Origin of the sequence: Butyrivibrio sp. MC2013, assembly GCF_000424585.1 — a bacterium.
GTDB lineage: Bacteria > Bacillota > Clostridia > Lachnospirales > Lachnospiraceae > Butyrivibrio.
In genome coordinates, this window is record NZ_AUKE01000023.1 from 1 (window position 1) to 48,897 (window position 48,897).

Consider the following 48,897-nt stretch of genomic DNA (forward strand, 5'->3'; position numbering starts at 1 on the left):
ACCAATGTCATTAAGTTAACATTGGACTCGGGGACAAAAAGAATCAAAGAGGATGTTGGAATAGTTCCTTCATCCTCTTTTTCTATGTCATTTCCACGTCAAAAAGACGGATTATAATCCGCCTGAATTTAACGTGTAAAATTCAAAGCTTTATGCTACCCTATAGAGGAAACCTCTGAAGATTCTTGTAGACTGGTATCTTACCCGGTGCCTGTCTGGTCTAATAGGTACAAGATTTCTTGAAATGATGGTTTCCAGATCAGGTGGAGATGTCGTGCCACGGTAATACTTTCTGCACATGTGAGCTGCGACCGAAAAATTGGCTTTATATGTATATTTTCTTTGCTTTTTCTTAATGACTACGTGCGAGGTAATCATTTCCGCAAAGTTATACATTATAAGATGTGCATATATTTCCTGCTGTATGCATTCCACCTTTTTTGAATGAAAATCAAGCATTCCCATGGTATATTTCAAATCCCTGAAAGATGTTTCGATTCCCCATCGTGAAGCATACAGTTTCTTTATTTCTTCTGCTGGATATTTATCTGTTGGAAGATTCGTTATGATTGTTTCATTTGTCTCCTCGGATATAGGAAATCTCACAATCCTGAATGATAGTTTATAGAATCTGACCGGATCACTTTTTCGACTTTTGGGCGGAAGGTAATCAAATACCATGTCACTTGGAATCCACCTGTAATGATTTCTGTCTTTTATCAATTCCTTCACTTCTTTTGTCTGCTTCCGAGTGAGATTAAGTTCAAAACTGATATCATAAGAATCTTCATCTGGCAATGTCAGCCCTTGTTTAATGCCATAGTCGCCATCTTTAATTCGAAAAAGAAAATACCAACCCTTTTCCTGAATGTGAGCAAGGTTGTTGTAACTTTCATATCCTCTGTCAGCCATCAAAAGAGCATTGCGCAGTAAAGAACGATCAACCATCTCTACAAGAGCAAGATGTTCATTGGCTGACTTAATCTTTTGAATAATCGCATCCTGATAGATTTGATGCTTGAGGTCATATAGAGCATTCAAATGGAGGAGATTGTAGGATTTCTGACCATTTGCCCCAGGCATGAAGGAATCTACATCATCTGGATTAGTCGGGATTTGGATTTTTGAACCATCGACAGCCAGTACAGGTAACTCATCATCAAAAGAATCGCATAGCTTTTTTGAAAAAAGTCGAAATACTGCTTCAAAAGCCTCTACAGTAATCTTGGAGCGCTGTTGGCAAAAAGCAGACGAAGTTGGAGTTTCAGGACTATCATTAAAAAGATCCAGCAATTCATTTGTAAGGCTGCCACTTCCCATACCAATGATTCCGGTAATGATTTTTTCCATAGTCAGTTTTCTTTTTCTTGAGAAGTTCCTCTCGGCATCGATACAGAAAGACTTGGCATTAGCAGCAATTGTTTTGATCTGAGACATCAAAAGATCCTTTACTATTTGTGGTTTCATGTGCGCCTCCTTGAAATTGAGAAATATGCTTACAATTTCAAGGGCCGCTTTCGCTACCTCTAAAAACAATCAGTAGCGAAAGCGGCCGCACTTTTCAGTCCTGCTGTCAACTTTTTTTCAGAAAAAAAAGACCCCTATACCATTTCTGGTATAAGAGTCTTATTGTCGTCACACTTAACTTAATGACATTGAAAAACTAGGTGGGGGATTTTTTACGAAGATACAAAAGGGATACAGCACTTGAACGAGGACTTTCATGATGTTTCCTTTGATACAGAGAACGAAGCCAAAGCGAAACTCTTGTCATTGGAAGCGGAAAGAAGAAGCGAAGATACAGCGATTCCATTTTCCAAAACAGAAGCAAAGGTGTTTGCTGAAAACCATCAATGGAAATATGCGACAACCTATGCAAAGACGGCTCCGCATGAATATCTTGTAAAAAGATGGTTATCGCAGGAAGACAAGCTTCTGTTTGAAAGACTGGTACAAACAATTAACAAGGGATCAGTGATTGGATATTTTTATGGTCATAAGAATAATTACTTAATCCTTGATGATTATTATTATTGGTATATGCCAGTATATCCTGAGAATATGGCGGTTGATCTCATAAACAGGACGACCATAGATTATCTGGAATATCGTGATGGGGCATATTATTACAAGGAGAAAGGCATACGTAAGTGAAGCAGGAGGAGTATATTCCATATTCTGCAGAGAAAATGGACGGAATAAAAAATAAGGTACAACGCCTTATAAGAATAGTTAATGAGTTGGAAGAAGACTTCCCGGGAAGGCATTTCACTTTAGATGGACATCTTGTGGGGAGTATAGGAGAGGTAATTGCCAGTTATTATTACGGAATCCGCCTTTATACAGCATCTATGCCCGCTCATGATGGAGAGGTTGATGGAAAGAGGGTTCAAATCAAGATAACTCAACAGGAAGATATTGTGATCAATGAAGAGCCGGAGTATCTCCTTGTTTTGTATCTTACAAAGAAGGGTGACGTTTACGAGGTTTATAACGGACGTGGGAAAGCTCCTTGGGAATCGGCAAGTAAGAGAGATAGCCACAATAATCGGCATATGAGGGTTAATAAGCTGATGGAGTTAGATGGGAGTGTTTTATCGAAGGAGCGAATTAAAGCAAAGAATCCAATCGAGAAAATGAAGAAGGAATACAAGAACAGAAAGAAGTAGGAGAGTGATCGGATCATGAGCAGATTAAAAGAACTTCGCAAATATGTGGATGCCGAGATCAATAAGATGGAGGATCCGGACAAGCGTACCAGCGCGATAGCCCACCTCTATGGTGTATCGCTTGCAGCTACCATGATAGCGAAGAAGAGAGGACTTGATCCGGAGATTGCATCTATGGCGGCTATGCTTCATGACCTACATGCTTATAAGACCGGCTCATATGATGATCATGCTCATAAAGGGGCTGATCTTGCAAGGGAAATACTGGGAGAACTAAAACTGACTGACGGGACAGAGACTGACATGATCTGTTCCGCCATTTATCATCACGACGATAAGTTAGTAGTGGACAGTCCTATGGATGAACTGCTCAAGGACGCAGATGTGATAGATCATTGTCTGAAGGATTCGTCTAAGGCGGTAAAGGAAAAGGAGCAGGCTCGTTTTGACAAGCTCTGCGCTGAATTTGGAATGTGAGGGATATAGGTATGTCAACATCGGATGAGAGAATAGCGGTATTTCAGGATACGATGAACTGGATTGACAGCGATCCGGATCTTTCTGCATCTATATCTGCTGCAAAGAAGAATACCACGGTTTTTTATGAGGATGATTATCCGGCATTTAATGCGTCTGATACAAAGGACATGCTTATAACTGTTTCGGGTGATCGTAGTTATCAGGCAGCAATGAGACTCTATAAAGAGAGTCCCGGTTCTAAGATTGCTGTTATGAACTTTGCAAACGCATTCCATGCCGGTGGTGGTGTAACAAAAGGGAGCAGTGCTCAGGAGGAAAGCCTGTGCCGGACTTCCACTCTTTATCCGTTATTATATCGTCGGACTCTTCGCGATACATTTTACAAGCATCATCATGATCTCAATACACCGAAGGCGACAGATTCTCTTATTTATACTGAGGGAGTTATTATCTGCAAAACGGATGAGGATCTTCCGAAAAGAATGCCTAAGGAAGACTGGATTACAGTAGATGTTATCACCATTGCTGCCCCTGATCTGCGTGATAAATCGAATAAACATGCTCCGTTGGTGAATGGCGGGACATATATGAACAATGCAGAGCTTTTCGGATATCATGTAAAAAGGGCTATGCATATGTTGACCTGTGCTGCAGCAAAAGGGGCAGACATACTTGTTCTTGGAGCATTTGGATGCGGAGCTTTTCAGAATGACCCGGAAGTTGTTGCTAGGGCATACAAAACTGTGCTACAGGAGTTTCCTAAGGTTTTCAAACAGGTTGAATTCGCCATTTATCGCCCAGCGAGTGGAAGTAAGAATTATGATGTGTTCAGAAGAATACTAGATACACATAATATGGAGGAAGTCTCTAAAGAGGTAGTACCAGAGAAACGAAAGGCTCCGTCAAGTAAGATTGAACTATTACATGCATCTTGTGCGGATCAAACGGTTGATGCCGTTGTAAATGCTGCAAATGATGGTTTGTGGGCTGGCGGCGGTATATGTGGGGTGATTTTTAAGAAAGCAGGAATGCGAGAGCTTACAGAGGCCTGTGAAAAGTATGATACGCCTTTAAAAGACGGAGATGCTGTTATAACCCCGGCATTTAAAATGAAAAACGCCAAGGCAATAATCCATGCAGTGGGACCGAATTTTGGTGTTACGCCCACGGCTTTTGAAGAGTTGTTTAGGGCATATTACAACTCGCTTTTGGTGCTTAAAGATAATGGCTATCATAGCATTTCATTTCCGCTTATAAGCTCAAGCATTTTCGGAGGAAACCTTGAGAACCCAGTAGCGGAATCCACTAAGCAGTGTGTTAGGGCTTATAAGAGATTCGCAGAAGATTTTCCTGATTATGAGATTGATGTGAAACTGTGTGCTTTTGGATCGTCAGAGATGGAAAAAGCAAAGAAACAGTTTGATGAGCAGATAAAATCACCATCAGATGAAACGAAGATATCTGAAAAGGATTTATCCATTATTTTCGAAAGAAAGCCGACTCAGTGGGGGCTACGTGGGGATCCATATCTGTGGGAAGAGATGAAGGATCATTGTGTAGGGGAATCCCTGGATATTGATGATTATGGTATAGCAGCATTTGTTGGAGAGTATTTCGAGAAAGCGACCGGAAAGGCTTTATCATTTGATACAGATGTTTATGTTGAGCGATTTGCGCATGGAGGGATGTCTTCGGGGTCTGTGAGTGGTTCCTTTTGGCTGTCAAAGGGTATTCCCTTTCTGATTGAGAATTTGCGTAGAGCAAAAGCCGGATATCCCGTGATTACACTTTGCGGAAGTACACGTTTTAAGGATGCTTTCATAGAAGCACAAAAGAGACTGACGCTTGAGGGAAACATTGTTATTAGCGTGGGACTGTTTGGGCATTCCGGTGATGAAGAAGTTTGGGATGGAATGGACGAAGGAACGTTTTCAAAGACCAAGAAAATGCTAGACGATATGCATAGACGGAAGATTGATATGGCTGATGAGATCTATGTTATCAATGTTGGTGGATATATCGGTGAGAGCACGAGATACGAGATTGAGTATGCCAAAATGCATGATAAAAGGGTGAGGTATCTCGAAGAACAGTGATATGAGCCTTAAGTATGAAGGCTGTGGTAGATATTCTATTCCTTACGATAGGTGGCGCTGGGGAAATTGATGATAAATTACCACCAAAATGGGGGCAATACAACACTTTTGTAAAAAGGGAGAAAAATAATACTGTGGAATTTAAGATGTGATTTTATGTGCAATTATTTGTATCATAAAAATAAAAATAGAGCTTCGGCTCTATTTTTTTGTGTTTTTTCTGAAGGACAGTTTCTGTCTATGGTATTTGGTAGTATATGCTCTAAAGATGGTGAAATCAATTAATCATAGCTATATAAAATGGATTGCGCTATGGTCCGGTCTGAAAATATAGAAAAGAAATATAAAAAAAATTTTAGAAAGACAATATCTGTCTATGTGATTTGATAAGTTTAGACTACCAAGTTCACCAAATACGAAACACAGTAGCAGGGAAAAAGAATAATTCAATAGGAGGAAAACAACATGAGTAAGGTAGAAAAGGTAGAAACCGTTGTTCAGGATGACGAGGAGTTGTTATCCGAGGAGGAACTTCAGGACATCGAAAAGGAGGTCAATGAGCCGGAGCCTGAAGTGCGCAAGGAAGGTAAAAAGAGTATTTATGTTCTCCTGGAAGAGGAAATCATGGGACTGGATATTCCCGATGGTGAGAAGGCCAAAAGGTTATCAAGACTGATCAAGGTAAGAAACCAGAAGGTAAATATTATGCTCGCAGGTTCGACAGGGGCTGGAAAGAGTTCCACGGTGAATGCTCTTTTCAATATGGATGTTGCAAAGGTTGGAGTAGGTGTGGATCCGGAAACTTCGATTATTGAGAAGTTTGAACTTGATAATCTGACAATATGGGACACTCCGGGTCTTGGGGATGGTGTAGCAAGTGATGAGAGAATCAGCAGATCTATTCTCGAAAAATTAAATGAGCTTGACGAGGATGGAAATCCGCTGATTGACCTTGTGGTTGTTATCCTTGATTCTTCTTCCAAGGATCTCGGTACTTCCTATGATTTGATCAACAATATTTTGATACCTGCGCTGGGGGATGATGCAAAGGATCGTATCCTGCTTGCACTCAATCAGGCTGATGTAGCAATGAAAGGAACCCATTGGAATGAAGAGGAGAATGCACCTGATGAAGTGCTGAAGGAGTTCCTTAAGAAAAAGGCTGATTCAGTTCAGAATAGGGTTAAGGAAGCAACTGGTCTGAGCATTCGTCCGATTTATTATTGTGCAGGATATAAGGAAGAAGGTGGCGATCAGCGGAAGCCGTATAACCTGACAAAGCTTATGTATTATATCATCAAGGCAGTTCCGAAGGATAAAAGGCTTGCTCTGGCAGACAACATCAATGAGGAAGAGGATAACTGGCTTCATGATGATGAGGAGAAGGATTACAAGAAAAGCATCAAAAGTAGCTTTGGAGAGACCGTGTGGGATTGTATTACCGACGGGTTCGACAAGGGAGTTGAAGTTGGCGGAGATATCTTGGGAATTCCTGGCAAGATTGTTGGTGCCGCGGTAGGAGCTGCGGTTGGTGCGGTAAAGGGAGTGTTTGTAGCTATTTTTGACTAAAATATTTGTGAATATCTCACAAAATTGTGCAAATCCGACAATGGCATATTGACTTTGTTCGAGCGTTCGCCTATAATTTATATATTAGTGGCAAAACCATCGAAAGGTGGTGACGCAAAGCTAAAGGGACTAAAGATTACTAAGCGAAAGCCAGATGATCAATGTCAGCCAGTTACCGGTATATGAGTTTAAGCGACATTGTGGGTGCGTCTGCATTTCATAATGTCGCTTTTTGTTTATCGAAGGAAGTGCACAATGCAGGGATATAAAAAGATTGCGGAAGTATCTAAGGAGTGGGGAATCAGCGAAAGAAGGATTAATACACTATGTCTAGAGGGACGTATAGAAGGTGCGGAGAAGTTTGGAAATGTATGGGCAATTCCGGAAGATGCTGAAAAACCAAAAGATGACCGAGTTAAGTCTGGGAAATATCGAAATTGGAGGAGCAAAGAGACATAATTTGTCTATCCAAAATGATAAAATGTGATGGATGAGGTGCTGGCTATGACAGAAGATTACCAGGGAAGCGATAAGATAGATCGAGTTTTGGGGATATACTCAAAGCTGATGAATGGATACATTGTTAATAAAGCTGAAGAAGCACAAAACTATGGAGTAAATGAGCGTAGTATTCAAAGAGATATAGAAGATATCCGTAGTTATATGGATAAAGAATTCACTGAAACCGGAACAATTAATACGGTGGTTTATGACAGAATAAATAAGGGGTATCGTCTTGAACAGATCTTTGACATGAAACTAAGTAATAGTGAAATTCTTGCAATTTGTAAGATATTGTTGGACAGTAGGGCATTTACCAAAAAGGAAATGACCGGAATGCTATCAAGATTGATAGATTGCTGTGTTCCAAAGGTAAATCATAAGGATGTAAACGATCTGATTCAAAATGAGGAATATCACTACATAGAGCCTCGGCATCGGTCAGAGTTTATTGATAAAATGTGGGATATCGGAAAGGCGATAAGGGAGAATAAGTATATTGATATCAGTTATCAACGAACAAAAGACAAGGCTGTTGTCAGAAGAAAAGTAAAGCCGGTTTCGTTAATGTTCTCGGAGTATTATTTTTATGTGACGGCTTTTATAGATGATGAAAATGTTAAAGAGGATTTCGATGTTCTGAATGATGCATATCCGACGATATACCGAATTGACAGGATTAAGAAATATAAAATACTGGATGAGCATTTCCATATACCATATGCTAATAGGTTCGAGGAAGGAGAATTCCGAAAGAGAATACAGTTTATGTATGGTGGAAAGTTGCAAAGGGTAAGGTTTACCTATTCCGGTAATTCGGTGGAGGCTGTTCTTGATAGGTTGCCTACCGCCGTAATAGAAAGCGAACAAGATGGTATTTATACAATTTCAGCGGAGGTGTTTGGTAAAGGAATAGAAATGTGGTTGAGGAGTCAAGGGGATATGGTAAAAATAATTGAGATGAGGTGAAGCGTATATGAAGCCAGAGATGTTGCAGGTGCAGCAATATCTGAATGTTCATCCTATTTTGGGGAAGAATGAGGGATTGCGAAAGAAGTATGTTGTTTTGCTTAAATTCTTTGTAGAGAAACAGGGAAGAGGAGATTTATGGTCAAAACAAATGCTTAAGCTATACAGCGATAAGATTGTTGGGGAAGGTTTTGAGTTAGGAAAGGAAAAGACAAAAGATTTAAATATAATTGAGCAGTTTAAGTTTTTCAAATACAGATATTATTTGCTGACTGATTGCCTTTTTATTCGTTATTTTGATGATAAAAAGAAAGGTCAGAAAATTGTCGAAGATATAATAGAGTTCTATGGTGAACGGTATCGTAAAAAACTTGAGATCGTATATGAGGCTTTCTATTCTACGGAGTCTGATAGCTTTCTGAAGAGCTTTGCAGAATTGAAAGACGTGTATACGATCATATGGAACAATCGTTCATTTAAGGCTCAACCCTTGAAAAAGATAATGATCACAGCAAATATGAGTGCCGGAAAATCGACACTTTTGAATGCACTTGCGGGAAAGAAGATTAATAAAACGCAAGGAGAAGCGTGTACAGCCAAATTGCATTATCTCTATAATAAGGCAGGAGAAGATGGGCTGAACTATGAGTTGGATCATGACTTGGAACTAGATGCTTCGGTTGAAACCCTAATGACTGATAATTCTGAGAATGATAGTACGGATATAATAGTGGGAACAAGATTTAGAAGTATAGGAGAAATCGACGCACATATTTGTATTATAGATACTCCAGGCGTTAACTCTGCTATGAATAAAAGCCATAGAAAGATAACAAATGAAGCAATTAAAAATGTGGATTGTGATCTGATGATATACTTGATAAACGGGGAAGAACCGGCGAGGGATGATGACATAAAACATTTGAAATATGTAAAGAACAATTATGATGGAGATATCATATTTCTCGTGAACAGATTAGACAGATACAGAAAAAATGAAGGTTCCGTAAAAAATACCTTAAATAATATTGTGGGAGATTTAGAAAAAGTAGGTTTTCAGAAACCGGTTGTATATCCTGTTTCTGCGTATGCGGGGTATCTTGGGAAAATGGCTTTATTTTCTGAAAGTCTTTCTGAAGACGAATTGGATGAGTTGGATTTTGTGAAAAGGAAGCTTAAAAAAGATGATTATTCATATGATAAATTCTATCCCTTGACTATTGTTGAAGGGGCTAGTAGTGATGAACTTGAGGAATTGCTGTTACATTCAGGGATTTTATCATTAGAGAAAATAATATACCAGTAGGAGGTTTGTAAAATGAAGAGAGTGTTTATTAAATATAATCCGTATCAGGTTACAACAGAGATTTTGATAGATGATAAACCGTTAAAGAAAAATAGTAAACTCAATCATCCGGATCAAAGGTTGCAGGAATGGATTGATAAATTACCAGATATTCTATTTGAGGAGTGTAGTACAAAAGACTTTGAAATAACCTTTCATGGCACAATTCTTGATTTCGAGGATGTTGCTGCTGTTGCAGAAGAAGCAAAAGCTAAGGGCATCAATATTTCGCTGAAGCATATTCCGGCCAAAGAAGTCAAAGATAAGGAACAGGCGATAAAGAAGATATTCGAGGATATTCAAGATGGTCCATTTGAAGAATTAAAGCGCCCAAGTGTTATTAATGCGTTCAAAATGGCGAGTAGTAAGGATTTTGAGGTAAATGTTGTTGCTTGTATGAGTGCTGGTAAATCAACACTTATAAACGCTTTGTTATCACAGAAGATGATGCCTGCGAAAAAGGAAGCTTGTACTGCTACAATTACTAGAATTAAAGATAATGATGCGGATCATTTTGAAGCAAAAGTATATGATAAGGATGAGGTGTTGTTGGAAACCCATCCATTATTGACCTATGAGATAATGCAACGTCTTAATGACGACCCATCCGTATCACGTATTGAGGTTGAGGGTAATATTCCGTTTGTTAATTCAGAGGAAATCTCATTGGTTTTAGTAGATACACCTGGCCCTAATAATGCTAGAGATGAAGAGCATAAAGCAACGACATATAAGATGATAGACAACTCATCTAAAGCAGTTGTTCTTTATGTCATGAGACCTCCTGTTGGGAGCGAAGATGATGCAAAGCTATTAAAAAAAGTAGCAGATAGTATGAAAGTGGGAGGAAAGCAATCTCGCGATAGATTTATATTTGTTGTAAATGGTCTAGACGAGTTTAAGAAGGATGAGGACAGCATAGATGCGACTTTGAAAAAAGTTAGAGATTACCTGGCCGATAATGGAATACACAATCCGAATATCTTCCCAACATCTGCATTGACAGCGTTGGATATAAGGACTGTACTTGCCAATAGCGATGATGATGACGATGATGATGTATATGAAGCAAAAGGCAAGGTTAGAAAATTTAATAGAAATAAAGAAATGTATTTCGAAGAATATGCTCCTTTGCCAGCATCTGCGAAGGGAATTATTTCGAATAGACTTTTCAAGGCAATTGAAGAAAAAGATGACAAAGAGCAGGCTTTAATACATTCTGGGGTCGTTCCTGTAGAGGAAGCTATTCGCATGTATGTGTTGAAGTATTCTAAAACCGCTAAGATTAAAAATATTGTTGATACCTTTATTAATAGGGTTGAGAGTGCAAAGACTTTTGAAACTGCGGTGGAAGAAGTTGCGACTAACGAGGCGGAGAAGGATGCTATTGTTGCGAAGATTGAAGGGATTAATGCGAAACTTGAGAGTGGTGAAGAAGCAAAGAAATTTAAGAATGATATAAAGAAATTGAATTATGACAAAGAAATTACGGATCGTTCTACTGAAATAGTACAAAAGGCTGAAGAAAAAATCACGGATCATTTGGAAAAAGCCAAGAAAAAAGAAATGACTCGTGCAGAAGCAGAGGAAATGTATAAGAAGCTCATGGTCACTGCAAGTGATGTTCAGGCGGAAATGAGTGTAGAGTTGGAAAACTTAGTTAATAGCACGGTTAAGAAGAATGCTAATGCTCTACTTCAAAGATACAAGGAGAAATTGGCAGATTTAGTGCGTGAATTAAAAGATTTAGGAGATGTTGAAATAGACCCGTTTGAAATGATGCGGGGAGATATTAGTGACATGGGGGACATTGAGTCTTTCTTGGTAAATTCAACTGACACTAAGCAAGTTTGGGAAGTAGTTGGCAATCACAGAGAATATAAGGAAGTATTTGGGTTAAGAAGATGGCTTAACAGAACGATAGGAACAAGCTTCAATGTCGATTATAACGTTATAGATGATTATGATTGGGTGGAACATGAGTATATTGATGGCGATAAACTGTCTGCGCAGTTTATTGTTCCAGTACAGAAAAAACTATATAAAAACCAGAAGTCGGCTATTGAGTATGCGAAGAAAGGCGCTGAAATGGTAAAGCGTAGCTTCGCAGGAAAATTTGATGAATTGGACGCACTCTTAAAGAAGAAGCTTGATGAGTTAAAGAGATGTGCTGTTGATGAGGAAGTAGCACGTGAAAAACTGGAAGAAGCGAAGAGTAGAAAGGCATGGTTAGAGGATATTCAAAGAAGAGTAAACGCCATCCTGGAAATATAATGGAGATAGAAAAATGGCTGTTTCAAATGAATTTATAGAAGCTGTAAATAGAAGGGATATATTAGGTATAAGGCTAATGCTAAAAAATAGCCTGCTATTGGATACTTCTTTTTACAAGTATAGTGAAATGATTCGGTATGTAGAGAAAGCTGGAATTAGTATATGGATGGAGCCTAAGGATTTAGAACGTAAGGGGAAACCGTGGTCTGTTGATTTGATGAATTATGAATTAACGGCCATTATGAATGATTTCAGTCAAGTACATATGGAATACTTAAAGGAGATTATTTCGTATGTATACGGAAGCAGTGGGCAGAAATCACAAAATGAATTAAGTATTAGCAGGGGAAAAAACTTGGTCGGCGATGGATGCTTGGAGTATTCAAACAGAATGGATATTTCAAAGACCTTTACAGAAAAAGGTAAGAGCCTGGCTTCAGGTGTTAAGCAGGCTGTCGACAATCAAATTGAACTGCATGATGTTCGAGAGAAAAAAAGACAAGTGATAATTAAATTATCCAACATGACAAAACTGTTAAGAAATGCAAGGGTGGATAAAGAAGTAAAACTTTCAAGTAATGATATAGATAATATTGCCTGGGATAATCAGCTGTTGGAAGAGATAAAGACAGAAGCATTAGATATAGTTAGTATATGCAGATATTTGGAAGGAGGACAGTGAAATGGCTATCTCGAAAGAATTTGTAGATGCAGTAGATAGTGATGATTTATTGAGTGTAAGGCTGCTCATGAAGAATAGTTTAATCCTTGATCCATCGGGGGCAAGTTTCTCGGAGATGCAAGATTATGCCAATGGCAGGATGTCGGATTTGTTTGCTGAGCATGATGGAGAGATTTTTAAGCAGCAAGATGAGTGGGATAAGAATTACTTCAACGAACAGACCGTAAAAGTGGTAAATAATTTTTCAAAAGAAAGGGTTGACCTGCTTAAGTCGATTGTCAAGAAGCTTTATTCTGATAAATCCTCTGAAACTGCAAAGAGAAATAGTCTAGGTGACAATGCTGCAAATATTTCTAACATGAATAGTGAAATAAGCGGTACAAAGATAGCTGGTGGGGCTGTGGCACTTGTCGGTGCGGGTCTATTAATAGGCGGGCTTGTGGTTACAGATGCGCCTATAGTTGTGCCGATTATTGGCGGTGCTGCAATGGTAGCTGGTGCGGCATTATTTTTGAAAAAATAATTATTTCGAACGACACATTCTGTCTATGTAGAATGGTATTGTTGTAGCATAAGGAGTGAAAATGTTTTAGCAGGAGGTTTTATCAAATGTCCAATATAGTTGAGAAAGCGGAGAATGTTCCGGTACCTAAATACACAAATGTGGCTGAGGGATATCAAGCTGCGTTGCGTGTGGTTGATGATGTCATTTTGAAGAACTATATTACTAATCTTGCGGGAATGGAAATTGTTCCTTTGGATAAGTCTGTCCTTGAGTCAAATATAGGTGAAAACGTCCTATTCTTTAAGATTACTGAGATGGTGTATGAGAAGAATGAGTTTGCTTCGTATAAATTTGCGAGCGTGTTTAATACTTTGTCTTCCTCTGATGCAGCCATCTTTCTTATTTTGGACAGTGATGGGGAAAGAACTGACTTTTACATGGGAATAAGATCACTTGATTCTGACAGAACAACGAGTTCTCTTAGAAATACACTTGAAAATGCTATGATCGGTCAGTTCCCGGGAATAAAGACACACGATTATACTGTTGAGGAAATTCAAGATATTATTGGTGGGATTAAAGGTAACAGCATTTCGGCGGTTTCATGTGTGGCCAATAGCAAGGAAGAAGATCTTAATACTAACCAGGAATTTGTGCAGGGATTAGAAAAGCTTGTTCTTTCTATGAGGGGACAGAAGTATACCGGAATCATCATAGCTAATTCAACAAACCAGGCGCAGCTAAGAGAACTGAGAAGAGGATATGAAACTGTATATACTCAATTATCACCGTTTGCGAGCATTCAGGTGAATTATGGACAGAATTCATCCTTGGCCAGAACGGAGAGTACAACTGACTCCAAAACAAAGTCTGTTACAAATACAATAAATGAATCAGAAACTGAAGGTACTACGGAAACACATGGTACATCCAAAGAGAACACAACATCGAAGGTGATCAAAGGTGTTGCGGCGGCCTCATCTATACTTGGTGCAGCTTTGGCTCCGGTAACAGGAGGAGTGAGTCTGGCAGTAGGTGGTGTTGTGTCGGGTGGTCTTGGATTGCTTGGGACGGCGGTCGCCGGAACGGTGAGTGATTCAACATCTAGTAATAGTTCAAAAACTTATGGCGAGAGCACAGCGGTGGGTGATTCGGATACACATGCTGTTTCTACAGGAACAAGCACGACAGAAGGTTTGTCAAATGCCATAACACTTAATGTTCATGATAAATCTGTTGAGGATATGCTTGCACGCATAGAAAAACAGTTAAAGAGAATGGATGAATTTGAGAGCCTTGGAATGTACGAATGTGCAGCCTATTTCCTTTCGGAAGATCAATATGCTGCAGAAGTTGCAGCTTCGACATATAAGGCTATTATGCGCGGAGAGAATTCCGGTGTAGAAATTGCGGCTATTAACTCCTGGGGAAGTTACGAAAGTAACAAGACGGAGCTCATTGAACAGTACGTAAAGAATTTCATGCATCCCATATTCAGATACTCCGGAACACTAGGGGAGGTAGAGGTTTCTCCTTGTGCAATGGTGAGCGGAAACGAACTTGCTATTCATATGGGGATGCCAAGAAAGTCAGTATGTGGATTACCCGTTATTGAACATGCAGATTTTGGAAAGGAAGTTGTGAGATATGAAGAAGATGATTCTTCTGTCGGTATAAATCTTGGAAAAGTGTTTAATATGGGAAGTGCTGCTCCAAATAGCGTTTTCTTGGATAAGAGCAGTCTTACAATGCATACATTTGTTACAGGTTCGACCGGATCTGGAAAGAGTAATACAATTTATGAATTAATACGACAGACAAACAATATGGGTGCAAACTTCATGGTTATAGAGCCTGCAAAGGGAGAATATAAGCATGTGTTTGGCAACCGACCTGATGTTAATGTTTACGGAACGAACCCTGAGTATTCTGATCTGCTAAGGATTAATCCGTTCAAATTCCCGCATGGAGTTCACGTTTTGGAACATGTTGATCGTCTGGTGGAGATATTCAATGTTTGCTGGCCTATGTATGCGGCTATGCCGGCAGTATTAAAAGATGCATTATTGCAGGCATACGAAGTTTGCGGGTGGGACTTTTCAACTTCACGGAATGCATATAGTGATAATCTGTTTCCGACTTTTGCAGACCTTCAGAACGAAATGGTTAATGTTATTACTACATCAGCGTATTCAGAGGAAGTGAAGAGCAATTACATGGGATCGTTGGTTACAAGAGTAAAATCATTGACTAATGGTCTTAATGGTCAGATTTTCAGCTCAAATGAGATAGATAATGAGGTCCTCTTTGACAAGAATGTGATTATAGACCTGAGCCGTGTGGGTTCGCTTGAAACGAAATCTCTAATTATGGGTATTTTGATAATGAGACTTAGCGAACATAGAATGTCTAATGCAGAGGATATGAATGTTCCGCTTAAACACCTTACAGTTCTGGAGGAAGCTCATAATATTTTGAAACGAACCTCTACTGAACAGAGTACTGAAGGATCAAATGTTGCAGGCAAGTCCGTCGAGATGATTTCGAATGCGATAGCGGAAATGCGTACCTATGGAGAGGGATTTGTTATTGTCGATCAGTCTCCAAGTGCAGTAGATATTTCGGCCATAAGGAACACTAACACAAAGATAATTATGAGACTGCCGGATGAGAGTGACAGAAGACTTGCCGGTAAATCTGCTGGTTTGAAGGATGAGCAACTTGACGAGATTGCAAAACTTCCTAAGGGAGTCGCAGTGGTATATCAGAACGACTGGGTTGAGCCTTTACTGTGCAGCATTCAAAAATATAAGGGTGAAGAAACAAGATATGAATATAAGCCGGTTGTACACATCAATAGCTCTACAGGCAAACTTAGGAAGCAGCTTCTTCAGCTTTTGCTAAAGAATAGAGTTAAGAATCCTATTGATGCAAATATAGATGATATCAGTACATTACTTGAGCGAGCAGAGATTTCGAGCAGAAGTAAACTTGGCATTCAGCGGATTCTTCATGAATATGAATTGCGAGGCGACCTGTCTTTATGGAAGGAAGATAAGTTTGATGGTTTGTCAGATATTGTAAGCGGTCTTCTGGATGGAAATGTATGGGTTAAGCCGATGATTGATACTGCAGGAGAATTTGACGAGTTGACAGATTCTATAATTAAACATGTCGAGAAAATGGCACCCGGTATTGACAAAGAGTATGCACTGGCTACCGCACAGTGTTTACTTAAGAAAGAATCCAAGGAGTCTGATGGATATAACGAAATATATGCGGCGTGGATTACGCAACTCAGGAATAAAGGGGTAATGTAGTGTTAGATTTCAATATAGAAGAATCGTTATCAAAACTGGAATCTCCGCTAAGAGAAAAGGTGTCTGCCGTTGAGGGAATTGGGACGATAGAGGATCTTGATGCTCCGATTGCGAAGCGTATTCAGGTTAATGAGAAAAGCGGTAAGTTTTCGGAGAATCCAACTATAGAAGGTGTTTCGTCCTGGATAAAGGAAATCAATCCCAATTATGATCCCTTTGATATAGAGTCTCCATATAATGTGAACTGCGGAGCGTGTGCATTTGTAGTATATCAGAGGCTTAATGGAAATGATGCAACTTGCGCATCTGCGAACAATATTCCGTTTGATGCAGACATGGAAGAGCTTCTTGACAGAAAGATAGTCTCCATGAGTCCGGATGAAATAGAGAAAAGATTGCTGGATGGCGGGGATGGTGCACATGCTGTTATTGGCGTGGATAGATCCAACGGACCCGGACATTGGTTTAATGCAGCGTGTATTGATGGTAAGGTAGTGGCTATTGATGGACAGTCGGGAGAGGTGTTGGACTGGCCGCCGGATTACGGGGATGTTGTGAATTGGGAAATGAGTGTATAAGGAGCATGGCAATGAATAAGAAAATCATAACAACTGCCATTGAGGTGATGAAGATTCCGATTGAGGTGGCAGAAGAACACTTTAAGGAGCTGCCAGAACATAATGCATATTATTTTTGGAATCCGGTAAAAGGTGGTATTGCTGTTATAGTTGGTAAGAATGGAGAAAAACTTGCTGCTTCTTCGGGCATAAGTTTTGAAAAACATTTACAGGCATTTATCGACGGAAAAAGGAATTAAAGCCGTCAAAAATATAAACAGGAGGTAAGATGGATGTTCAATTTTAATGTTGCAGAAGTATTCTCCAACATGGAAAGCCGTTTACTTGAAAAGGCTCGAAGCATGGAGAAAACAGTGGATCCCAAAGATCTTGATAAACCGATTGCCCAAAATGTAGATGTTTCAAATGAAGGTCAGGATAATGCTGATAGCAGTGATCTTCCTAAAAATCTTGAGCCTCGAACAGTTTATGAGATTGATGGTAATTACTATGAAACAGACGATAATGGAAATATATATAAGACAAATGGTGAACTGAACCCAGACACGGAATATACTGTGAATGGAATCACATATAAAACAGATTCCCATGGGAGGATTATTTCTTGGGAAGGCGAACCGGGATACAATCCAGAAGCAGAGCGGGACGGAGAAGCTCAGACTGAAGCCGGAGGAGAAGATAGACAGGAAGGCGATGATGGCGGACATCTAGTAGCCAGAGTGCTCGATGGATCCTCTGGAAATGAAAATATAGTGCCCATGAGAGATACTGTTAATCGTGGAGACTACAAAAAGTCTGAAAATGAAATAGCTAAAGCAAAGCAGGAAGGCAAAGACGTTCAGGATAGTGGCTATATAATATATGAGGGGGATTCTTCCAGACCATCCAAGATAGAGAGAACATACACTATAGATGGTGAAAAGCGTGAACTTAAGGTTGATAATGTAGAGGGCTCCCAGGATTTGCTTGAGGATGTCAAAGGTGATATTTCTGATGAAGATTACGAGAATCTGGAGGAAAGAATAAAGGATATGGAGGAGGATGGCTCCGAAGTGTCAGTAACCTCTGTTTACAAGAAATATGATGCTGAGGGAAATCTCGAATCCGTTACTGTTGGTATTAGGGATGAGTCAAATGGAACCAAGACATATATCAAGTATGATGCAAAATAAAGGAGAGAAGAAATGAAGAAAGTAATTGAAAAAATAAATGAATTTGAGAAGAATGGTATTAAAGATGTTCAATTGATTGCACTTGTTTCAGAAACGAGTGCAGAGGTAGTATTCTATGGCATTATAGATGGAGTAAGGTATCAATCAAACAATATGGTTGAAGAAGGAAAGATTGAATCAGATGTTATTGATGGATTCTATAATGAAATAGTTGAGCTGGTTCGCGGAGACAAAAAGTTTGATTCAGAAAAAATGAATATAATCAAAGCTGACTCCAACAGATGTAAGGTTGAATATGATGAAAAGAGATGCAAGACATACAAGATAATTAAAGAGTGGGAAGACAAACTGGAATAATCATATATCGGCTTTAGGACCGACGGTCCTAAAGTTGATATAGAATACTCCCCATACGGGTATTATTCATATACAACCTCTTAATTTTCAAGAGGGGAGGCATCCACTACAATGAAAGCATAATTACATTTCCGCAGAAAGGAGGTGTAGAGGGCATGAATGTAGTGGATGTTCACAAACGGATCAACGAATTGGCTGAGGAACGCGGCTTGAGTCCTTATGAGCTGGCTAAGCGTGCTGGTATGGCGCAGAGTAGCTTGTATAATATGTTTGAGCGCGGAACTATGCCAAAAATCGAAACGCTGGATCGTCTTTGCAAGGGAATGGGCATAGACATGAGCGATTTCTTTGTGGTCTGGTCGAAGCCGCGAGCGGGAGGATATCTAACTGAAAAAGATGTCGAACTGGTCGAGGTAAATCACAACCTGAGCGAACGAAACCAGGATCACCTGCTTATATATGCTCAAGGCTTGAAAACAGCACAGAACAAGGAAGAAAAGTAATCCGATGCCCCCCAAAAGAGAAGGCACCGGATCTTTTTTCACTAACGAATGATTTTCTTGTCCCGGTCGATATCCTGAGAGGGTTCCTGACCTATGAAAGTCAGTAGTGCATCTCTTGATTGCTTTAGCTTTTCGCATTCACGTTCTGCTTTCTTGTAAGCATCGCTGGTCGCCATACGGTCAGCACATAATTTTTCATATCGAGACTCTATGTCCTGCAGGTTTATCGTCTCCGGATTGATGCCTGCACTTTCTAATATATCCCGTGCTCCCCAGGCAAGATGAAGATCATAGTTGTGAGTCTGATAATAGCGTTCAGGATCCTTGGATTTTTTGTAATTCCGGTCATATTTTTTCTTCTCAGAATACTGGCGTGCATATCGGAGGATCTCGGCGGCAGATTTAATATCTTTATCCAATGCAATGGTAGCCTTCTTGCCGGTCTTAGCCTGCTGATGCAGAGCTTCGATTCGTTCATCCACCTCTTCCAGAGATTTGAAGCCCATTTCGGCGAGTTTGGATTGTATTTGTGCAGCTCTTTTAAGATTCTCTTTTTCAGCCCAACGCATGAGCCCCGGACTTTCAGAAAATCTCTCCTGTGAAGTGTCGATAAGAGACTGAGGTCTGGTGGTCAGTTTTTTCATTCTTTCTGCCCGGATCCGTGCCTTTTCTTCAATACGTTCTTTGATCCTTTCCTTGGTGTATTCCGGTCCGAGTGATTTCTCCCTTCCGCGGATCCATTTAACCTGTCCGGGAGCCAGGAAACCGATATATTTATGAGCCTCCGGGCTGATTTCAGAATCCTTGATCTGGTAGCCTTTTGCCTGCATGAGAGACAGAAATTCCTCATAGCTATGGGCAAGCTTTATGGTCTCATTGATGTCGCTCTTTAGCTTTGATTTCCAGGAGGTTCCGCTCTTATCAGACAGCCATTCTTTATACTTCTTTGCTTTGTGCTGATCCTCACGTATGACGGACAGATTGTGTGCTTCACACAGTTCGTCATTTAAGTGCCGGATATCCCAATAGGTGCGCTTGCAGTCGTGGTACTTTTTATAGTAGATATTATCGGCAGCACAGAACAGGATATGGTTATGAATATGGCCTTTATCTGTATGTGTAGCAACGATGTAGGAATACCGGCCTTTCAGAAGCTGGTCGGCAAGTTCTTCCCCGATTTTATTAGCCTCCTTTGCACTTACTTCCCCAGGGGCAAATGATTGTATCAGATGGAAGGCCTTATTCGGATCCGAACTGTCAGTATGGGACAGCGTAAACTTGAAATCATTTGCTGCCGTTTCGGGTGTTGTGCCGAAGGAGGAAATGAGCAGGCTGCTGTCCGTTTTTTTCTCATTGCAGATATAGTTTACTGCTCCAGATACGGTTGCTTTGATAGCATGGATTCTTGTAATTGCCATAGCTTTTTCATCTCCTTTTTGATCTCGTCGATGTCGGTCTGATATATGCTTCTTGTTTCGTTGATCCGGTGAGCAATCTGGTTGATATTTGTACCGATTTTGCCAAGGCCGACATTGTAATCACGCAGATAGGAATAGTCCACATCATAAACAATGCCCTCGATGATAAGCTGCCTGATATATGCGGCCCGGCTCCGCATACCGGAAAGCTTATATTTTGCATCGAGGATGCGTTTTTCGTCGTCGCTCAAATATATAAGAAAAGCATGTTTTCTTGTTCTGTTTTTCATTGTAATATCCATCCTTTCGTGAATGCCGCCATAGGGCGGTCGCATATGAACATATTGCCGTTTCCGGCACCGGTTTAAGCGCTCCGTATCAGGAGCAAGACTAAGGGGCTTGGGGATATCCCCAACAAGCAAAAGCGAGGCTATTTTTCCGGGCAGGAAAATGGCCTGCTTTTTTGCCTGTGTATATACACAGGCAGTGCTTGCGATAAAGGCACAGTCCCCAGAGGGGAATGTGCGAGTTCTGACCGCCATAGGGCGGTCTGCTTAGAACTCATAACGCCGTATCCGGCGTATTGTCTTTTGCCTTTGATCCATGAGGCAGAAAAATAAAAAAACTGCCATAGACCCATAAGCGGGCTACAACAGTTTTGGTGCATCGATCTTTGATTGTGTTTTATCCGCCATCATTGTAACAGAGAACCGTCGATAAAACAAGGGGAAATGCACGAATGAGTCGGGATTATCGGACAGCAACTCTGATAGACTTCTACTATGGAGGGGTACGCCTTCCATAAGCAAGGAAGCTGGTGGGAGGTGAAGTCCGATGGGCCGTACCATAGGTATAACTGCATATATGATCCTGAAAAGCGTCTGATCTGAAAGTGGTCGGGCGCTTGTTTTTTATCTATTCCCCATACGGGGAGTAGATTGCAGCACGGAAAAGATTTTTTGAGAAATTTTCAAAAAACAGAGTATGCCTTGCTGCTTTTTACAAAGATGCTCTATCGACAGGGAAACGAGATCGGTGTCTGGGGAAAGGCAGGCACGTATGAAAAAGAAACGAAAGTCTGTTTCGGCAGAGAAGAAGTTGGAATCTCAGTTTGACCATTTCGCAAAGAATACCATCAAAAATGTGATCCTGAATGTGTTGCAGGAATATGTGAAGCATGAAGATCGGATTCATTTGGTCAATATTGATGATTATGAGGACTTGGCAGCACCGGAGGTTGCTCCGGATTTCGAGAAGGTTGCCGTGACCCTTGGGTCAACAAAAGTCTTATTTGAAAATGAACTTCTTGCTTCCGGGATTGCAAAATTGAAAAGAAAACATCGGCAGATCCTCGAATATGCGTATGTCTTCGATATGCCAGACCAAGCTATAGCAGATCTGATGAATCTGAAGAAGCAGAGTATTCGGAACTATAAGCACAAGGCATATGAGATTTTAAGAAAGTACATGGAGGATGCTGATGAGTAAAAGGAGATATGAAGATTATGAAAATGTAAGCGCGGATGTAATCAGGAAAGCATATAAAGGGGACAATGAAGCTATGAGCAGGATCATAGCTCATTATCAGAATTATGGTCGCAAGTGTTTCAGAACGATTGCATCCACAGTTTTCGATCTGGATGTCAGATACATTCCGATGGATGATCTAATGCAGCTTGTATGGATCAAATTCGTAGGGGTGATTAGAGACAAGTTTGATGTTTCAAGGGAATAATTGACATCTGGATACCGATCCGGGTTTCTGTCGTTTGTCGGTCTCATAAAGTACATAATAATTGCAACGGTCTTGCAACAGTACCGGTGTGCACTTATGTGCTTTTAGGGCAGACAAAGCCCGATGTGTTTTATCCAAATCCGGTGGGATGCCGGGCCTGTACTTTGACAACTGAATAGCAATGCTTTGTATAACAGAGGGAGTACCGAGTCGTGAGCCGGATACGCCATGATCGCATTCGCTTATATATGATAGAAGCGGATTCATTTTGCGTGCGCGGGAGCGTCGAATATCCGGTCAAAATGGAGCTGGGGAGCTTCATGACTATGACAGTGCTCTTTATAATGATACTTCCCGAACAGGAGATGGGGCTGAAGAAGCTGGTGGAACACCAATGCGGTATACCCGGTACCGGTACAAAGTATTTTTTTATAAAAGAATAAGAAATATCGTTCTGAGCAAAAAGAGATGTACTTTTGTGCGGGACTATCAGGTACATTTTAATATCTGTCGATCAATGTTTATCTTCGAACAGATAGATATTGATGGACAGATATTTATGTCTAAAAAACAGCGAGAGGAGCGTGGTAATTATGGCGAGAAGGGCGTCGGAAGAAACAGCACGGATCACCTTTGATGATGGTGTGACTATGATCGCACCTAAGTATCTGTGTCTTCAGGTTGTGGCAAGAGCACAACTTCCCGAGAGATACTATGTAGATATTAAGGAAGGAGCCAAGCTGTATTGCATGTGTGAAAACACCTTCCGTAAGCTTGTCAAAGCGGCGGGGATTGGTATAGATGCAGCCGGTAAGAAATTATACTCCGTCAAGGAGATCAATAAGTATCTTGAGTATTGCAAGGAGGATTGGAAATAGACGGACTTGCCCTACTTTTTGGATCACAAAAAGTTGTTGACTTGTTGGAAGACAAAAAGTATAATATGGTCAGGTTAAGGAGGTGCATCACTTTGGCTAAGATGGGACGACCAAAGGCTGAGAATCCGAAGGATTTTAAGGTATCAGCCCGTCTCACGGAAGAAGAGTACAAAAAGCTGAAGGAATGCGCAGCAAAAGATAACCTCACCATAACACAGGCGCTTAGGAACTGCATCATAAAGATGATAGATTCCAAACACTAAGTCTTGCTATTCCCTCTTCCTGACTGTCGGGAAAGGAAAGAAAAATGGCGAAAGTTAGGAAAGATGGCAAGGGTCGCGTGTTGCATAAGGGTGAAATGTACGTTAGAAGCAAGGGGTTATACAGCTTCTCATATACGGATGCTTTTGGTAAGAGAAAGTACCTGTATTCCAAGACGCTGGAAGACCTCCGGGACAAAGAGCTGGAGCTTCAACGCAACAGGGTTGACAGGCTCGAAGCCTATGTCATGGCAAAAGCGGATATCAACTATGTGTTTGACCGCTACATTGCCACCAAAAGCGAGCTTCGAAGTACAACGATGACTAACTATGTTTACACCTACGACCGTTATGTGCGGAAAGGATTCGGCAGGAAGCAGATCACAGAAGTAAGGTACTCGGATGTTCTGACATTTTACCAGGCTCTTTTGGAAAAAGGTTTATCTGTCAGTACGGTAGAGTCGGTACACAGTGTGCTTCACCCGACATTTCAGCTTGCAGTGAGAGATCACATACTGAGAAGTAACCCCTCCGATGAGGTTATCAGTGAGATCAAGAAGAAGCTGAAGGGAAGACCGGAACCCAGACATGCGCTCTCTATAGAAGAGCAGAGAGCTTTTCTGGATTATCTGGACAAGCCGGAGTTTTACAGGTGGAAGCCCCTTTTCGTAACAATGTTTGGAACTGGCTGCAGAGTGGGAGAGATTATCGGCCTTCGGTGGTCTGATCTGGATTTTACAAATGGATCGATCAGCATTAACCACAACGTGACCTATTATCCCAGGAGTGATAAGGGTTACAGATGCGAATTTCAGGTATCTCTGCCCAAAACAAAGGCTGGAATCCGTACCGTTCCGATGCTGGAAAAGGTAAAGGAAGCCTTGGAACTTGAGAAGAAAAACCAGAAGCAGTATGGATACCATTCGCTTGTGGAATTGGATGGAATGAGCGGATTCATCTTTTGTAATCGTTTTGGCAATCTTCACAACCCTGCGAGCATCAATCGTGAGATCAAGCGCATTGTCGATGATCACAATGCCCAGGAAGAGGTTAAAGCCAAGCGTGAGCATAGGGATCCGGTTATGATACCGAGGTTTAGCTGCCACATTACACGCCACACATTTTGTACCAGGCTCTGTGAGAATGAGACCAATGTAAAGGTGATCCAGTCTGTCATGGGACATAAGGACATTCAGACAACGCTGGATATCTACGCAGAGGTTTCTGAAAAGAAGAAGAAAGAAATATTTGATAATTTGAACAACGACAATATCTTTTAGGAAGGGTCCGAGCGGGGGATCCTGGAAACAAGAATTGTTGTACATCAAAAATACCGTTGGTCATTCAACGGTACAGCAGAATGTCAAATCCGATATGTGTAATTATGAGGATATATGAGTGCTGAAATCCTTTATCGGGGCTGATATGAGGCTTTATGAGCGGTTTGGGATAGGTTTACATAATAATCACGACATAGAAGTGCATCCCTGCACTTCTGAGCATGTCGAAATACATCCTTGTATTCCCGACAAAGCAGGCTTTATCACCGGTGAGAACATCTGCATAGATGGCGGAATGACCAAGTTGATGATATATCATGGCGAACATGGATGGACATATGACGATAAGAAAAACGACTGAGAAAGATCTGAAAAGAGTAATGGAAATATATGGCTACGCCAGAAAATTCATGGCAGATCATGGAAATCCAAATCAGTGGGGAAGAAGAAACTGGCCTCCGGAGGAGCTGATCAGGTCTGATATCGAAAAGGGCTGTAGTTACGTTTGTGAGAATAATCATGGAGATGTGGTCGGAACATTCTTTTTCAACCATGGAAAAGACATCGAGCCTACCTATGTGACAATTGATGATGGTGAGTGGATTGGAGACGATATCTATGGAGTGGTACATAGGATAGCTTCTGACGGTTCTGAAAAGGGAATAGGTTCTTTCTGTATCAAATGGGCATTGGACCAATGTGGACATCTAAGAATAGATACCCATGGAGACAACACAGTGATGCAGGGTATGCTGAAAAAGCTTGGATTTACTCATTGCGGTACGATTTATGTTTACGAAGACAACGATCCAAGACTGGCTTTTGAGAAGATAACGTGATGCTTTGCTATGGTATTTCGGCAGAAGAATTGAAGCAGTCATATTTGGAAAAGTATAAAAAGAATATGGGGAGATAGTAACATTGAAGGCAATTTTGACAAGTTCACTCGGTGGGCAAGTAATAATAGATGGTAAGAGGCTTCCGGCTAAGCTGCCGGAAACCAACGGATTATTAAAGTGTATTAAGGATGTTTGGAAAAAAGATTCCAAGGTAATGATCATCAGCGGATCTCCTGAATATTTTGACAAAAATGACAGCGTATTATTCTGTCTGAAAGGAGCATTTTCACTAAGTGAGCTCGGTACCTCGGAAGTGCTGATGTGTGATGAACGGAACAAAGAGATCATAGAACGACTTCCCGAAATAGATGTGCTGATTCTGGCCGGAGGACATGTGCCGACGCAAAACAGTTTTATGAAGACTATAGGGTTAAAAGAACGCCTGCAGTCTTGGGACGGTTTACTGATCGCCTGGAGCGCCGGCTCCATGAACTGTGCAGAAATGGTATATGCAGGCCCGGAACTCCCAGGGGAGGCAATTGATCCGAATTATCAAAGATGGATTAGTGGTCTTGGAATAACGAAAACTAATATTTTCCCTCATTTCGAGGCGTTAAAGGATGAAATGCTTGACGGAATGAGGCTGATAGAGGATATTACATATTCCGACAGCATGGGACACGAGATAATCGCTTTGAATAATGGTAGTTACATCGTTGTAGATAATGGCGTAGAGATCCTTTATGGTGAAGCATATAGTATAAAAGACGAAGTACTGAAACAAATATGTATAGATGAAAAATATATACATATATAGAATAATGGTTCATTCCCAATCGGGATTTGTAAGGGTGAAGAAAATGAATTATAAAGTAATTGACAAAGAGACATATTATCGTAAAGGCGTATTTCGCCACTTTACGGAAGATTGCAAGTGCTCAACCTCGATAACGTCTAGAATAGACGTAACAGAGCTCGTCACACATTCAAAGAACACAGGAACGAAGTTTTATGTTAATTTCCTGTATATTCTTTCAAAGGTTATGAATTCACGTGAAGACTACAGAATGGGATACCTTTGGCAGACAGATGAGCTGATCTGCTATGACGTGATCAATCCAACACAGTATGTTTTTCATGAAGATACGGAAACCTGTACGCCGGTATATACAGAGTATTTTGAGGAATATAAAAAGTTTTACACTGGTGCTTTAAATGATGTTGAGGAAGCGAAGAAAACTCGTGAATATGGTTTAGATATGGCAAATCATCCAAACTGGTTTGATGCATCTTATATATCATGGCTTTCGTATGACTCGCTTAATATTGAATTGCCTGATGGACATTTATTCTTTTCTCCGATTATCAATTGGGGGAAATACAGAGAGGAAAACGGTAGACTTGTCATGCCTGTGACCGTTCGTCTAAATCATGCAATCGCTGATGGCTATCTGGTTGCAAACGTATTTCGTCTGTTGGAACAAGAAATCAAGTCTTTCATGAAACTCTAATCGCTAAATTCAAATTATATATAAGCCTCTGCCATCATGATCCAGATGACAGAGGCTTATTTATGAGAACAATATGCTTGAATAAACTTATTCTTTATTCGCACTAAGCTGCTTCAAAAATCAAGCTACTTGTATCAATTAAACCAGCTGCATCAACTAAAGTAGCTGATGGTATCTGTCAGATCGCTTGCAAGATTGCTAAGACCTGAAGCGCTGTTATTGATAACATCAAAGGTATGGCTGAGATCCTGCATAGAACTGCTGGTCTCTTCAGATGAAGCCGCATTTTCTTCTGAGATAGCTGACAGATCTTCGATCAGGTCATTAAGATGTGTTCTTGCATCGGACAGTCCCTGGATCTGGCCGGATATATCAGAAGCGCTCCTTGTTACTTCGTTTATGCCTTCCTCCATCATACCCATATGTTCCTTGGTGGTCCTGAGCTGTTCTACCTGCTCGCCTACATTGACAGAGAGTACATTGATAACATCCACAGATTCGCCTGCATCCTTCATTAGCTCTGTTACGATCTCGTTGATCTTATCGGCACTTTCCTTGGACTGAGCCGCCAGATTACTGATCTCTTCGGCTACAACTGCAAATCCCTTACCTGCTTCCCCGGCTCTTGCTGCCTCGATGGAAGCATTTAGAGACAGGAGATTGGTCTGTGTAGCGATAGCATTGATCGTATCGGAGAATTCTGAGATGTCCTTGGCGCTGTTATTGGTCCTCTCAATGGTGGTAGAGATGATGCTCATAGAATCAGCAACCTTGTGAGACTGGCCTACCAGTACTTCCAGAGCTTCCTGTGTCTGTTCGCTTCTTTCCTTCATCTGGCCGGATGCATCATTGAGAACCTGGATATTGGAGGTGATAGCTTCGATGCTGTCGCCAATGGAGGATGTCTGAGCTGCTGCATTTTGCATACTTCCTGCCTGTGAGGAAGCACCTTTTGATATTTCTTCTACTGCATTTGTTACCTGATTTGCAGACTTACTGGCATTGTCAGAACCTTCTGCCAGCGCATTGCTTGAGTCGGCCAGCTTGGTAGACATATTCTTGGTCTTATTGATGATCTCGCTTAGCCTTGTTACCAGTTCGCCGGCGCTGTTACCAATCTCGCCCAGTTCATCATTTCTCTCTATGATATCTTTTCTGATCTCCACATCAAGGGAACCACTTGCCAGGCGGCTCAGCTCTGATGATACGTGGCGCATCTTCTCAGAGACACTCTTATTCAGGAAATATCCCATAATAAATACAATGACCAGGATCGCTACCGTAATACCTATGAGCAGGGCATTGATAGCGGTAATTGCAGCAGATATATCCCCTCCTGCACGGGAGGTTACTACCATACCAGCCACACTGCCATCAGAATTTTCCAGTGGTGTGTAATAATTATAAAATCTGTTTCCTTGAATTTTGATATCTGTTGAGTAATAGTCATTGCCTGCATTGATCGCAGAAACGGAAGCACTGGGAGCGAAGCTTGATGCATCACCACTGCTGATGGGAGCAGAGGTGGCCATGATCTTTTGGCCATAGAAGAGTGTATAGCCTATACCTGTCTCTTCAGTGAGCTCATCAATCTGCTTTTGAAATTCCTCTGCAACGGCTGCACCGCCTTTAAGGAGCTCGCCGCTGTCTGACAATGTCCAGTCGCCGTCATACTCATAGGACATCTGGCTGTGCAGGTGGACGGCTGTTGCTGACAGCTCTTCCTGGACCAGATTCTTATAGGTACTGCTGATCTTGATCGCGCTGACGGCAAAGAGGGAAAGGGAAGCCACCAGTACGGATACCAGAGTAACCAATATGAGTTTGCCTATCAGTCCAAATCTAAATTTGCTCTTCATAGTGTACCTCCGTTTCCTAATTATCTGTTGCCAGGATCTGACTTGTCAGTTCATCCAGTTTGGTCTTAAGATTAGATTCATTTACTTCTCCGCCAACAACAGCGTTACCAAAGTCTCCCATAGGGCCCCAATAGTGATCCATCTGGGAAATGCTGGGCTGACTGGTAGCATAATTGGCCTGAGATTTGAGGGCTACAGCTACGATATCACTTTCCACTGCGCTGTCTGCTGCCAGGTTGTTGAGAACAGGTATCTCGCCGTTATTCTCGTAGCGTCTGAGGCAGTTCTTTTTATTTCCCAGATATACTGCAAGCTTCTGTGCGGCTTCCGGATAAGCAGTAGCAGAATTAACTGCTATGGTTTTGAAATCCACAAAATTGGAGAGTCTATATGCTTCAGAACCCATCTGGGCCGTGGGAAGAGGCGCTGCTCCTAGCTTGTCGCCCAGTATTTCCTTGAGCTCAGGAGCTACCCAGGCTCCTGATGTATAGGCGCCGGCGTTACCTGCTTTAAAGGCTTCATAGCCCAAGCCTTCAATGTCATCTATGTATTTGGGATTGTTGACCAGGTCCAGGATGTAGTTTCCTGCTTCCATGCCCTTATCGGAATTAAAGGTGCAGTCCGTAGCGTCCTTGCCGTCTGTACCAAAGAGAGTACAGCCGTTACCAAGGAAGAACATTTCCAGGTACCAGGAATTGGTCAGAGTAGAAGAGAAGTTGTATTTGCCTGCTCCAAAATCCTTACTCATCATGATCTCCAGGCTTTGAACTTCGCTTTCTGAATAGAAATCTCTGTTGTAGTACATAAAGAATGAATTAGGTGAAAAAGGAATGGCATAGCGATTGCCATCTACCGATACAGCATTAATGGCGCTTTCAGGCAGGTCCATTTCCAGCTTATCCAGATCATGGGTGATGGGAAGGAGATAGCCTCCCTCATTCATGGACAGGATACCGCCACTTGGAAGATAGAAGATGTCAGCAGGCTCTACTTCGCCCGCTTTGAGGAGATCTGCACCCTGATCTATGCCTATGGGTTCGATCAGATAGTCGATCTTATACTCTTTGTGTACAGCATCAAAGTTACGTACCAGCTGATCAGTCATCTCCATCTCACCTTCCGGGACCCAGATACGGAGACTTACGTCCTGACAAGGGACAGCTTCTTTTTCTGCCCTTTCGATAACATATGAACCTTGTCCGCAGGAGGAGAGAGCAAGACAGATGCAGCTTAGGAGTGATATAATCTTGTATTTTCTCATATACAACCTCATTTCAAGCCTGCCTTGTCGCCTTGGAAATGCAAGAGCGAAAATTGAACACTACAAGTGATATATCGGCGGGATTGAATGGGCGGTAAAGAAAAATGGAAAATTATTCAGAAAAAAAGTTTCCAAATAATAGTCAAGTTTATTGAACTATCTTATACAAAAAAGCAGCTGCATAAAAGCATATAAGCCTCTGCAGCTGCACTTGTTTCTTATTCGTTTGTCAGATCATAGAGAGCACAATATCTCTTCTTAAAGTATCTTATAACAGGCTCTGCAGTGAGCTTTTCGCCGCAAACATCTGCGAGCACTTCTGAGGAGATCCTGCTGGCACCGTAGCGGTGGATATGCTCCTTAAGCCATGCAGTGATCTCTTTGATCCTTCCCTCGGCCAGGACATTATCCAACTCGCCCAGGTCCTTTTCAATAGCTTCCAGGAACATGCCATCATATATGGTGCCCAGTAGGTATGAAGGGAAATAGCCAAAAGACCCGTCAGACCAGTGCATATCCTGAAGAATGCCCTCGCTGTCATTTGCAGGTGTGATATGGAGGAGCTCCTGCATCTTCTTGTTCCATGCAGCAGGAAGGTCATCTACGCTTAGCTTATTTGAGAAGATGTCACGCTCGAGCTCGTAGCGGAGTATCACATGAAGGCCGTAGGTCAGCTCATCTGCTTCGGTCCTGATCATGGAATTCTCCACTCTGCAGATCTCTCTGTGGAACTGCTCCAGGGTGATATCCTTAAATTCAGGGATGATCTCAACTACCTTGGGCCATATGGGCTTCCAGAAATTGATATTCCTGCCCAGTACGTTCTCATAGAATCTGGACTGACTCTCATGCAGCCCCATGTAGTCTACATTTGCTCCTGATGTAAACTCATATTTAGGATCTATGTTCTGCTCAAAGAGGGCATGACCGCCTTCGTGGATGGCAGAGAAGATAGCAGAGATGATATCGTTTTCGTAATAATGATTGGTAATTCGTACATCATCCAGGTTCATATTGGTGGTGAAGGGATGCTCAGTCTCAGCCTGGGCAAACCTGGTCATGTCCATACCCATGTATTCAACCAGGAATTTACAGAGCTTTGCCTGCTTGTGGGCAGGGATCTTCATGGTAAAGAGTGAATGGTCGGGCTGAGGGCAGGCAGTAACCTTTTCTACAAGGGGGACCAGCTCTTTTTTGAGATCGGCAAATACCTTGTCGATCATCTCGCAGGTCATACCTTCCTCGTAGCGATCAATGAGGGCGTCGTAAACATCCTTATCCGGATCTGTGTAGCTTGTCATTTTCTTTACAGCATCTATGGTCTTTGCCAGGGGCTCCTTGTAGGAAGCCCAGTCATTGTTTTGCTTGGCTTTAGGCCAGCAGATAGCAGATGCATTGGTGGTCCTTACATATTCTTCATAAAAGTCTGCAGGTACGCGCCTCATTTTTTCCAGTTCTCTCTTTGATCTGAAAATATCGAACTTCATCACATCATCCAGCTTGTCATATTCACCGGGCTCAGCCAGGTCACAAACCAGCTTGTAGTATTCATCTGAAGTGCTCTTTTTGAAAGCCTCTGTAGAAAAATAAGTCATTGTGTCAGAAAGCTTCTCCTTGGCGCCATCTGGAGCCATAGTCTCCAGATCCCAGTACATAAGGGACAGGGCGTGGTTAAGGTATGAGAGTTCTTTGCTTTTTTCTTTGTAATCTTCAAGTAATGTCATTTTCAGCCTCCGGGTGTAGTAATATTTTGTGTAATGGAACTTGATCAAATTTAGACTTTATTATTGTGCTAATAAAGCCTCTTGTTAATTTTATCATAAATAATTTGATGTATTTATAGTTATCGTATTTCTTTTTGATCCTTTCTCCTGCAATCCGGATGATAATAACTGTTTTTATAAACAAAAAGCCCATCATATTTGGCTGTTAACCACTTATGATGGGATCTTTGCGTTATCGTTTTATTTTGTTTTATTTATGCAGATATCTTCTCAATTGTGAAGAATGACATCTTCTCATTCAGTGTCTCTGCCATATCCCTGAGGTCATTGGCAGCATTGCTGATAAGAGCAAAGGTGGAGTTGAGCTCTTCCATGGAAGCGTTGGTCTCCTCGGAAGAAGCGGCGTTCTGCTGTGAAATAGCAGACAGCTCGGATATGATATCTGTAAAGCTTGCCTTGAGGTCGTTAAGTAGACGGATCTTCTCAGCGATCATCTTGGTGGAGCTCTCTACGTTGTTGACATTTACTACTACTGCATCCATATCGCCCTTGGTTGTGGTGAGCTGTGCGTTTTGCTCACGCATGCTCTCGCTAAGGCTCTCTATGGTCTCTACGTTCTTTTGAGACTCAGCTACCAGTCTCTCTACGATCTTATTGATAGATACTGCAGCTTCCTTGGACTGAGTAGAGAGATTACCGATCTCGGATGCTACTACAGTGAAGCCCTTGCCGTAATCACCGGCTCTTGCAGCCTCTATCGTAGCATTGAGGGAGAGGAGGTGAGTCTGCTCAGCTATAGCTGTGATGATGCTGGAAGCTTCTGCGATATCCTTAACGGAATCATTGGTGCTTCTTATCTGATCATTGATGTCCTGCATGGAGTTCATAACGTCTACGTTCTTGTCCATGAGGCCTGTAAGTGTATCTACTGTGCGGTTTGCACCTGTTAACATATCATTTGCTGCAGCAGAGAGGTCTTCAATCCTGTCTGTGATATCATCTATGCTGTCACCCATTTCATTGGTATTGTGTACTGAGCTCTCCATGCTCTCAGCCTGGCTCATAGCGCCCTTACTGATATCTTCAACTGCGCCTGTTACCTGCTCGGATATACGGCTGGCTGTCTCAGCAGAATTGGCAAGATTGATGCCGGACTTTGTAACATCCTCTGAGAGCTTCTTGGTAGCGCTGATAACATCCTGCAGCTTGTCACGAACCTGAGCAGAGCTCTCTGCGATGACGCCCAGTTCGTCCTTACGCTTGAAGGTACGCTCTTCGATATAGAAGTCCAGGTTACCGTCTTCCAGGTTCTGAAGTCCGCCGACGATGTCTCTGATAGATTTGGATGTCTGTGATACCAGAATACGTGCTACTACAAGGTTAAAGAGGAAGAAGCCCAGGAAGGTAAGTGCTATTGCTTTGGAAGCTGCTGCCAGGTTGCCATCTATAAGTGTTGTGTCGCGACCTGCAAAGAGCATACCTACAACAGATCCGTCTGAATTGGTAAGAGGCATGTAGTATGCATACCAGTTCTGACCTGCTATCTCTACATCAGAAGCAAGATATTCATTGCCCTTGCCCAGAACCTCAGCTACTACCTCAGGAGAAGCCTGAGTGCCTTCCATACGCATACCGTTTTCATCTGTAAGTGAAGTGATATAACGTGTATCACCGTAGAATACTGTATAATGCATGCCGGTCTTCTCATGAAGCTCATCAAGCTGCTTTTGATATGAATCATGGATCTCTGCCTGGCCCTTCTTGAGATCTCCGTCTTCCGACAGTGACCAGTCGCCTTTCCATTCGTGTGATATTTCATCATCCATGAGGACAGCAGCTGCTTTGAGGCCTTCCTGGAAGGATGCAAAATATGCTTTTTTGATATGGCTGTATCCGATGTTACCTACAGTTCCTGCCATAAGCAGAGCAAAGAATGAAGCGATGAGGATGATAGTCCTGACCATATTCCTGCTTTTTTTCTTTGTTGTGTTCTGTTTCATTTTTGAAATACCTTTCTGATCGCTCCGCGATCTGAGTTAAAAAAATAAATACAAAAGAGCACGGGTACATGTCCCGTGCTCCAAAAAGTCTAAGTGTTTAAACTGCAACTGGCTGACATGTTAAAGTCCCTATAGCTTTGCGCCACAGGCTTTCGCTTGCTTTTCCCCGATATTTTGTTTCGAACCAAAGTGAATTATACGGAGGAAACTCACAAAAAGCAACTGGTTTTTCAAAAATAATCGTGATTCTATATTTTGTAATATAGACTATCGAATTACCGTTTGGTGATTGTAGATTTTGCACAATTGATTTTGATAACATGAATATAGATGCGGCTTCCGGCTTAAATGGCCTATTTGCAAATATTCCCTGATTTTATATCCAAGAATGTATTGTTTGTGCTACTATTGATATATCTGCAGAAATGAGCATTATCGCTTTATATTCTATATTATCCGGGGGGAGACATGAGTAAGAAGGAATTACAGCTAAAGGATATCTATTTTGGCAAGACAGATGCTTATAATGAGTATCTGGAGTACGGCACAGACACCTTTAAGGGCCTGTTCTTTGAATTTCCAAATATTGACATATCAAAATTATTAAACGGCTCTACCTATTATATATTCGGTAATAAGGGTACGGGTAAGACCATGCTCCTAAAGTACCTAGAGAGCGTGGTATTAGAGGAGCCTGCAACCCAGTTTACGGAGTTTATTCGCTTTAAGCGTGATATAGACGATGAGGAGCGCAACAAGATCAAGAGATCCAGCGTGGTTGGTAACTCTTTTGAAGAGATAATCGATAAGGATATCCCCAATGATTTTACCCTGGACTGCTCTCTGGCATGGCAGGTCTATCTCATCAAGGTCATTGTGAACAGACTGGCTGAGACTGAGTACGGCGTGTTCGACAGGACTGACGAGAACTGGATCAGGATGTGCGACCTTATAGAGGCTATGTACGGCTCATTATCAGACAAGAGCTCTGTGAAGAAGATCCTGCCTCAGATGAAGAGGGGGAATATCACACTTAAATATAAGGAAGCTGCTAATCTCAATCTTGAATTTGAATGGGAGGATGAGGAAAAGAAGCAGGTGCCCTTCAGCACTGTGGCAAAGGAGATAGTGGACCTCTATTCCAAACTTAAGCCTGTAGAGGATAAGATCTATATCTTTATAGATGAGCTGGAGCTGTCCTTTAAGAACAGCAAGAAGTATCAAAGGGATGTGGCGCTGATCAGGGATCTGATATTTGCCATAGAATACCTGTCAGATACCAACAGGACCAAAGGCTATAATGTATACCTCCTCACAGCTATCCGAAGCGAAGTATATAAGCAGATCATATCCAAGGGCATGGAGATCAATAAGACAGTACATGACTTTGGCGTATTGATCTCATGGGAGCAGAAGGGCGGCAATCTCAAGGAACATCCCCTGTTAAAGATGCTGGAGAAGAGGATCAGATATACGGAAGAGCAGCTTGGCATAGAGCCTGCTGCCGATGTATGGGATGCATATTTTGTGCCTACTATATCTGAATCCGAAAAGGATGTAAAAAACTACATCCTGGATCAGACCTGGCTTAAACCCAGGGATATCATCAGGCTCTTCACCATCATCCAGCAGCAAAAGGCACTGAAGACCAAGGTGGATCAGGAATGCTTTGATGCTGCCAGAAAGAGATATGCAGAAGAGTCCTGGGCAGAATTTGAAGAATATCTCACAGTAAAGTACAGTGATACACAGGTAGAGGGCATTAAGAAGACTCTGACAGGTCTAAAGCTTCCCTTTACCGTCAAGGATTTTGAGAACAGTATAAAAGCCAAGAAGGGTTTCTATGAAGAAGTGGCTGAGCTGAGCAAGATTGGGGTGCCCGGAGTATTAAAGGATCTCTACAACGTGGGTATCATCGGCAATTATGGCTCCAACTCCAGGTTCATATTCAAGGGAGATGATGACATAGATCCTACAATGCCCATCACTATCCATTACCCCCTGATCCGCTTCTTTAAGGCATCCATTACCTTCTACACCAGCAGATCCAAGAATGCCCATATAAGTAGTGATTATGAATATCTGAGTAATTGAAAAAGTCGAGAGAAACGCTTCGAAATGCCAGAAAATTTTATCAAGCATACCAAGATAGAATTTCCCAAACATTGTTTACAGAATTTATAAACTTGGTGCAGGATTTGTGCCTGCATGGGCGGAGCTTGTTACAGATAGAATATAAAGGATTTAATAAATGATGATGGACTTGCAGCATAAAAGGACAAGGGAGCTTAAAACAATATGACACAATATACTTTGAAGGTTTATCCTCAGGGACAGGCAAGAAAAACATATAGGGTGATAGAGATATCGGGGAATGACACCCTGGACAGACTATGTGAGGTGATCCTTGCAGCTTTTGATTTTATCCATGAGCATATGTATGAATTTAGTATGACTGGAAAACTATACTCGGATGACAATTATTCCTGTGATCCGGAATATAAAGGACAGCCATCGACTGATACAAAGCTTGATAAGCTGGGACTTCAAAAGGGACAGAGGTTTATCCTGCATTACGATTTTGGCGACGACTGGGTATTTGAAATACAGGTGCAGGATATACATGATGAAAAGACCCGTGTGATTGCTCACGTGACAGAAGAAAAGGGAAGTGTTGAGCAGTACCCGGATTATGATGACTGGGAAGATGACGATGATTATGATGAAGAACCCGATGAAGCAATTGAAGCCAGAAAAGAGAACAAAAAGTATCTGGATATGTTTTTAAAAGACCTGATGGCTTCAGGGATTTCTGCTAAGACCATACAGAATCATATGGATAACGTTGATTTTTATCTGACGAATTATCTGCCATTTATAGATGAGGAATGCACGGACATGAAAGCTGGAGCAGAGTCCTTTAATCTTCGGGATTTTTTTGGATACTATTACATCCACAAGTGTATGTGGTCCACACCTAATAATCTTAAGACTACCGGAGCCAGCATAAAGAAGTTTTACAAGTGTATGGCAGATCATGGGGAGATAAGCAAAGAAAAATATAAGGAACTGTGTACTCTTTTCAAGGAAGAGATGGCAGACTGGCAGGAAGAGTGCCGCAGATTTAATGACGATGATGATGATTTCTTCCTGTTTTAAAAATGGGCTACTTGATATGAAACAGAGGTTGATGAATATGAAAAATGATACTAAAAGGGAATGGATTGTAACAGCAATATTGCTGGCAATATCATCATTGTTTGGATTGGCAGGATTTTTCGTTGGTCGTTCTGCATACAAAAAGACTATAAGCAAGTGAGGAAATAAAAAGTGGGATCAGTTATGCCGTGACGATGAAGTGTTGAATCTGCTTGCATCGGATGGAATGCTTGTGAAGAGACCATTGCTTGTTACTGACAATACTGTTCTTGCAGGCTTCAAGGAAGATGCATGGAAGGAAGCGCTTTTATAATATAGGGACAAAAGGAGCGGCAGCATAGTAAGGAGGGTAATGATATATGAAAATTACAAATCAGCAGATGAGACGATGGCTAAGAAAGTATGTTGAGCATTATAACGGAAAAGACAGCAGATATGTCATAGATTAATTTCATAGAAAATTATCCTGTTCAAAGCAGCGAGTGTCCGGCAATATTTCATGGGCTATTGTGGGGCAAAAAAAGCTTAAGACAGAGACAAATGTAGTGGGAGTACAATCTGATTTGCTTAAGATATGACTTTGTTAAAATGGGGCTGTAAAAAATGAGATAATCATTATTTCCAGCTCCCTTTTTATGGTCATAATATGAATTCTTAGTAGGTTATAATTCCAAAGTAAAAGCTAAAGGGGCAGTCTTTTGAGGTGATCCTCGGCTTTGATAATCTGAATATGTTTCACTTTAATAACTTTTAATAACTTGATTTGAGTTTAATAAGTTTTAATAACTTTTAATAACTTTGTCAATTGGGCATAAAAAAGTACCTCCACCGGGATCCTGCCGCAGTGAAGGTACTTTTATCTTGTTGGAAGATTCATCATTTGTTGCCATCCTCCTTTCTCTTGCTAATATATCTATCGGTATTATCTCGAAAAACTTTAGAAATGATTGATTTAACCTGGATATTTTGCTTATATTGCCATATATAATCATAGCCCGATATATTAAGCTTTATCTCAGAGACTCACATTTTAGAAGAGGGGAGCAACCATATGAAATGTCCATTTTGTGGAAATGAATTAAAAAAAGGAATACTCTATGGCGATGGAAGAAGCAAGGTCCATTGGAATGAAGGCGATAATAAACTACCTATGTTGGAAGAACTAGCAGGAAAAGGAACTTTATCAGCTGCCAAATATTCATTAACAATATTTACAATAGATTCCTACTATTGTGATGGATGTAAAAGAATGATCATTGAAACTAAAATAGAGAAATAAAATACTAAATGGTGTTCATATCAGGTTATGAACACCTTTTTTATGTTAATGATCCTGCATACAACGTCAAATGCGCATAAATACTGACAGTACAGCTGTCATATGCTATCATTATAGTATGTGTGAATATGATAAATGATGTATTATTAAATGACCATTCAGAAACACGCATTTACTGCGTGTTTCGTGAGAATATGAATCTAGCAAATAGGCCCAGCAACTTTAGTTGCTTTCAAATGGCCTATTTGCATACATTCTTGGATTTTTTATCCAAGAATGTATAGATTAATATATTTCTATCTTAAGGAGAAGGGATATATAAATGATTACCGGAGATTTAAAAAATAAAGTTGATTAAATATGGGAAACTTTATGGACAGGAGGAAAATTATGTCAAAGAAAACAGGAACTATCGCGATCGTCATTAGCGTGTTGGCAATCTGTATATCCATCTTCAGTTTATACAGAAGCACCTCGGAAAGGCAGACAGGAGCGGGAGACAAGGATATCCAGTATGTTATGTATCTTGGGACCAATGACAAGGATACCTATGAGCCTTTCGGTACGGCTGAAGAAGCAAAGGCAAAGGTCGATGAGTTGCTGACAAAGCACTTTGAGGGATTTACCATTCAGGAAGCGAATGGTGGCTGGACAAATGAGGACGGCACGGTATCTCACGAATATACCATCGTGATACTTTTAAGTGATACATCATCGGAAGAGGTACATAAAGCAGCGGACGATCTGATACAAGAGTTTAATCAAAGTTCTGTGCTTATTCAGGCAAATGAGACGAAAACAGAGTTTTATTCGGGTGGGGAATAAATGAAAAGGTAGAGAAGGTTACTCCTATAGGTAGACTGGTTCGAAAGGTTGTGGCGGATATTAAGAGCAATTCTGAACTATATGAAAAAGAAGCTTAAGTCTTGAGCTATTCGTAGGAAAGGAGATCACTCTATGGCAAAGGTCCTACTATTAAACGGCAGTCCTCATACCAAGGGATGTACCTATACGGCCCTGGAGGAGATGATAAAGGTCTTTGACAAGGAAGGCATTGATACTGAGCTCATACAGGTGGGTAATAAGGACATCAGGGGCTGCATCGCCTGCGGCAGCTGCTCTGAGAAGGGACGCTGCGTATTTGATGATCTGGTAAATGAGCTGGCGCCAAAGTTTGAAGCTGCTGACGGACTGGTGGTTGGAAGCCCTGTTTATTATTCTTCTCCCAATGGCACTATATTATCATTTATGGACAGGCTGTTTTACAGCACATCTTTTTCAAAGCATATGAAGGTTGGTGCTGCGGTGGTCAGCGCCAGACGCGGTGGCAATACTGCCAGCTTTGACGCACTTAATAAGTATTTCACCATCAGCGGAATGCCTGTGGCATCCTCCACATATTGGAATCAGGTACACGGCTTTAGCCCGGAAGATGTGAGAAAGGACCTTGAGGGATTGCAGACCATGAGGAACCTTGCCAGGAATATGGCCTTTATGATAAGGGCTATAGCTGATGCCAGGGGTAAATACGGCCTGCCGGAAGTTGAAAGAGACGCGTTTACCAGCTTCCCGGATGGGAAATGACGACGGGGAAGGGGCTCTAATATAATGAAAATATTAGCAGCATTTGATTCATTTAAGGGAAGCATGACTTCTCTTGAAGCAGGTAACGCTTTTGCCAAGGGCGCATTAATAGCTGATCCTGATATAGAGGTGGTTGTCAGACCCATGGCTGATGGGGGAGAAGGTACTGTAGATGCCCTTATAGATTCTATGTCAGGAGTAAGGGAGAGCGCTCTGGTAACAGGTCCTCTTGGCAGGCCTGTGAGAAGTGAATATGGCATTATCAGAGATAGTAATACAGCAGTGATGGAGATGAGCGCTGCCAGTGGCATCACGCTTGTGCCCGCTGACGAACTGGATCCTCTTCATGCCAGTAGCTTTGGAGTAGGCGAGCTCATAAGGGATGCCATTGGCAAGGGCTGCAGGAGATTCATCATAGGTATAGGCGGCAGCGCTACCAATGATGGGGGCGCCGGTATGCTCATGGCTCTTGGATATGATCTTATGGATGCATCCGGGGAGAGCATCTGTCTGGGAGCTGTTGGTCTAAGGAATCTGGCGAATATATCCACTGAGCATCTGATGCCGGAACTGGCTGAGTGCGAGTTTATCATAGCCTGTGACGTAGATAATCCTCTATGCGGACCCATGGGCTGCAGCGCTGTCTATGGACCTCAGAAGGGAGCGAGCCCATCTATGGTTGCAGCTATGGACGAGTACCTGGAGCACTTTGCGGATGTTACAGAGTCCTATATGCCTGCGGCTGATAAGGAATATCCCGGAGCCGGCGCAGCAGGCGGCATGGGTTATGCATTTATGGCATATCTAAAGGGCAGGCTCATGCGGGGCATAGATATAGTCATAGAGGAAACAGGTCTTGAAGATTACATCAGGGATGCGGATATAGTAGTCACGGGAGAGGGACTTATAGATTCTCAGACGGCTATGGGTAAGGCACCTGTGGGAGTGGCAGCTCTGGCGCAGCGTTTTCAGAGGCCTGTGATAGCCCTTGCGGGTGCCATAGGGCCGGGAGCCGCTGCAGTCCATGACCAAGGTATAAGCGCCGTCTTCCCCATTGTAAGAGGCGTGTGTGATCTGTGGTCAGCCATGGATCATGACAATGCCTGCCGGAATATGACTGAAACGGCAGAGGAGGTCGTAAGACTGATTAAGACCCTGCATTTCTGAGCATGTAAATATACTAAAAAAATATATACGGGAGGACTTAATATATGAGAAATATTGTGAGAAGATTATCTGGGCTGCTAGTACTGCTGGCTCTATTGATCACGGCATGCGCTTCATCAAAGCCCCAGACCATGACACTGTCTCTTGAATCCAATCAGACCACAGGCTATAGCTGGACGCTGGCCCAAGAGCCTGAGCTATTCGATGTTCAGGACGAGTATATTGAGAAGGATCATTCCGAGGATATGGTAGGTGTGGGAGGACAGCATATTTTTACTCTTACTCCCAAAATGGCCGGCAAGACCGAATTGACTTTTACCTATGCGCGTCCCTGGGAGGATCCAGAGACTGATACTACAGTGATCGAATATACTGTCATTGTATCTGATAAGATGAATATCACAGTAGAGTCCAGCAGATTTGCAGGGGGCAACGATATAAACGATGTTCCTGTGATACCGGATCCTGTCATTAAATAAATCCAAATATATAAAATAATCAAGATAACCCACCACCTTTAGGTGGTGGGAATATCTTGATTACGGGTGCGGGGTTATAAGCCCCGTACCCGTAGAACTGCGTCAGCAGTGATTTTATAACGAGCAAAAAGCGAAGCGTTTGCGAGTTTAACGTAAGGTTACTAGCGATGAATAATGATAATAAAAAGACTGTAGGGCAGGTTGATCTTATAAACGGCCCTATCATGAAGTCTATACTTGTATTTACAATCCCCATATTTATCTCTATCCTTTTTCAGCAGCTCTACAATGCTGCTGATACAGCTATTGTAGGGAACCTTCTTGGAGAGGATTCCCTTGCTGCCATTGGCTCTGTATCATCCCTCTTTGACCTCATCGTACATGTTGCCACCGGTCTTTGCAGCGGATTTGGTATAGTCATTGCCAGGTCTTATGGATCAGGGGACAGAGAGAGGCTGGGCAGGTCCGTAGCAGGAGCGCTGATCATAGGCGTCTTTACTGTGATCATTCTTACTATTATCAGTATCAGCTGCCTGCCATATCTCATGAGGCTGATCAATACACCTGATGCAATCTTTGATGAAGCTTTAAGCTATATCAGGATAGTGACCTCATTTCTTATAGTGACCTTTAGCTATAACCTTTTCTCCGGCATGCTCAGGTCCATAGGCAATTCTTTTATGCCTCTGGTATTCCTTATTATATCGTCTGTAACCAATATCATATTGGATTATAGCTTCATAGCACTGCTCCATACAGGTGTGGAGGGAGCTGCAGTAGCGACAGTGATATCCCAGGGCCTGTCTGCGCTTTTATGCCTTGTTTATCTGATCCGCAAGGTGGATATACTGATCCCCAAAAGGGAGCATTTTTCGCTGGACGTCGGGCTTATGAAGGAGCTGGCAGGTCAGGGCTTTGCCATGGTGCTCTTGACCTCCATTGTGAGCCTTAGCTCTGTTATATTACAGTCAGGCATAAACGGTCTGGGCAAAGAAACTATTGCTGCCCATGTGGCGTCCAGGAAGCTCTTTAGCCTGGCAGCACTGCCTTTTATATCTCTGCCCAATTCCGTATCTGTATTTATCTCTCAGAACAGGGGAGCTGATAAGGGTGAGAGGATCATTAGAGCCATGAACTATTGCTATATATTCTTTGCAGCATGCGCTGTAGTGGTATCCCTTGTCATATGGAACATAGCTCCCATTCTGGTACATTTGATCACTGGTTCAGATAATCCTGTGATCATCACTAATGGATCCAGATATCTCTATGTACTGGGGCCGTTCCTTGGAGTCCTTGGCGTGATCAATACCACAAGGTTTTCTCTCCAGGGCATAGGCTACAAGATCATTCCTGTGGTATCCAGCGTTATAGAGCTTATAGGCAAGATACTCTTTGTCCTCTTCCTGATACCAAGATATGAGTACGGCGCAGTCATATGGTGCGAGCCTGTTATCTGGCTCTTTATGGCTATGCAGCTGATCATAGCATGGTATAGCAATGACTATATTAGGGGACTGATGCACAGAAGAGAAGCTTATAATGCAAATGCAGTTAGTGGGGGACCGGATTGAATAAGGGGAAAAGATTTTTGAGAATTGTTTTATTGTTACTTACCATTTGCTGCCTTGTATACTCTGTAATCGTCTACAGGGTGGGCAGCGGTACCTTTTCATTTGTGATATGGATAGGGGCTGCAATATTTTGGGGCATAGCCTATTATCTGTTCGGCCATGGCAGGTGGGTTAAGCTCCCCCTTGGCCTTAGGACTACAGTATGCCTTTTGCTGTCACTGATATTTGTTACAGCTTCCATATGCATGACTTTAATGGTCAGCCATTTTGGGGACAAAGGGGAGAAGGACCTGGATTATATAATAGTCCTGGGAGCCCAGATGAGATATTACGGCCCCAGCATCATCTTTAAATACAGGCTGGATGCTGCCTATGATTATCTCATGGACAACCCGGATACAATCTGCATCATATCAGGTGCTCAGGGAGCCAATGAGCCCATCAGCGAAGGCGAGGGCGGAAGAGATTATCTCATAGCAAGGGGCATCAGCTCTGACAGGATCCTGGCAGAGACTCGTGCCAGGGATACCGGGGAAAATATAGAATATTCCCTAAGCCTGATAGAAGAGGATACTGTTAGTGATTCTGATTCTTATGCTACCGGGCTGAGGATTGGGATAGTGACCAATAATTTTCATGTATTCAGAGGGATGCATCTGGCCATGGCTCAAACTGAGAGGGAGGTCTATGGCATTGCTGCATATACCATGCCCCTATATCTGCCCAATAATATGATCCGGGAATGCTTTGGCATCCTGAGGGACCTGCCTAAGATGAGACTATAGTGCAACCTAGCCATGTTTTAGAAATGATTATTAAGGGAGAGTGTATATAGATGAAAAAGAAAAGTTTAATTGGAAAAATGATGATAATGATCCTCCTGACTGCCTCTCTGGCAGGCTGCGGAAATGCCAAAAAGCCTGACAATAGTCAGAACTTTGCAGGTGGAAAGCCTCTTTCAGGAGACGACTCCTCTAAAGAAGCTTCTGATGATAGCACAGAGGAAGTAAGGGAAGAAGCTGAAGATGAATCTGCTGCCGTGGAAGATGATGCCTCTGATGGATCAAATCCTGGGGATAATATTTATCTCAAGGAGCAGTATTCTTCAGAAGAAATATGCATAGTGGATCAGACAGGGGATCTTCAAGGCTATTACAAGAGTGATGATATCAAGAAGATATTTAAAGATAATAATAGTATATATGTGCCCGAAGACTTTTATCTGGAGCATGACGGGATACTCTATTACACCGCCTATGAAGATGGTAATTATGGCAATAATGCTATTTTTGCCATAGATCCTGTAAGCAGCGAGATGAGCAAAGTATTTGATCTTGGAGATAATGTTTACCTGGACTGCTTTGATTACTATAATGGCAGGATCTGTATGTCACTACTCATAGGAGAGTATGGCACCAGGAGGGAATATTCCAATTATACTATTATCCCCTCGGATAGTGCTTCATCTTTTGAAATCAGTGAAGATCATAGCCTGGATGCCTTCTGCGATGCTCTAAGCGATTATGATTACAGCTACTACAGAAGCAGGAATAATCGCGAAGCTTTTGAAAGGGTACTTGATGAAGTGGGTTATTTTATCAAGGGCCGGGATGATGACTACTTTATGATCAGGGCTGATGGCAGCGCCGATATGGTAAAGGGGATACCCTCAGTAAACGGTCATATAGAGAGCTATGATAGTCATAACATTATCTATGTAGAGCAGAATGATAATTATAAAGATATCGCCATCTACAATATAGACTGCGAGACAGGTGACTGCAGGGCTCTTGACATTGATATGGGTGGCTATGAATTTGCAGCCTTTGAAGATGGCATTTTATATTATATTCTCACTGATGACAGTGAGTACGGTATGCCTGTAAGGGAGCTCCATGCATATAATATGGAATCAGCTTCTGACAAGGTTCTTTGCAAGGGCAGCAAAAAGCCCGGCACTCAGTACCTAACAGCTCTTGATACACTGATAGTTAATAGCGGCAAGGTCTTTTACAAGGATTATGAGGGTGGAAGCCTTGGCTGGTATATGGCAGACCTGTCTAATGGAGAGCTGGATCCTGTGAGGCTGGATATAAGCCTTAGCCAGATCGATACCTTTAATTATGGAACAGTAGATCATATCAGCCGCACAGAGAAATGTCCTTATTGCGGTACTCCTCTTGATAAGGCTTATGCAGAGATCCTGGTATTATCAGATGATATTTCGCCTAAAGCAGGCGAGATAAATGCTGCTATCAGAGAGCATATGGAGAAGAGTACGGCGCCGGATCCTAATTGGGATGAATATCTTAGTGAAGATGAATGCGAAGGACATCTTGAAGCGCCTGTTATCTATTGCACCACCAATGATTATAATATTTCCAAGGTCAGGATCCTTGATGACAGATATCTCACAGTGGATATTGACGGATATTGGTTTGGCGGCGGTGCTCACGGCTATCCCTCCAGAGATCAGATGATATTTGATCTGCAAAGCGGAGTAGAGGTGACCCTGGCAGATTTCTATAAGGGAAGCGAAGAGGATTTCAAGGCTCTTGTAGCCACTAAAGTCCAGGAAGACCTAAAGAGCTATGAGGCAGATGATTTTGAGGGTAGTCCTTATTTCTCAACAGATACAGAGGCTATATATAACGATGCCTATGAATCAGCCAATATGGAAAATGTATATATAGATGAAAATGGCGTGACAGCATATTTCTATCCCTATGAGCTTGGCGCCTATGCAGCCGGCTTTATAGATATTCCTGTGAGTTTTGAGGAACTCCTTGGAAGAGACTGCCTGGGAGAGTGAACTCTTGTTGGACGCCCTGTTCTTATTTCATTTGGGAGAAGACTTATATGGACAAAATACGAGATTATCTAAAGGCAAACAGCAATGTGCAAAGCCAATGCTGCATGGTAACTGATATCCGGCGATGATCTGCGGCTTCATATGAGAAAGGACAAATGATGAATAATAAAATGAAGATGATCTATATCGTAATAGCTGCGCTGCTGGTCACTAGTTTTGGCCTTCTCATCATCTTGTTCACAGGATCAGGTAAAAAGACCATATCCCAGGAATTTACTGACACAAGAGCATATCGCACAGCTATAGATGTGATCTATGATGATCTCAATATGCTCATAGACCCTGTTGTACGTGATCCGTCAGGGACCATGGACTATGAAGCTCTTAGATCTGAAGCAGCAGCTGTATATACAATGGTCAATGATAAGAGGCAGTCTATGGGGCTTAAGCCCCTTGTGTGGGATGCAAGGCTGGAAGAGTCTTCTTTTATCAGAGCAGAGGAGCTGGCATATACTTTTGATCATACCAGGCCCAGCGGTGAAGCCTGGTATATGGCAGATCCTGAGTATATCTACGGCGAAAGTATCTATAAGGGCTACAAGAGCGCAGAGGCTTTTGCTGATCTATGGCTGGATAACAAGGCTGACAGTGATAACTTTCTATGTGATTTTTTTACCAGGATAGGTATTGGAATATATGAAGATGCTTCAGGATACTGCTACTGGGCAGCCTGCTTTGGCTGCGACAGTATAAAGGTGAGCATGATGGGCACCGGGCGCGGTGCAGACGTATGGATACTTCAAGACACGGATGCTAACAGGACTATGAGTACCTGGGGGCCCGCCATGATAAAGCTGGATAAGACTGATGATATGTCTGCTTCGTATATACCTGTGGCTGCCGATAAACACTATTTATTCAGGATGATTGATGAAGATGAAATCTATTATGAGTGCAAGATAGACCGGCTTCTTGCGGGCTGGACAGTCTCCATCGAGAGCTCTGAGGATGGATATGAAGACATATTGAAGGTATATGATGACAATGGCGAGCTTGTATCAGAGAATATTCTATTTAGGGTCGCTTTGTAATAAGCAATGACAGATAATCTGCCGATATAGGAAACGAGATGTTTTCTGACTTTACCTGATATCGTAGTTATGAAATGCAGAAGCTTTCTGATATACGGTAATGTAGTTACCCGAAAGGCGGCAGAAATGAGAAAATCAGCCCTTATTATATGTTTGCTATTATCAGTTTCGCTTATTGCATGCTCGTCAGCTTCCGTGAATGAGCCAAGCGAGGTTTATCCCGCAGCCAGCAGCGGCGGGATCAAAGAGGATGCTGCAGAATTAAATGCAGAAGATACATCTGCCGGGGAAGAGACTCTTCAGGACATAACAGCTTCTTCTGATGGGAGCTTTGAACTGACAGTAGAAGAAAGAGAGTTATCTGATGAGGAAAAGGATAATTATATTTCTTCCTATAACGCACTGATGCTGGATGGCAAGGGCTATATGCTAAAGACTGCGTCTATGCTCTTTGCTTTTGGAAGTGATGGTAAGAGCAGTTATACAGAAATCTGTGCTGATGATGGCACTGTATACTATGCTTACTATAGCTCAGATACCGGAAGCTATGCCAGGATCCTGGAAGATGGAGAATATCATGTATATCATACAGACGAATCGGATTTGTCTACTGCTGAGTCAGACGGTAATCTGTCCCGGGATAATATGAAATACTATGGCTATGCTCTTTCTGATGGCCAAAAATATGATGTGATATACAGCACTCTGGATTTTTCCTCCGATCGTCAGGACATCTATCTTTACTACGACGGCTATGAGCTTGCAGGCTACAATTATGATGTTTTGGGAGTTACAGACAGTGGGCAGATGGGCAGGCTTAGCCCCTGGGATGCAGAGCTTCCCGTTGACATGCAGACAGTAGATGAAGAGACCACATATGATGATATCAGTGAGAAAATGATAACAGCTCTGGAAGAAAACGGCTATTTTGATTAAATAATACATACTTTCGCGATCATAATGATTATGATACTATATAAAGCATAGAGGTAAGCCATTGACTATATACGATGGCTTAAGTTTTATAAGGGGCATTAGCGCAGTTGGGAGCGCATCACACTGGCAGTGTGGGGGTCACGGGTTCAAGTCCCGTATGCTCCATTTTTTTATTGATGATTCTTTGAAGGATTAAAACCCGCATTTATAGGGTTTTAATTTTTGGATAAGAGTTAGATTATGCTAACAGTATATCGGGAGAAATTATGAATATTAACGTTTTGGTCATATTGATATTACTGCTTGTTTTTGCTTTAGCGATAAGAGGCTCTATAAAGCATTTACGAGGACAGGGAAGCTGCTGCGGAGGCGGCAGTTCTACAGTCAGAGAAGCTGATAAAAAGTTAAATGGTCCTGTTATCCAAAAGAAAGTTTTTGGGATCGATGGAATGCACTGCGAAAATTGTACTGAGAGGGTGAAGCGGGCTCTCAACAGGATAGATGGCATATCAGCAAAGATTAACCTTAGAAAAAAGGAAGCTCTGGTCCTCTATGAGAAGGAAGTGGAGGATGATATCCTTATCGCTGAGATTGAGAGACTGGGCTACAAAGTGATCTCTGTTAAATGACAGTTCATCGGATATATGAGTTTGTCTATAGTCTGTTATTGTGAAAAAGTTGATAGCCATTAATTAGTCTTATATATAAAATAATCAAGATAACCCACCACCTTTAGGTGGTGGGAATATCTTGATTACGGGTGCGGGGTTATAAGCCCCGTATCCGTAGAACTGCGTCAGCAGTGATTTTATAACGAGCAAAAAGCGAAGCGTTTGCGAGTTTAATGGAACAAATGAGCCCTATTGATCATTGAGGAAGCTGATAAATAAAGCGATAAGCTTTATTTATTGGCTTTTTGGAATATATGGCATTTATGTGAACTACTCGGTAATTGAATTACCGAGCATCAAGTGCGCACGGCTGACGCCGTGTAGGTCTTGGGTGCGTCCATAACACCAGTACTGTTTTTT

Annotated in this window: 49 protein-coding genes, 1 tRNA gene, 1 pseudogene and 2 riboswitches; of the genes and pseudogenes, 44 read left to right on the plus strand and 7 right to left on the minus strand. The window is 41.9% G+C overall.

Annotated features, from left to right (window positions below; genetic code table 11):
• Positions 1-150: 150 nt before the first annotated feature.
• Positions 151-1,467 (minus strand): IS4 family transposase, encoded by a 1,317-nt coding sequence (locus G636_RS19670; protein ID WP_026508213.1) that lies wholly within the window; start codon positions 1,465-1,467, stop codon positions 151-153.
• Positions 1,468-1,707: 240 nt separating this feature from the next.
• Between G636_RS19670 and G636_RS19675 the strand changes: the two genes are divergently transcribed.
• The 18 genes from G636_RS19675 (at position 1,708) to G636_RS19685 (ending at position 19,020) form a co-directional block, all read left to right on the plus strand.
• Complete coding sequence (locus G636_RS19675; protein ID WP_051226957.1) at positions 1,708-2,154, plus strand: hypothetical protein; 447 nt, start codon at positions 1,708-1,710, stop codon at positions 2,152-2,154.
• A complete protein-coding gene (locus G636_RS18405; RefSeq protein ID WP_051226958.1) occupies positions 2,151-2,669 on the plus strand; it encodes a DUF6998 domain-containing protein in 519 nt (172 codons plus the stop codon). Before G636_RS19675 ends, G636_RS18405 begins: the two co-directional genes overlap by 4 nt.
• Positions 2,670-2,684: 15 nt before the next feature.
• On the plus strand, positions 2,685-3,146 hold the full coding sequence (locus G636_RS0111770; protein ID WP_026508214.1) for an HD domain-containing protein: 462 nt from the start codon (positions 2,685-2,687) through the stop codon (positions 3,144-3,146).
• Positions 3,147-3,157: 11 nt separating this feature from the next.
• Positions 3,158-5,245 (plus strand): TIGR02452 family protein, encoded by a 2,088-nt coding sequence (locus G636_RS20915; RefSeq protein ID WP_242826965.1) that lies wholly within the window; start codon positions 3,158-3,160, stop codon positions 5,243-5,245.
• A 14-nt stretch (positions 5,246-5,259) separates the two neighbouring features.
• A complete protein-coding gene (locus tag G636_RS20340; protein WP_155832385.1) occupies positions 5,260-5,397 on the plus strand; it encodes a hypothetical protein in 138 nt (45 codons plus the stop codon).
• A 313-nt stretch (positions 5,398-5,710) separates the two neighbouring features.
• Complete coding sequence (locus G636_RS0111790; RefSeq protein WP_081668424.1) at positions 5,711-6,814, plus strand: GTPase family protein; 1,104 nt, start codon at positions 5,711-5,713, stop codon at positions 6,812-6,814.
• A gap of 79 nt (positions 6,815-6,893) precedes the next feature.
• Positions 6,894-6,994: riboswitch (cyclic di-GMP riboswitch) on the plus strand.
• 75 nt (positions 6,995-7,069) lie between these two features.
• Positions 7,070-7,273, plus strand: a complete 204-nt coding sequence (locus G636_RS0111795; RefSeq protein WP_026508216.1) for a hypothetical protein — start codon at positions 7,070-7,072, stop codon at positions 7,271-7,273.
• A 45-nt stretch (positions 7,274-7,318) separates the two neighbouring features.
• Positions 7,319-8,284, plus strand: coding sequence for a helix-turn-helix transcriptional regulator (locus G636_RS0111800; RefSeq protein WP_035779622.1), 966 nt, complete (start codon positions 7,319-7,321; stop codon positions 8,282-8,284).
• Between the two features lie 7 nt (positions 8,285-8,291).
• Entirely contained in the window at positions 8,292-9,590 is a 1,299-nt protein-coding gene (locus G636_RS0111805) for a dynamin family protein (RefSeq protein ID WP_026508218.1), read from the plus strand.
• A 12-nt stretch (positions 9,591-9,602) separates the two neighbouring features.
• On the plus strand, positions 9,603-11,903 hold the full coding sequence (locus G636_RS0111810) for a dynamin family protein (RefSeq protein WP_026508219.1): 2,301 nt from the start codon (positions 9,603-9,605) through the stop codon (positions 11,901-11,903).
• Between the two features lie 13 nt (positions 11,904-11,916).
• The gene (locus G636_RS0111815; RefSeq protein WP_026508220.1) at positions 11,917-12,585 is read left to right on the plus strand and encodes a hypothetical protein; all 669 of its coding nucleotides are present in this window, start codon (positions 11,917-11,919) and stop codon (positions 12,583-12,585) included.
• Position 12,586: 1 nt separating this feature from the next.
• Positions 12,587-13,108 carry a hypothetical protein gene (locus tag G636_RS0111820; RefSeq protein WP_026508221.1) on the plus strand — a complete coding sequence of 174 codons (522 nt, stop codon included), beginning with the start codon at positions 12,587-12,589 and terminating at the stop codon, positions 13,106-13,108.
• 86 nt (positions 13,109-13,194) lie between these two features.
• Positions 13,195-16,410 (plus strand): ATP-binding protein, encoded by a 3,216-nt coding sequence (locus tag G636_RS18415; protein ID WP_035779623.1) that lies wholly within the window; start codon positions 13,195-13,197, stop codon positions 16,408-16,410.
• Complete coding sequence (locus G636_RS0111835) at positions 16,410-16,988, plus strand: toxin glutamine deamidase domain-containing protein (RefSeq protein WP_026508222.1); 579 nt, start codon at positions 16,410-16,412, stop codon at positions 16,986-16,988. The genes G636_RS18415 and G636_RS0111835 overlap by 1 nt, the downstream gene beginning before the upstream one ends.
• 11 nt (positions 16,989-16,999) lie before the next feature.
• Complete coding sequence (locus tag G636_RS0111840) at positions 17,000-17,227, plus strand: hypothetical protein (RefSeq protein ID WP_026508223.1); 228 nt, start codon at positions 17,000-17,002, stop codon at positions 17,225-17,227.
• A gap of 33 nt (positions 17,228-17,260) precedes the next feature.
• The gene (locus G636_RS19680; RefSeq protein WP_051226960.1) at positions 17,261-18,160 is read left to right on the plus strand and encodes a DNA/RNA non-specific endonuclease; all 900 of its coding nucleotides are present in this window, start codon (positions 17,261-17,263) and stop codon (positions 18,158-18,160) included.
• Between the two features lie 12 nt (positions 18,161-18,172).
• On the plus strand, positions 18,173-18,517 hold the full coding sequence (locus G636_RS0111850) for a hypothetical protein (protein WP_026508224.1): 345 nt from the start codon (positions 18,173-18,175) through the stop codon (positions 18,515-18,517).
• Positions 18,518-18,672: 155 nt separating this feature from the next.
• Entirely contained in the window at positions 18,673-19,020 is a 348-nt protein-coding gene (locus G636_RS19685) for a helix-turn-helix domain-containing protein (protein WP_051226962.1), read from the plus strand.
• A gap of 41 nt (positions 19,021-19,061) precedes the next feature.
• On the opposite strand, the gene G636_RS0111860 is transcribed toward G636_RS19685, so the two are convergent.
• Positions 19,062-20,438 (minus strand): relaxase/mobilization nuclease domain-containing protein, encoded by a 1,377-nt coding sequence (locus G636_RS0111860; protein ID WP_026508225.1) that lies wholly within the window; start codon positions 20,436-20,438, stop codon positions 19,062-19,064.
• Complete coding sequence (locus tag G636_RS21295; RefSeq protein WP_330363976.1) at positions 20,387-20,980, minus strand: MobC family plasmid mobilization relaxosome protein; 594 nt, start codon at positions 20,978-20,980, stop codon at positions 20,387-20,389. Before G636_RS21295 ends, G636_RS0111860 begins: the two co-directional genes overlap by 52 nt.
• 517 nt (positions 20,981-21,497) lie before the next feature.
• Between G636_RS21295 and G636_RS0111870 the strand changes: the two genes are divergently transcribed.
• The 10 genes from G636_RS0111870 (at position 21,498) to G636_RS0111915 (ending at position 26,941) form a co-directional block, all read left to right on the plus strand.
• Positions 21,498-21,926 (plus strand): RNA polymerase sigma factor, encoded by a 429-nt coding sequence (locus tag G636_RS0111870; protein WP_026508227.1) that lies wholly within the window; start codon positions 21,498-21,500, stop codon positions 21,924-21,926.
• Positions 21,919-22,173 (plus strand): helix-turn-helix domain-containing protein, encoded by a 255-nt coding sequence (locus tag G636_RS0111875; protein ID WP_026508228.1) that lies wholly within the window; start codon positions 21,919-21,921, stop codon positions 22,171-22,173. The genes G636_RS0111870 and G636_RS0111875 overlap by 8 nt, the downstream gene beginning before the upstream one ends.
• 248 nt (positions 22,174-22,421) lie before the next feature.
• Positions 22,422-22,616, plus strand: coding sequence for a hypothetical protein (locus G636_RS20570; RefSeq protein ID WP_196803102.1), 195 nt, complete (start codon positions 22,422-22,424; stop codon positions 22,614-22,616).
• A 150-nt stretch (positions 22,617-22,766) separates the two neighbouring features.
• Complete coding sequence (locus tag G636_RS0111885) at positions 22,767-23,051, plus strand: DUF6462 family protein (RefSeq protein WP_026508229.1); 285 nt, start codon at positions 22,767-22,769, stop codon at positions 23,049-23,051.
• Entirely contained in the window at positions 23,042-23,314 is a 273-nt protein-coding gene (locus tag G636_RS18430) for a hypothetical protein (protein WP_242826966.1), read from the plus strand. Before G636_RS0111885 ends, G636_RS18430 begins: the two co-directional genes overlap by 10 nt.
• Positions 23,315-23,358: 44 nt before the next feature.
• Entirely contained in the window at positions 23,359-24,591 is a 1,233-nt protein-coding gene (locus G636_RS0111895; protein WP_026508230.1) for a site-specific integrase, read from the plus strand.
• A gap of 118 nt (positions 24,592-24,709) precedes the next feature.
• Complete coding sequence (locus G636_RS21105; protein WP_026508231.1) at positions 24,710-24,952, plus strand: hypothetical protein; 243 nt, start codon at positions 24,710-24,712, stop codon at positions 24,950-24,952.
• Positions 24,930-25,430, plus strand: coding sequence for a GNAT family N-acetyltransferase (locus tag G636_RS0111905; RefSeq protein WP_026508232.1), 501 nt, complete (start codon positions 24,930-24,932; stop codon positions 25,428-25,430). Before G636_RS21105 ends, G636_RS0111905 begins: the two co-directional genes overlap by 23 nt.
• An 82-nt stretch (positions 25,431-25,512) precedes the next feature.
• Positions 25,513-26,247: a Type 1 glutamine amidotransferase-like domain-containing protein gene (locus G636_RS18435; protein WP_035779624.1), complete on the plus strand. Its 735-nt coding sequence runs from the start codon at positions 25,513-25,515 to the stop codon at positions 26,245-26,247.
• A 43-nt stretch (positions 26,248-26,290) separates the two neighbouring features.
• The gene (locus G636_RS0111915) at positions 26,291-26,941 is read left to right on the plus strand and encodes a CatA-like O-acetyltransferase, family 3 (RefSeq protein WP_026508233.1); all 651 of its coding nucleotides are present in this window, start codon (positions 26,291-26,293) and stop codon (positions 26,939-26,941) included.
• Positions 26,942-27,093: 152 nt separating this feature from the next.
• Here G636_RS0111915 and G636_RS0111920 read toward each other — a convergent pair whose 3' ends face one another.
• The 4 genes from G636_RS0111920 to G636_RS0111940 all read right to left on the minus strand — a co-directional run bounded on the left by G636_RS0111920 (position 27,094) and on the right by G636_RS0111940 (position 33,785).
• Positions 27,094-28,800, minus strand: coding sequence for a methyl-accepting chemotaxis protein (locus G636_RS0111920; protein ID WP_026508234.1), 1,707 nt, complete (start codon positions 28,798-28,800; stop codon positions 27,094-27,096).
• A 16-nt stretch (positions 28,801-28,816) separates the two neighbouring features.
• A complete protein-coding gene (locus tag G636_RS18440; protein ID WP_035779625.1) occupies positions 28,817-30,061 on the minus strand; it encodes an extracellular solute-binding protein in 1,245 nt (414 codons plus the stop codon).
• A gap of 218 nt (positions 30,062-30,279) precedes the next feature.
• Complete coding sequence (locus G636_RS0111935) at positions 30,280-31,785, minus strand: carboxypeptidase M32 (RefSeq protein WP_035779626.1); 1,506 nt, start codon at positions 31,783-31,785, stop codon at positions 30,280-30,282.
• Positions 31,786-32,039: 254 nt separating this feature from the next.
• Entirely contained in the window at positions 32,040-33,785 is a 1,746-nt protein-coding gene (locus G636_RS0111940) for a methyl-accepting chemotaxis protein (protein WP_035779628.1), read from the minus strand.
• Between the two features lie 100 nt (positions 33,786-33,885).
• A riboswitch (cyclic di-GMP riboswitch) is annotated at positions 33,886-33,961 on the minus strand.
• A gap of 292 nt (positions 33,962-34,253) precedes the next feature.
• Between G636_RS0111940 and G636_RS0111945 the strand changes: the two genes are divergently transcribed.
• From G636_RS0111945 to G636_RS0112020, 16 genes and pseudogenes are all read left to right on the plus strand, one after another.
• On the plus strand, positions 34,254-35,879 hold the full coding sequence (locus tag G636_RS0111945) for a P-loop ATPase, Sll1717 family (protein WP_026508237.1): 1,626 nt from the start codon (positions 34,254-34,256) through the stop codon (positions 35,877-35,879).
• Positions 35,880-36,083: 204 nt separating this feature from the next.
• Positions 36,084-36,944 (plus strand): IS1096 element passenger TnpR family protein, encoded by an 861-nt coding sequence (locus G636_RS20020; protein WP_081668427.1) that lies wholly within the window; start codon positions 36,084-36,086, stop codon positions 36,942-36,944.
• Positions 36,945-36,981: 37 nt separating this feature from the next.
• Positions 36,982-37,104 (plus strand): hypothetical protein, encoded by a 123-nt coding sequence (locus tag G636_RS21005; RefSeq protein ID WP_256379610.1) that lies wholly within the window; start codon positions 36,982-36,984, stop codon positions 37,102-37,104.
• A 30-nt stretch (positions 37,105-37,134) separates the two neighbouring features.
• Positions 37,135-37,257, plus strand: a pseudogene (locus G636_RS20025) (ArsC/Spx/MgsR family protein); the annotation flags it as partial.
• A 738-nt stretch (positions 37,258-37,995) separates the two neighbouring features.
• Positions 37,996-38,223 (plus strand): PF20097 family protein, encoded by a 228-nt coding sequence (locus G636_RS0111965; RefSeq protein ID WP_026508239.1) that lies wholly within the window; start codon positions 37,996-37,998, stop codon positions 38,221-38,223.
• Positions 38,224-38,613: 390 nt separating this feature from the next.
• Positions 38,614-39,048 carry a DUF3574 domain-containing protein gene (locus G636_RS0111970; protein WP_026508240.1) on the plus strand — a complete coding sequence of 145 codons (435 nt, stop codon included), beginning with the start codon at positions 38,614-38,616 and terminating at the stop codon, positions 39,046-39,048.
• 132 nt (positions 39,049-39,180) lie between these two features.
• Positions 39,181-39,807 (plus strand): flavodoxin family protein, encoded by a 627-nt coding sequence (locus G636_RS0111975; RefSeq protein WP_026508241.1) that lies wholly within the window; start codon positions 39,181-39,183, stop codon positions 39,805-39,807.
• Between the two features lie 24 nt (positions 39,808-39,831).
• Complete coding sequence (locus G636_RS0111980) at positions 39,832-40,974, plus strand: glycerate kinase family protein (RefSeq protein ID WP_026508242.1); 1,143 nt, start codon at positions 39,832-39,834, stop codon at positions 40,972-40,974.
• Between the two features lie 44 nt (positions 40,975-41,018).
• Complete coding sequence (locus G636_RS0111985) at positions 41,019-41,453, plus strand: protease inhibitor I42 family protein (RefSeq protein WP_026508243.1); 435 nt, start codon at positions 41,019-41,021, stop codon at positions 41,451-41,453.
• A 167-nt stretch (positions 41,454-41,620) separates the two neighbouring features.
• On the plus strand, positions 41,621-43,027 hold the full coding sequence (locus tag G636_RS18455; RefSeq protein WP_051226964.1) for an MATE family efflux transporter: 1,407 nt from the start codon (positions 41,621-41,623) through the stop codon (positions 43,025-43,027).
• 17 nt (positions 43,028-43,044) lie between these two features.
• Positions 43,045-43,812, plus strand: coding sequence for a YdcF family protein (locus G636_RS18460; RefSeq protein ID WP_035779638.1), 768 nt, complete (start codon positions 43,045-43,047; stop codon positions 43,810-43,812).
• Between the two features lie 50 nt (positions 43,813-43,862).
• Positions 43,863-45,839: an RsiV family protein gene (locus G636_RS0112000; protein WP_026508244.1), complete on the plus strand. Its 1,977-nt coding sequence runs from the start codon at positions 43,863-43,865 to the stop codon at positions 45,837-45,839.
• Positions 45,840-45,994: 155 nt separating this feature from the next.
• Positions 45,995-46,930: a CAP domain-containing protein gene (locus tag G636_RS0112005; protein ID WP_081668434.1), complete on the plus strand. Its 936-nt coding sequence runs from the start codon at positions 45,995-45,997 to the stop codon at positions 46,928-46,930.
• 153 nt (positions 46,931-47,083) lie between these two features.
• Positions 47,084-47,866: a hypothetical protein gene (locus G636_RS0112010; RefSeq protein ID WP_196803103.1), complete on the plus strand. Its 783-nt coding sequence runs from the start codon at positions 47,084-47,086 to the stop codon at positions 47,864-47,866.
• 92 nt (positions 47,867-47,958) lie between these two features.
• A tRNA-Ala gene (locus G636_RS0112015) sits at positions 47,959-48,031 on the plus strand.
• A gap of 101 nt (positions 48,032-48,132) precedes the next feature.
• Positions 48,133-48,495 carry a heavy-metal-associated domain-containing protein gene (locus tag G636_RS0112020; RefSeq protein WP_026508247.1) on the plus strand — a complete coding sequence of 121 codons (363 nt, stop codon included), beginning with the start codon at positions 48,133-48,135 and terminating at the stop codon, positions 48,493-48,495.
• The last annotated feature ends 402 nt before the right edge of the window (positions 48,496-48,897 follow it).

What these genes read in the sequence shown, in the direction of transcription:
- G636_RS19670 (WP_026508213.1), bottom strand. Translation starts at nt 1,467, where the DNA reads ATGAAACCACAAATAGTAAAGGATCTTTTGATGTCTCAGATCAAAACA.
- G636_RS0111770 (WP_026508214.1), top strand. Translation starts at nt 2,685, where the DNA reads ATGAGCAGATTAAAAGAACTTCGCAAATATGTGGATGCCGAGATCAAT.
- G636_RS20915 (WP_242826965.1), top strand. Translation starts at nt 3,158, where the DNA reads ATGTCAACATCGGATGAGAGAATAGCGGTATTTCAGGATACGATGAAC.
- G636_RS20340 (WP_155832385.1), top strand. Translation starts at nt 5,260, where the DNA reads ATGAAGGCTGTGGTAGATATTCTATTCCTTACGATAGGTGGCGCTGGG.
- G636_RS0111790 (WP_081668424.1), top strand. Translation starts at nt 5,711, where the DNA reads ATGAGTAAGGTAGAAAAGGTAGAAACCGTTGTTCAGGATGACGAGGAG.
- G636_RS0111795 (WP_026508216.1), top strand. Translation starts at nt 7,070, where the DNA reads ATGCAGGGATATAAAAAGATTGCGGAAGTATCTAAGGAGTGGGGAATC.
- G636_RS0111800 (WP_035779622.1), top strand. Translation starts at nt 7,319, where the DNA reads ATGACAGAAGATTACCAGGGAAGCGATAAGATAGATCGAGTTTTGGGG.
- G636_RS0111805 (WP_026508218.1), top strand. Translation starts at nt 8,292, where the DNA reads ATGAAGCCAGAGATGTTGCAGGTGCAGCAATATCTGAATGTTCATCCT.
- G636_RS0111810 (WP_026508219.1), top strand. Translation starts at nt 9,603, where the DNA reads ATGAAGAGAGTGTTTATTAAATATAATCCGTATCAGGTTACAACAGAG.
- G636_RS0111815 (WP_026508220.1), top strand. Translation starts at nt 11,917, where the DNA reads ATGGCTGTTTCAAATGAATTTATAGAAGCTGTAAATAGAAGGGATATA.
- G636_RS0111820 (WP_026508221.1), top strand. Translation starts at nt 12,587, where the DNA reads ATGGCTATCTCGAAAGAATTTGTAGATGCAGTAGATAGTGATGATTTA.
- G636_RS18415 (WP_035779623.1), top strand. Translation starts at nt 13,195, where the DNA reads ATGTCCAATATAGTTGAGAAAGCGGAGAATGTTCCGGTACCTAAATAC.
- G636_RS0111840 (WP_026508223.1), top strand. Translation starts at nt 17,000, where the DNA reads ATGAATAAGAAAATCATAACAACTGCCATTGAGGTGATGAAGATTCCG.
- G636_RS19680 (WP_051226960.1), top strand. Translation starts at nt 17,261, where the DNA reads ATGTTCAATTTTAATGTTGCAGAAGTATTCTCCAACATGGAAAGCCGT.
- G636_RS0111850 (WP_026508224.1), top strand. Translation starts at nt 18,173, where the DNA reads ATGAAGAAAGTAATTGAAAAAATAAATGAATTTGAGAAGAATGGTATT.
- G636_RS19685 (WP_051226962.1), top strand. Translation starts at nt 18,673, where the DNA reads ATGAATGTAGTGGATGTTCACAAACGGATCAACGAATTGGCTGAGGAA.
- G636_RS0111860 (WP_026508225.1), bottom strand. Translation starts at nt 20,438, where the DNA reads ATGGCAATTACAAGAATCCATGCTATCAAAGCAACCGTATCTGGAGCA.
- G636_RS21295 (WP_330363976.1), bottom strand. Translation starts at nt 20,980, where the DNA reads ATGGCGGTCAGAACTCGCACATTCCCCTCTGGGGACTGTGCCTTTATC.
- G636_RS0111870 (WP_026508227.1), top strand. Translation starts at nt 21,498, where the DNA reads ATGAAAAAGAAACGAAAGTCTGTTTCGGCAGAGAAGAAGTTGGAATCT.
- G636_RS0111875 (WP_026508228.1), top strand. Translation starts at nt 21,919, where the DNA reads ATGAGTAAAAGGAGATATGAAGATTATGAAAATGTAAGCGCGGATGTA.
- G636_RS20570 (WP_196803102.1), top strand. Translation starts at nt 22,422, where the DNA reads ATGATAGAAGCGGATTCATTTTGCGTGCGCGGGAGCGTCGAATATCCG.
- G636_RS0111885 (WP_026508229.1), top strand. Translation starts at nt 22,767, where the DNA reads ATGGCGAGAAGGGCGTCGGAAGAAACAGCACGGATCACCTTTGATGAT.
- G636_RS0111895 (WP_026508230.1), top strand. Translation starts at nt 23,359, where the DNA reads ATGGCGAAAGTTAGGAAAGATGGCAAGGGTCGCGTGTTGCATAAGGGT.
- G636_RS0111905 (WP_026508232.1), top strand. Translation starts at nt 24,930, where the DNA reads ATGACGATAAGAAAAACGACTGAGAAAGATCTGAAAAGAGTAATGGAA.
- G636_RS0111915 (WP_026508233.1), top strand. Translation starts at nt 26,291, where the DNA reads ATGAATTATAAAGTAATTGACAAAGAGACATATTATCGTAAAGGCGTA.
- G636_RS0111920 (WP_026508234.1), bottom strand. Translation starts at nt 28,800, where the DNA reads ATGAAGAGCAAATTTAGATTTGGACTGATAGGCAAACTCATATTGGTT.
- G636_RS18440 (WP_035779625.1), bottom strand. Translation starts at nt 30,061, where the DNA reads ATGAGAAAATACAAGATTATATCACTCCTAAGCTGCATCTGTCTTGCT.
- G636_RS0111935 (WP_035779626.1), bottom strand. Translation starts at nt 31,785, where the DNA reads ATGACATTACTTGAAGATTACAAAGAAAAAAGCAAAGAACTCTCATAC.
- G636_RS0111940 (WP_035779628.1), bottom strand. Translation starts at nt 33,785, where the DNA reads ATGAAACAGAACACAACAAAGAAAAAAAGCAGGAATATGGTCAGGACT.
- G636_RS0111945 (WP_026508237.1), top strand. Translation starts at nt 34,254, where the DNA reads ATGAGTAAGAAGGAATTACAGCTAAAGGATATCTATTTTGGCAAGACA.
- G636_RS20020 (WP_081668427.1), top strand. Translation starts at nt 36,084, where the DNA reads ATGACACAATATACTTTGAAGGTTTATCCTCAGGGACAGGCAAGAAAA.
- G636_RS21005 (WP_256379610.1), top strand. Translation starts at nt 36,982, where the DNA reads ATGAAAAATGATACTAAAAGGGAATGGATTGTAACAGCAATATTGCTG.
- G636_RS0111965 (WP_026508239.1), top strand. Translation starts at nt 37,996, where the DNA reads ATGAAATGTCCATTTTGTGGAAATGAATTAAAAAAAGGAATACTCTAT.
- G636_RS0111970 (WP_026508240.1), top strand. Translation starts at nt 38,614, where the DNA reads ATGTCAAAGAAAACAGGAACTATCGCGATCGTCATTAGCGTGTTGGCA.
- G636_RS0111975 (WP_026508241.1), top strand. Translation starts at nt 39,181, where the DNA reads ATGGCAAAGGTCCTACTATTAAACGGCAGTCCTCATACCAAGGGATGT.
- G636_RS0111980 (WP_026508242.1), top strand. Translation starts at nt 39,832, where the DNA reads ATGAAAATATTAGCAGCATTTGATTCATTTAAGGGAAGCATGACTTCT.
- G636_RS0111985 (WP_026508243.1), top strand. Translation starts at nt 41,019, where the DNA reads ATGAGAAATATTGTGAGAAGATTATCTGGGCTGCTAGTACTGCTGGCT.
- G636_RS18455 (WP_051226964.1), top strand. Translation starts at nt 41,621, where the DNA reads ATGAATAATGATAATAAAAAGACTGTAGGGCAGGTTGATCTTATAAAC.
- G636_RS0112000 (WP_026508244.1), top strand. Translation starts at nt 43,863, where the DNA reads ATGAAAAAGAAAAGTTTAATTGGAAAAATGATGATAATGATCCTCCTG.
- G636_RS0112005 (WP_081668434.1), top strand. Translation starts at nt 45,995, where the DNA reads ATGATGAATAATAAAATGAAGATGATCTATATCGTAATAGCTGCGCTG.
- G636_RS0112020 (WP_026508247.1), top strand. Translation starts at nt 48,133, where the DNA reads ATGAATATTAACGTTTTGGTCATATTGATATTACTGCTTGTTTTTGCT.